At 38.1% G+C, this 42,722-nt stretch carries 40 protein-coding genes, 1 other RNA gene, 1 pseudogene and 2 other annotated features (1 of these 44 only partly in view); of the genes and pseudogenes, 35 read left to right on the forward strand and 7 right to left on the reverse strand.

Going from position 1 to position 42,722, the window contains the following annotated elements; genetic code table 11:
• Positions 1–51, forward strand: a sequence feature (ribosomal protein L21 leader region); it begins 28 nt to the left of the window's first position.
• Between the two features lie 12 nt (positions 52–63).
• From rplU to pheA, 7 genes are all read left to right on the forward strand, one after another.
• Positions 64–372 carry a 50S ribosomal protein L21 gene (gene rplU / locus WQ54_RS09980; protein WP_046515776.1) on the forward strand — a complete coding sequence of 103 codons (309 nt, stop codon included), beginning with the start codon at positions 64–66 and terminating at the stop codon, positions 370–372.
• Positions 373–384: 12 nt separating this feature from the next.
• Positions 385–720, forward strand: coding sequence for a ribosomal-processing cysteine protease Prp (locus WQ54_RS09985; RefSeq protein WP_046515779.1), 336 nt, complete (start codon positions 385–387; stop codon positions 718–720).
• 16 nt (positions 721–736) lie between these two features.
• Entirely contained in the window at positions 737–1,027 is a 291-nt protein-coding gene (gene rpmA / locus WQ54_RS09990) for a 50S ribosomal protein L27 (RefSeq protein WP_046515783.1), read from the forward strand.
• 171 nt (positions 1,028–1,198) lie between these two features.
• The gene (locus WQ54_RS09995; protein WP_046515787.1) at positions 1,199–1,750 is read left to right on the forward strand and encodes a sporulation initiation phosphotransferase B; all 552 of its coding nucleotides are present in this window, start codon (positions 1,199–1,201) and stop codon (positions 1,748–1,750) included.
• A 15-nt stretch (positions 1,751–1,765) separates the two neighbouring features.
• Positions 1,766–3,049: a GTPase ObgE gene (obgE, locus tag WQ54_RS10000; RefSeq protein ID WP_046515790.1), complete on the forward strand. Its 1,284-nt coding sequence runs from the start codon at positions 1,766–1,768 to the stop codon at positions 3,047–3,049.
• 360 nt (positions 3,050–3,409) lie between these two features.
• Entirely contained in the window at positions 3,410–3,853 is a 444-nt protein-coding gene (locus WQ54_RS10005) for an ACT domain-containing protein (protein ID WP_046515793.1), read from the forward strand.
• A 14-nt stretch (positions 3,854–3,867) separates the two neighbouring features.
• Entirely contained in the window at positions 3,868–4,752 is an 885-nt protein-coding gene (gene pheA, locus WQ54_RS10010) for a prephenate dehydratase (protein WP_046515796.1), read from the forward strand.
• A 241-nt stretch (positions 4,753–4,993) separates the two neighbouring features.
• Here the strand turns inward: pheA and WQ54_RS10015 are convergent, their stop codons facing one another.
• Positions 4,994–5,542 (reverse strand): transcription repressor NadR, encoded by a 549-nt coding sequence (locus WQ54_RS10015; RefSeq protein ID WP_046515800.1) that lies wholly within the window; start codon positions 5,540–5,542, stop codon positions 4,994–4,996.
• 72 nt (positions 5,543–5,614) lie between these two features.
• Positions 5,615–6,745: an IscS subfamily cysteine desulfurase gene (locus tag WQ54_RS10020; protein WP_046515884.1), complete on the reverse strand. Its 1,131-nt coding sequence runs from the start codon at positions 6,743–6,745 to the stop codon at positions 5,615–5,617.
• A gap of 207 nt (positions 6,746–6,952) precedes the next feature.
• On the opposite strand from WQ54_RS10020, the gene nadB reads away from it, so the two are divergent.
• The 3 genes from nadB to nadA are packed head-to-tail and all read left to right on the forward strand — an operon-like array spanning position 6,953 to position 10,458.
• A complete protein-coding gene (gene nadB / locus WQ54_RS10025; RefSeq protein WP_046515803.1) occupies positions 6,953–8,503 on the forward strand; it encodes an L-aspartate oxidase in 1,551 nt (516 codons plus the stop codon).
• 3 nt (positions 8,504–8,506) lie between these two features.
• The gene (gene nadC / locus WQ54_RS10030) at positions 8,507–9,337 is read left to right on the forward strand and encodes a carboxylating nicotinate-nucleotide diphosphorylase (RefSeq protein WP_046515806.1); all 831 of its coding nucleotides are present in this window, start codon (positions 8,507–8,509) and stop codon (positions 9,335–9,337) included.
• 11 nt (positions 9,338–9,348) lie between these two features.
• A complete protein-coding gene (nadA, locus tag WQ54_RS10035) occupies positions 9,349–10,458 on the forward strand; it encodes a quinolinate synthase NadA (protein ID WP_046515808.1) in 1,110 nt (369 codons plus the stop codon).
• A 60-nt stretch (positions 10,459–10,518) separates the two neighbouring features.
• On the opposite strand, the gene WQ54_RS10040 is transcribed toward nadA, so the two are convergent.
• The gene (locus WQ54_RS10040; protein ID WP_046515811.1) at positions 10,519–11,274 is read right to left on the reverse strand and encodes a hypothetical protein; all 756 of its coding nucleotides are present in this window, start codon (positions 11,272–11,274) and stop codon (positions 10,519–10,521) included.
• A gap of 333 nt (positions 11,275–11,607) precedes the next feature.
• Between WQ54_RS10040 and safA the strand changes: the two genes are divergently transcribed.
• The 3 genes from safA (at position 11,608) to WQ54_RS10055 (ending at position 14,690) form a co-directional block, all read left to right on the forward strand.
• Complete coding sequence (gene safA, locus WQ54_RS31855; RefSeq protein ID WP_052737739.1) at positions 11,608–13,335, forward strand: SafA/ExsA family spore coat assembly protein; 1,728 nt, start codon at positions 11,608–11,610, stop codon at positions 13,333–13,335.
• A 120-nt stretch (positions 13,336–13,455) separates the two neighbouring features.
• Positions 13,456–14,199, forward strand: coding sequence for a YhcN/YlaJ family sporulation lipoprotein (locus WQ54_RS10050; RefSeq protein WP_197089576.1), 744 nt, complete (start codon positions 13,456–13,458; stop codon positions 14,197–14,199).
• A 302-nt stretch (positions 14,200–14,501) separates the two neighbouring features.
• Positions 14,502–14,690 (forward strand): hypothetical protein, encoded by a 189-nt coding sequence (locus tag WQ54_RS10055; RefSeq protein WP_046515814.1) that lies wholly within the window; start codon positions 14,502–14,504, stop codon positions 14,688–14,690.
• A 195-nt stretch (positions 14,691–14,885) separates the two neighbouring features.
• Here WQ54_RS10055 and WQ54_RS10060 read toward each other — a convergent pair whose 3' ends face one another.
• On the reverse strand, positions 14,886–15,074 hold the full coding sequence (locus tag WQ54_RS10060; RefSeq protein ID WP_046515817.1) for a hypothetical protein: 189 nt from the start codon (positions 15,072–15,074) through the stop codon (positions 14,886–14,888).
• A 167-nt stretch (positions 15,075–15,241) separates the two neighbouring features.
• Between WQ54_RS10060 and WQ54_RS10065 the strand changes: the two genes are divergently transcribed.
• From WQ54_RS10065 to yajC, 7 genes are all read left to right on the forward strand, one after another.
• Entirely contained in the window at positions 15,242–15,865 is a 624-nt protein-coding gene (locus WQ54_RS10065) for an intercompartmental signaling factor BofC (protein ID WP_231597494.1), read from the forward strand.
• 195 nt (positions 15,866–16,060) lie between these two features.
• Positions 16,061–16,669, forward strand: a complete 609-nt coding sequence (ruvA, locus tag WQ54_RS10070; RefSeq protein ID WP_046515897.1) for a Holliday junction branch migration protein RuvA — start codon at positions 16,061–16,063, stop codon at positions 16,667–16,669.
• Between the two features lie 10 nt (positions 16,670–16,679).
• Positions 16,680–17,684 (forward strand): Holliday junction branch migration DNA helicase RuvB, encoded by a 1,005-nt coding sequence (gene ruvB, locus WQ54_RS10075; protein ID WP_046515819.1) that lies wholly within the window; start codon positions 16,680–16,682, stop codon positions 17,682–17,684.
• The gene (locus WQ54_RS10080) at positions 17,677–17,877 is read left to right on the forward strand and encodes a DUF2905 domain-containing protein (protein WP_046515822.1); all 201 of its coding nucleotides are present in this window, start codon (positions 17,677–17,679) and stop codon (positions 17,875–17,877) included. The genes ruvB and WQ54_RS10080 overlap by 8 nt, the downstream gene beginning before the upstream one ends.
• Positions 17,878–17,908: 31 nt before the next feature.
• Positions 17,909–18,937, forward strand: a complete 1,029-nt coding sequence (queA, locus tag WQ54_RS10085; protein ID WP_046515825.1) for a tRNA preQ1(34) S-adenosylmethionine ribosyltransferase-isomerase QueA — start codon at positions 17,909–17,911, stop codon at positions 18,935–18,937.
• A 221-nt stretch (positions 18,938–19,158) separates the two neighbouring features.
• Positions 19,159–20,304: a tRNA guanosine(34) transglycosylase Tgt gene (gene tgt, locus WQ54_RS10090; RefSeq protein WP_197089578.1), complete on the forward strand. Its 1,146-nt coding sequence runs from the start codon at positions 19,159–19,161 to the stop codon at positions 20,302–20,304.
• 25 nt (positions 20,305–20,329) lie between these two features.
• Positions 20,330–20,590 carry a preprotein translocase subunit YajC gene (gene yajC / locus WQ54_RS10095; protein ID WP_046515830.1) on the forward strand — a complete coding sequence of 87 codons (261 nt, stop codon included), beginning with the start codon at positions 20,330–20,332 and terminating at the stop codon, positions 20,588–20,590.
• A gap of 325 nt (positions 20,591–20,915) precedes the next feature.
• Here yajC and WQ54_RS10100 read toward each other — a convergent pair whose 3' ends face one another.
• Positions 20,916–21,305 (reverse strand): TIGR04086 family membrane protein, encoded by a 390-nt coding sequence (locus WQ54_RS10100; RefSeq protein ID WP_046515835.1) that lies wholly within the window; start codon positions 21,303–21,305, stop codon positions 20,916–20,918.
• A gap of 711 nt (positions 21,306–22,016) precedes the next feature.
• On the opposite strand from WQ54_RS10100, the gene WQ54_RS10105 reads away from it, so the two are divergent.
• Positions 22,017–22,670, forward strand: coding sequence for a DUF421 domain-containing protein (locus WQ54_RS10105; RefSeq protein ID WP_046515837.1), 654 nt, complete (start codon positions 22,017–22,019; stop codon positions 22,668–22,670).
• Positions 22,671–22,821: 151 nt separating this feature from the next.
• On the opposite strand, the gene spoVB is transcribed toward WQ54_RS10105, so the two are convergent.
• Entirely contained in the window at positions 22,822–24,393 is a 1,572-nt protein-coding gene (gene spoVB / locus WQ54_RS10110; protein ID WP_046515840.1) for a stage V sporulation protein B, read from the reverse strand.
• A 168-nt stretch (positions 24,394–24,561) separates the two neighbouring features.
• Here spoVB and WQ54_RS10115 point away from each other — a divergent pair, with 168 nt between their 5' ends.
• The 8 genes from WQ54_RS10115 (at position 24,562) to dtd (ending at position 34,621) form a co-directional block, all read left to right on the forward strand.
• The gene (locus WQ54_RS10115) at positions 24,562–24,855 is read left to right on the forward strand and encodes a post-transcriptional regulator (protein ID WP_046515843.1); all 294 of its coding nucleotides are present in this window, start codon (positions 24,562–24,564) and stop codon (positions 24,853–24,855) included.
• Between the two features lie 58 nt (positions 24,856–24,913).
• Entirely contained in the window at positions 24,914–27,157 is a 2,244-nt protein-coding gene (gene secDF / locus WQ54_RS10120) for a protein translocase subunit SecDF (RefSeq protein ID WP_046515846.1), read from the forward strand.
• A gap of 190 nt (positions 27,158–27,347) precedes the next feature.
• On the forward strand, positions 27,348–28,241 hold the full coding sequence (locus tag WQ54_RS10125; RefSeq protein ID WP_046515848.1) for a cation diffusion facilitator family transporter: 894 nt from the start codon (positions 27,348–27,350) through the stop codon (positions 28,239–28,241).
• A gap of 16 nt (positions 28,242–28,257) precedes the next feature.
• A complete protein-coding gene (locus tag WQ54_RS10130; RefSeq protein ID WP_046515851.1) occupies positions 28,258–28,593 on the forward strand; it encodes a lipopolysaccharide assembly LapA domain-containing protein in 336 nt (111 codons plus the stop codon).
• Between the two features lie 98 nt (positions 28,594–28,691).
• Positions 28,692–31,049: a single-stranded-DNA-specific exonuclease RecJ gene (gene recJ / locus WQ54_RS10135; RefSeq protein WP_046515854.1), complete on the forward strand. Its 2,358-nt coding sequence runs from the start codon at positions 28,692–28,694 to the stop codon at positions 31,047–31,049.
• Positions 31,050–31,065: 16 nt separating this feature from the next.
• The gene (locus WQ54_RS10140; protein WP_046515900.1) at positions 31,066–31,578 is read left to right on the forward strand and encodes an adenine phosphoribosyltransferase; all 513 of its coding nucleotides are present in this window, start codon (positions 31,066–31,068) and stop codon (positions 31,576–31,578) included.
• A gap of 378 nt (positions 31,579–31,956) precedes the next feature.
• The gene (locus WQ54_RS10145; RefSeq protein WP_046515857.1) at positions 31,957–34,167 is read left to right on the forward strand and encodes a bifunctional (p)ppGpp synthetase/guanosine-3',5'-bis(diphosphate) 3'-pyrophosphohydrolase; all 2,211 of its coding nucleotides are present in this window, start codon (positions 31,957–31,959) and stop codon (positions 34,165–34,167) included.
• Between the two features lie 13 nt (positions 34,168–34,180).
• Entirely contained in the window at positions 34,181–34,621 is a 441-nt protein-coding gene (gene dtd, locus WQ54_RS10150; RefSeq protein WP_046515860.1) for a D-aminoacyl-tRNA deacylase, read from the forward strand.
• Between the two features lie 245 nt (positions 34,622–34,866).
• Here dtd and WQ54_RS10155 read toward each other — a convergent pair whose 3' ends face one another.
• A complete protein-coding gene (locus tag WQ54_RS10155; RefSeq protein WP_156177855.1) occupies positions 34,867–36,633 on the reverse strand; it encodes an SH3 domain-containing protein in 1,767 nt (588 codons plus the stop codon).
• Positions 36,634–36,773: 140 nt separating this feature from the next.
• Here WQ54_RS10155 and WQ54_RS34245 point away from each other — a divergent pair, with 140 nt between their 5' ends.
• The 6 genes and pseudogenes from WQ54_RS34245 to WQ54_RS32540 all read left to right on the forward strand — a co-directional run.
• Entirely contained in the window at positions 36,774–36,947 is a 174-nt protein-coding gene (locus WQ54_RS34245; protein WP_197089577.1) for a hypothetical protein, read from the forward strand.
• Positions 36,948–37,001: 54 nt separating this feature from the next.
• Positions 37,002–37,233, forward strand: a binding site (T-box leader).
• 263 nt (positions 37,234–37,496) lie between these two features.
• Positions 37,497–38,762: a histidine--tRNA ligase gene (hisS, locus tag WQ54_RS10160; RefSeq protein ID WP_046515863.1), complete on the forward strand. Its 1,266-nt coding sequence runs from the start codon at positions 37,497–37,499 to the stop codon at positions 38,760–38,762.
• A gap of 23 nt (positions 38,763–38,785) precedes the next feature.
• The gene (gene aspS, locus WQ54_RS10165) at positions 38,786–40,552 is read left to right on the forward strand and encodes an aspartate--tRNA ligase (RefSeq protein WP_046515866.1); all 1,767 of its coding nucleotides are present in this window, start codon (positions 38,786–38,788) and stop codon (positions 40,550–40,552) included.
• Between the two features lie 73 nt (positions 40,553–40,625).
• A non-coding RNA gene (ssrS, locus tag WQ54_RS32535) (6S RNA) lies at positions 40,626–40,815 on the forward strand.
• A gap of 206 nt (positions 40,816–41,021) precedes the next feature.
• Positions 41,022–41,792 carry a ThiF family adenylyltransferase gene (locus WQ54_RS10170; protein ID WP_046515867.1) on the forward strand — a complete coding sequence of 257 codons (771 nt, stop codon included), beginning with the start codon at positions 41,022–41,024 and terminating at the stop codon, positions 41,790–41,792.
• Positions 41,793–42,385: 593 nt separating this feature from the next.
• Positions 42,386–42,722: pseudogene (locus WQ54_RS32540) on the forward strand (reverse transcriptase domain-containing protein); the annotation flags it as partial.

Below are 42,722 nucleotides of genomic sequence, written 5' to 3' on the forward strand. Positions count from 1 at the left end.
ATAAGCAATGTTTTTGACATTCACCTGATTTTGGCGAGTCTTAGTTTATAGGAGGTGCAAGGAATGTACGCAATTATTGAAACTGGCGGAAAGCAACTTAAAGTTGAAGAAGGCCAAGTAATCTATGTTGAAAAGCTTGGTACTGAGCAAGGTGAAACTGTTACGTTTGACAAAGTTTTATTCGTAGGTGGAGACAACGTGAAAGTTGGAAGCCCAACTGTTGACGGAGCGACTGTTACAGGTAAAATTGAAAAACACGGTCGTCAAAAGAAAATCACTGTCTTCAAATATAAGGCTAAGAAAAATCAACGTAAAAAGCAAGGTCACCGTCAGCCATACACAAAAGTTGTTATTGAAAAAATCAACGCGTAAGGCTGTTTGAACATGATAAATGCAAAAATTTATCGTTCAAATGAGGGACTTATCACATCGTTCATATTATCTGGACATGCTGACTTTGATGAGCATGGCAAAGATTTAGTTTGCGCTGGGGCTTCAGCTGTTACCTTTGGTGCTGTAAATGCAGTACTGTCATTAACAAATATTGAACCACAAATTGAACAAGGCGAGGATGGCGGATATTTGCAAGTGAAATTACCTGCTGATCTTGACAAATCAACTAGTGATAAAGTTCAACTTTTGTTGGAAGGTATGCTGATCTCACTTCAAACGATTGAAAGAGAGTATGGACAATATATTTCTGTATCGAATATCAACTAAATAGGAGGTGAACTTCATGTTAAGATTAGATCTTCAATTCTTCGCATCTAAGAAAGGGGTAGGTTCGACTAAAAACGGTCGTGACTCTATCGCAAAACGTCTTGGTGCAAAGCGTGCTGATGGGCAATTCGTAACTGGTGGTTCAATTCTTTACCGTCAACGTGGTACAAAAATTTACCCAGGTGAAAATGTTGGCCGCGGCGGCGATGATACGCTTTTTGCAAAAGTTGATGGTGTCGTTAAATTCGAACGTTTCGGACGCGATCGCAAAAAAGTTAGCGTATATCCAGTAGCACAAGAAGCATAAGTTTAGAAATAAAAACTCTAACCTGAAAAATTGGGTTAGGGTTTTTTTATTGTAATAAAAAACTAATGTTACAATTTCCCTTATGTTCCATATCAATGTTTGTTATAATTCATAGTACAGCCTAATCAAGACATGCAAGTTTTCTAATAAGATCTAGGAGAATAAATTAGTATGAAAAATAATTTAAACGAATGGAACATTGTTGATCTTTTAAGTCATTCTCGTCATGATTGGATGAATAAACTACAATTGATTAAAGGTAATCTATCCCTACAAAAATATGATCGCGTCAACGATATAATAGAAGAAGTTATTATAGAATCACAACAAGAATCAAAGCTCTGTAATTTGAAAATGCCCGAATTTGCAAGCTATCTCCTTACTTTTAATTGGAGTAATCATCATTTATTGCTTGAATATGAAATTTTAGGGGACATACGGTCCTTGGAACCATTTGATGAAGCGGTAACCAAATGGAGCCGGAGCTTTTTGGATATACTAGAAAATATCGTCGATAAATGCAGTGAAAATCATGTGAACATTACGATCGATTTGAATACTAGTGAAGCCGGAGTTCGTTTCTTTTTTGATTTTAATGGCATAATAAATGATACAGACCATATCGAAAATTGGTTAAAAGCAATTGATCATTCACAATTGGTTGTGAATGAATATCACGTTGATACATATGAGTTAACTACAGTTATTTCATTTGGGATTTAGAACGGAGGAAGACAAATGTTTGTCGATCAAGTCAAAATATATGTTAAAGGCGGCGATGGCGGGAACGGAATGGTAGCATTCCGTCGTGAAAAATATGTGCCAAAAGGCGGTCCTGCCGGGGGCGATGGAGGAAATGGCGCAGACGTCGTTTTTGAAGTCGATGAGGGATTAAGAACGTTAATGGATTTTCGTTACAAGCGGCATTTTAAAGCTCCTCGAGGTGAGCATGGGATGTCAAAAAACCAGCATGGTAAAAATGCGCAGCCTATGATCGTAAAGGTTCCTCCTGGAACGGTTGTTACGGATGAAGAAACTGGGCAAATTATTGCTGATTTAACCGAGCACGGACAACGTTCAGTTATTGCCAAAGGCGGCCGGGGAGGGCGTGGGAACACTAGATTTGCAACACCTGCAAACCCTGCCCCGGAGCTCTCGGAAAATGGTGAACCAGGTATAGAACGAAATGTTATTTTGGAATTAAAGGTATTAGCGGATGTAGGTTTAGTTGGCTTTCCGAGTGTAGGGAAATCAACATTATTATCAGTCGTTTCTTCTGCAAAACCGAAAATTGCGGATTATCATTTTACAACCCTTGTCCCAAATTTAGGAATGGTTGAAACAGAAGACGGGCGAAGCTTTGTAATGGCAGATCTCCCGGGTTTAATCGAAGGTGCCCACCAAGGTGTGGGATTAGGTCATCAATTCCTTAGACATATCGAAAGAACACGTGTTATCGTACATGTCATCGATATGTCTGGTTTAGAAGGCAGAGATCCATATGACGATTATGTAACCATTAATGCAGAGTTAAAGGAATACAATCTTCGGTTAACTGAGCGTCCGCAAATTATTGTTGCTAATAAAATGGACATGCCAGATTCCGAAGATAATTTAACGGAGTTTAAGAAAAAGCTTGAGGATGATGTGAAAATCTTCCCAATCTCAGCAATTACTAGAGAAGGTGTTCGTGAGCTTTTATTTGAAATTGCTGATACTTTAGAGCGTACCCCTGAATTTCCATTATTTGAAGAGGAACCGGCAGAACATCGAGTGGTATATGAATTTAAGAAAGAGGAGCCGAACTTTGCAATTACTCGTGACAGTGATGGATCATATGTCCTTTCTGGCGAAAAGATCGAGAAGCTATTTAAAATGACAGATTTCTCTCGGGAAGAATCTGTTCGACGTTTTGCAAGACAGCTTCGCGGTTTAGGAGTGGATGAAGCATTACGTGAACGAGGAGCACAAGACGGAGATATTGTAAAGCTGCTGGAATATGAATTTGAGTTCGTTGAATAATGATTTAACACTGTGTAGAGAGCTGATCATTTGGCTCTCTTTTTTTTACGAAAGTGAAGATTTTTGCCCTACAGAACTTCTATTATGGCTTTTAAGCACATTGTTGATTGGTACGATATAACTGACTTTTGCGGGCGGAAAGCGGTGACTTGTACAAGTTAAATGTGAAGGTACCTTGACAGCCTGCTGGAGAGAAGCCACTGCAGCCTGAAATCAACAGGAAAGCATAAGAGTTTTTATTTAAAAGACAACAAACGTTTAAAAAGAGACTTACTTAAAAATTTAATTAAGAAAAAAGAAGAAATTTAGTTAATATTGTGATAAATTATCTACATTAAGAAAAATGTTGGGAGGGAGAAAATGAAGGACGCTACGTTTTTTTTAGTTCGTGAAGATATATTGCCGGAAGCGATGAAAAAAACACTTGAAGTAAAGAAGTTAATAGAAAGAGGAAAAGTAGATTCTGTAGCAGAAGCTGTTCAGCGTGTGGATATGAGCCGCAGTGCTTTTTATAAATATCGTGATGCTGTATTCCCGTTCCATACAATAGTAAAAGAAAAGCTTATCACACTTTTTTTTCATCTTGAGGACCGCAGTGGCACATTATCTCAATTGTTATCGGTTGTAGCAACGGCTGGATGTAATGTGTTAACCATTCACCAAACCATTCCCATTCAAGGACGTGCAAATGTTACACTCTCCCTTAATACGAATGGAATGACAGAAGATATCAATCGCCTAATGGCTAAGCTCAGAAGATTGGAATTTGTCGAGAAGGTAGAAATACTTGGCCAGGGAGCATAAGGAGTTGAAGATAGTTGGCATTAAAAATTGGATTTTTAGGACCAAGAGCAACATTTACCCATTTAGCTGTACAAGCATTTTTCGGAGAAGAGGTTGAGCAGGTAGGGTATACCACGATTCCTCAGTGTATTGATGCTGTAGCAGATGGTGAAATTGATTTTGCAATTGTTCCTACTGAGAATGCGTTAGAAGGCTCTGTTAATTTAACATTTGACTATTTGATACATGAACGACCATTATACATAGTCGGTGAAATTGTCTCACCCATTGAACAGCATTTAATGGTTCATCCTTCAAGAGTAAATGATTGGGAAAGCGTAAGCCGTATTTATTCTCATTCTCATGCGATTGCTCAATGTCATAAGTTTTTGCATAAAACCTTCAAAGGGCTAACCTATGATTATGCTACATCAACAGGAGCGGCAGCCAGTTATGTTAGCCAGCATCCAGAAGAGCCTGTTGCTGCGATAGCAAATAGACTTGCAGCAAAGGAATATGGTTTAGAAATTGTAAAGGCAAATATCCATGATTATCACTACAATCATACAAGATTTGCGATTTTAAATCCTTCAAAAGATACGGAATATTATAGCCCGTATTTAAAGCCTGATAAAGAAAAAACAACTTTGATGGTGACATTGCCTTCAGATCAGCCAGGAGCATTACATCAAGTATTATCAGCTTTTACATGGAGGAAGTTAAATTTATCAAAAATTGAATCAAGACCAATGAAAACAGGGTTAGGCAACTATTTTTTCATTATTGACCTTGATATGCTTGTCGACGAAATTCTTATACCTGGTGCTATTGCTGAGCTTGAAGCATTAGGCTGCAGCGTAAAGCTTCTTGGGTCTTATGAGGGATATACGATTAAACAAAATATCGAAAAAGAGGTTTAATTTTATACAATAAAAAACCAGGTGTGCTGTATCACCTGGTTTTAATTTATAACTTTTTTACCTGGTTTAATGATTAACTTCAAAGCACAGGAGATGCAAGTGCAGTCAGTGCGGCAGAGTGTCAGTTGATAACTGACAGCGCCTAACGACGAGTCTTGCAGTTTCCTACCAATACTAGCAGTAATGAGAATAAGTGCTTTTAGTAAAATTGTCGCTTATCAAGGTGCATGCGCATTTGTTCTTAGTCTTTTACTAAAAATCCCTCTTTATCAAGCTCTTTGCAAGCACGATTTAGTTTTTCTATTGAATCAGCTTGCAAGGTATGCAAATGAAGACCCTGTGTTAATTGTGATAAATAGGCGGCATTGGAGTGGTCTATTTTTTTGATAAATTCATTTACATCATTTCGATTACCGACCATAACTGAAGCTGTTAATTCCCCATATACTTGATGTTCAACAATCACATCCTTTACAAACACTCCATGATCAACAAGAATGGTTAATTCTTCTCTTGTTCGTTCAGGGGCATGTTTACATGCAATAATTCGTTCTACAAGATTGGATTGGTCATTTTGCTTGGATAAAAAAACGTATCCCTGGCTTGTTGCCATAATTGGGTAATTCTTAGCTTTCAAAAGGGAGATATCCTGTACAATAACCTGTCTGCTGACATTTGCTTTTTTGGCTAATTCCCCGCCAGTAATCGCCTTGTCTGCGTTAGATAATAAATCCAATAACAGGGCACGTCGCTCATCTCCTAAAATTTTTTCCGTTTTCAATAAGCTCATCCTTTCACTCAATATGATTTCTATGTTAACAAACGAACGCTCTTTCCCGACTAAAGAAAAGATACAAGCCTTTTAAAATTGTTCGATAATGTTAATAAGGGCTTTTGTAAATGATTCCAGCTCTTTAGCTGTTGTTTGCGCCCCTAATGATATTCTAATATATTGCTTTGCAATTTGCTCGTCAAGTCCTATGGCAAGAAGTGAACGGGGAGGTGCTTGCATACCTACTTGGCAGGCACTTCCGGTCGAAATGGCAAAACCTTTTCGGTTGCATTCAAGCATTATATATTGACCTTCAATACCTTTAATAATAACAGGTAAAATATTTGAAAGGGTATTCTCACTGTTTTCATTTAAAAGGATGAGTCTGTCTCTATAAGGTTCAATTAAGCGTATGAATTGGCTTCTCAGCTCTTGATAATGGTGTAAATATTCATTCATTTTATCTGCGATATCTTTTGCAGCAGCAGCGAATGCGGCAGCTGCGGGAACATCTACAGTCCCGGGACGGAAGCCTGATTCATGGGTTGTTCCGGGAATCACAGGCTGCCAATATGCCGATGAATGAATATAGACTGCACCGATTCCTTTCGGGCCATAAATTTTATGACTTGAAATGGATATGGCATCAACATACCCCTTCTCGATATGAATAGGCATCTTTCCGAAGGTTTGAACACAATCACTATGGAATAAGATCCCATGCTTTTTTAAACATAGACCGATTTCTTCAATCGGCTGAATAACACCAAGCTCAGAATTTCCATGCTGAATGGAAACCAATCCCGTATTATCTTTCAGCTTGCTTATAACGACTTCAACGGAGACTTGTCCTTGGTTATTCGGCTCTATGAAGGTGACTTCAAAGCCATCGGTTTGCAGCCTTTTAAAAAAAGTATAAAGTGATGAGTGTTCGATTTGGGTTGTTATAATATGATTTTTTAATGGATTGACTCCATTTAATAGAGATTGTATGGCCAAAACATTCGCTTCACTCCCGCTTCCAGTAAAGTAAAGACGTTTTTCATTTCCTCCAATCATATCTGTAATAAGCTTTTTTGAAGCCTGTAAAGTCATACCGGCGATATGGCCAATATCATGTAAGCTGCTGCTGTTTCCATAAGCATTTTTTGCTGCTTTCATATAGATGTTTAATGAATTTTCACTCATAGGTGTGGTTGCTGCGTAATCAAGATAGATCAATGGATTCACCTCTGTTTCTCTTAATTTATGAAGCGTTTATTAGAAAAATTTGTTTATTGTCAAGCCCGTATGGCGAAAGGCTTCGTTTTCCCTTACGTTTATCCTTAAGAAATAAATTTTGATTGTGTAAAAAAACTCTTGTCATTATTTTAAATATATGTAAATATAAGTGTCAAGACAGGTGTAAATTTACAGGGGGTGACATGTATGCCTCATTCAGACGTCATCATAATAGGCAGTGGAATCGCGGCCCTTTCTGCTGCATACCACTTAAAACATAAACAAGTAACACTAATTACGAAATCTACTTGGGAAAAGAGCAACTCAATGCTTGCTCAGGGTGGAATAGCCGCTGTGATTCATCAAAATGATTCTTGGAAAAAACATTTTGAAGATACGTTAACGGCAGGGTGTTATCATAATAATCCAATAAATGTTGAGCATCTTGTCCAGAATGGCCCAAAGGAAATCTTGGAATGGTGCCAGCGAGGCATGAGATTTGACTGTGATCAAAATGGACAATTTCTTCTAGGGAAGGAAGGCGCACATAGTCATCACAGAATTATTCATGCCGGTGGAGATGCGACAGGAAGAGCCATTACCCATTTTTTATATCAAGCAACAAAATCCTCAATAAGAATCATAGAAAACGAGATGGCAACAGATTTGATTGTTGATAAAGATGAATGCTACGGTGTCTTTACAAAGAGTAAAGATGGAACGATTAAACAGTATTTGGCAAGCAAAACGATTATAGCGAGCGGTGGATGTGGAGCTGTCTATGGCCATACATCAAACGCTGATGTGATAACAGGTGACGGGATTGCCATGGCTTATCGGGCCGGAGCAGAAATAGCTGATATGGAATTTATCCAATTCCATCCGACGATGCTTCAAATTAATGGACAATGTGTAGGACTCATTTCGGAAGCTGTTCGTGGTGAAGGAGCTGTCTTGATTAATCAGAATGGAGAGGCGTTTATGGAGAGCCTCCATCCACAAGCAGATTTAGCACCTAGAGATATAGTCTCAAGGGCCATATTTTTCGAGATGAAAAAGGGGAATGAAGTATTCCTTGATATATCTATGCTTTCCAATTTTGCATCAAGATTCCCAACAATTTCACGTATGTGTAAACAACATGAGGTTGATTTAAAACATGGAAGAATACCCGTTGCACCAGGTATGCATTTTCTTATGGGGGGAATTCGCACGGATGAGAATGGCGAGACAAATATAAAGAATTTACTTGCAGTAGGTGAAGCTGCTTGTACGGGAGTTCATGGTGCTAATCGTTTAGCGAGCAACTCTTTATTAGAAGGACTTGTTTTCGGAAAAAGAGTGGCAAGCCATTTATTATCATTACCATTAAAGCAGCCATTATTGGCTGTTAAAGATAGCGCAGAAATTGCAAGTATTGATGGATGTGAATTGCCGACTAAGAAACAAATTCAAGGCATCATGACCAGATATGTTGGAATACAACGAACAGAAGCAGAGCTAATATACGCGGTAAATTGGTTTGAGAAATATCAGAAACAATTCTCTTTTTGGGCATTTAATGTGAAAAATTTCACAAATCAGCAAATTGAAATCATCAATATGATAACGGTTGGCTGGCTGATTTCCTCCTCGGCATTAAACAGAACGGAGAGCAGAGGAGGACATTACAGAATAGATTTTCCGGAAATAAATGATAATGATTGGCGAAACAAGCAGCTGATCCGAACAAAAGATGAAATGTACGTAGGGGTGTAGCGGATGAATGTGATTAAATTAAAAAAGAAGCTTGAGGAATTTTTTCTAGAAGACTTAGGGGAATGGGATGTTTCAAGTCAAACAATATTTGGACCAGAGGCAAGAGGGAAGGCTGTCATTATTTCTAAGGAAAAGGGTATTTTAGCTGGAGTTGATGTGATTCATACAGGGTTTTCCTTATTTCAAGAAAAAGTGGAAGTAAACTTAAAAAAACATGATGGTGACAAGCTTAATAATGGTGATATTATCGCGGAAATTGAGGGACCTGTCGCCACAATCCTAAGCGGGGAGCGAGTGATTTTAAATATACTGCAGCGGATGAGCGGGATCTCAACATTAACAAATAAGGCGGTAAATCTCCTCCGATCAGATCATACAAGAATTTGCGATACAAGAAAAACATCTCCTGGTTTGCGAATGTTTGAAAAATATGCTGTCCGTTGCGGCGGTGGCTATAATCATCGCTTCGGTCTTTATGATGGGGTAATGATTAAGGACAATCATATTGCTTTTGCAGGTTCGATTCTAAATGCTGTTAAAAAGGTAAGGGAAAAAACAGGTCATATGGTTAAAATTGAAGTGGAAATTGAAACTGAAAAGCAGCTGCTAGAGGCAATCGAGGCAGGGGCAGATGTTATCATGTTTGACAATCGCTCTCCAGAAGAAGTAGCGAAATTTGTTGAATTAACGCCAAAACATATTGTGACAGAAGCATCTGGGGGAATTGGACTAAACAATTTAGCTGATTTCCGACATACAAATGTTGATTATATATCTTTAGGCATGTTAACACACTCTTATAAATCGCTAGATATAAGCTTAAATGTAAAATAGGAGGTTAGAAAATGGAATTATTAGATATTCTTGAACATGAGAAAAGAGAAATGATGCCAGAATCCTATAAAAACCGAACAATAGAAGAAATGGAACGTCGCGTTTGCGAAATTAAAGAAAAATTCGGCTCAAGGCTTTATATTCCTGGCCATCATTATCAAAAAGATGAGGTTGTGCAGTTTTCAGATGTTACAGGTGACTCTTTGCAGCTAGCACAAGCTGCTGCTGCAAATAAAGAAGCTGAATATATTGTGTTTTGCGGTGTTCATTTTATGGCCGAAACAGCGGACATGCTAACATCTGAGAATCAAAAGGTGCTTTTACCAGATATGAGAGCCGGCTGCTCAATGGCTGATATGGCTGACATTGAACAAACCGATCGGGCATGGGAAGAGCTTCAGCAATTATATGGTGATACGATTCTACCTTTAACATATGTGAACTCTACAGCTGCTATTAAGGCATTCGTAGGAAAAAACGGCGGCGCAACAGTTACCTCCTCAAATGCTAAGAAAATGTTAGAGTGGGCATTTACTAAGAAGGAAAGAATATTATTTTTACCAGATCAACACTTAGGTAGAAACACAGCATATGATTTAGGAATTCCGTTAGAAAAGATGGCGATCTGGAACCCAATTCAAAACAAATTAGAATTTGAAGGTAATATAGAAGATATAGTTGTGATCCTTTGGAAAGGCCATTGCTCAGTTCATGAAAATTTCACCGTGAAGAATATAGAACATATTCGTAAAACAGAACCGGATATGAACATCATTGTCCATCCGGAATGCAATCGGGAGGTCGTTGGTTTATCTGATTATGCTGGCTCAACAAAGTATATCATTGATATGATTGAAGCAGCAGAACCTGGTACAAAATGGGCAATCGGTACAGAAATGAATCTAGTGAACCGTTTAATTCAACTAAATAAGGACAAGAAAATCGTATCCTTAAATCCATTTATGTGTCCTTGTTTGACGATGAACCGGATTGATCTGCCACATCTCCTTTGGACGCTGGAAGGCTTAGAAAGAGGAGAAATCACGAATCAAATCGAAGTGCCTGAGCATATTACAAAGGATGCTGTTTTAGCACTGGACCGTATGCTTGCGAATGTTTAAACCCTGAATTGGGGTCAGCCCTCTATACTGAGGTCTGACCCTTTCACTTTCAAAAGCACTTTATTTTACCTCAACCGGATTTCTAGTCTTTGGGATTACACCTTTTACTAAATGTCGGTCTGCAATAACTTTCCAATTATTATCCATTTTATAAACAACGTATTTTATCATGTTTGCTTGATTGTCTATAGTAACGGAAATGTCAGCAATCACAGCAGTATTTGTTAGCATCGTTAGATGATGAACGTGATAGTCAAGCGACGATATTTTTTCAAGATTCTCTATTTGCTTATGATCTTTACTAAGCTTTATAGCATATTTCCTTAATGCAGCTTCATTACCTGATTTAATGCTGCTAAAATAACCTTTAATCCCGTCAAGAATATCAGTATTTATTCTTTTTTCATCTGCTTGGCTTCTATACAAACCCTTTACAATTCTCCATTTTCCCTCTCTTTTTATAACTGGAATTGTCTGAACAATCGCCTGGTCTTCAAAATCTAATGTTACCGATACTAAAGCCAGGTCACTTGAAACAACAATAAGGTCCGTTACTTCTGCTTTCTGTAAAGGATTTTTCTCACAATCTGTTTGATTAGAGTTATTTCGATTCTCAATATTATGTAATTCAATAGAATACTCTGACATTTCGTCCTTCTTGCATTTTTTTTGTGCACTAAAAAAATGAATGGCTGCATTTAAAGCGTTATTTCTCATTGCAATTGTCACCGATTCCTTTTCAGCTGCTTCTACTTGAACAACATAATTTGGGGCAATCAAACTTAATAAAACAAATATCATGACTATTTTAAGCATCTAACCATTCCTTATGTTAAGTAAGATTTCCTTATGTTTTCTCATTGGTTTCGATTTATGTATAAAACATGAAAGTTTTGCGGTTAATAAAATGCTTAATCAAGCATATGAATGAGAAAAGGGTATAGGTTTATCCAATTTTTAATACGAGTTTAATCATAATTTCAGTTTTTTCTTCATAAATTGTGATGAAGATTAATGACATCATGCTTATCGTTTATAAAGTGGAAAAACATCACGCTTACACGACTGGATCGATGAGGTAAGAAGCCCATCAGTATAGAAAGAAGTTTTCTGATGGTAGATCTATTTTTATGCTTAGGAGGGAAAGCGTTGAAAATTCATATTGTTCAAAAGGGCGATACTCTTTGGAAAATTGCAAAGAAATACGGGGTTGATTTCGAAGAGTTAAAAAGTATGAACACACAATTGAGCAATCCTGATTTAGTAATGCCGGGTATGAAAATTAAAGTACCTTCTGGTAATGTTGCAATAAAAAAAGAAGCGCCTATTAAAAAAGAAATGCCGATAAAAAAAGAAATGCCTAAGGCTGAACATCCTTTTGCTAAAGAAAAACCAAAAGAGGTAGTAGATGTAGAAGATACTGCACCGAAAGATGTCGTAACTGAAAAACCATCAAAACCTTATATACCGCCTGTACCTAATGTTCAGCATCCGGTATATACTGGAGTTGATATGAATAATTATTATACGGTGAATATGGCGATGATGCCGCAAATGCCCAATCCGCAATTGCCGCCAAAACCCGAAAATGTGTTACCAAATATAATGAAGGATGATGAAGACACCTATAAGACACCTGCTAAAGAGCTACCAGCTAAAGAGCTACCAGCTAAAGAAATGCCAGTTAAAGAACTACCAAAAGATTTACCTAAAGAGCAACCTAAGGAGCAGCCATATTACACATCACCATTACAACAAGAGGAGGATTCAAAAGATATGGCAAATATGCCGAATGTACCGAATATGCCAATGCCAATGAATGTTGCACCAGCCATGTATCAGCCGTATTGTCCACCATATATGGTGCCTGTTTCACCTGTATTACCTGGCAGTGGATTATGTCCGCCAGGGCCATATTATCCAATGCCATATGGTTACGGTCCAGCAATGCCGCAACAGCCATACCCAACCGCAGTTAGTCCTGCGGAATTTGATGACGATGATGATGAACTTGGGTCTTATGCACCGAATATGCCATATCCGCAAGCAGTAGCGCCTGCACACTTTGGTCATGGATTTCCAGTAAATCCATTTGCAGGTGTACCAGTGTCTCCAGTATTACCAGGACCGGGATTTCATTATCCTAGCCAAGTTTTAGGGGCATATGAAGATCCGTATGACGACGGTGATTATGAAAATACAGCCATTGCTCCAGCATATGACCAGAAAGATTGCGGATGCGGCGGACCTGCTCCTCAGATGAGTCCATATCAACAAATGCCACAGTATGGCTATCCAATGCAGCAGCCATACGGAGGCTATCCAATGCAACAGCCATACGGAGGCTATCCAATGCAGCAGCCATATGGAGGCTACCCAATGCAGCAACCATTTGGTGGTTATCAAGGACAACAATTCATGGGCCCGCAAGGACAGGAAGTTATGGGCCCGCAAGGACAACAATTCATGGGCCCGCAAGGACAACAATTCATGGGCCCGCAAGGGCAACAATTCATGGGCCCACAAGGGCAACAATTCATGGGCCAGCAAGGACAGGAATTCATGGGTCCACAAGGACAGGAATTCATGGGCCAGCAAGGACAGGAATTCATGGGCCAGCAAGGACAGGAATTCATGGGCCAGCAAGGACAGGAATTCATGGGCCAGCAAGGACAGGAATTCATGGGCCCACAAGGACAACAATTCATGGGCCCACAAGGACAACAATTTATGGGCCCGCAAGGACAACAATTTATGGGTGACCAAGGACAGCAGTTTATGGGTCAACAAGGTTTTTCCCCAGAGCAAATGGCACAAGGCGGCCAAATGTTTGAAATGCCTGATTTTGATAGCAGGGAAGATGATGACGAAGATTAAATCGATTAAATCTGCAGAGGTAAGGGAGATACCTCTGCTTTTTCTTGTCTCCAATATTACCGTTAACTAACAGATTGATTTCTCTGTAAAAGGTACAAGCTAGTTAATGAGCGCGATATCGTGCTCTTTGAAAGTACCTACAGGGGGGTAATCGTATTGATAAACAAGAAAAAAGCTTCAGCCTATACTGCAATCGCACTTCTGACGTCAGGTTTAACAGCCTGTAATAATAATGAGGGTGCATTAGATACAAGATATAATGATAACACTCAACCCATGGGATACTATTCAAATGAAGATACGAATGTAGATAATGAAGGTCCTGTAACGGAAATGATGGATGGTGCGAATAATGAAAACAATTATTTCCGTAGAGTTAATAATCGCAATGCAAATATGGACAATCCTACAGCACCTTTAGGTGACCAAGATGATGGGCTTGTTCGTGATAATCGGTTTAGACGTACTGATACTAATTACCATGGCCATCTAAATCAACAAGGAAATAATGATCGTGATGATAATGAGATCTCACGAAAAGTTAGGGCTTCCGTTGAGAAAATGAACAATATTGATGATGCACGTGTATTGATAACAGAAAATAACATTTTGGTTGCTGTTCAAACAGATACTGCTGCTGATGATAAACTAAAAAATAAAATCAAAAATAATGTTCGAAAAATGGCTGACGGTCGAGATGTTCAGGTTGTAACAGATCAAGGAACCTTTAACCGTGTTCGTAACATAGATAATAATATTCAAAATGGTGTAGACCGCACAAGAATTGATAATGATATTAACAATCTTATGAATGATCTTGGAAATGCGGTACAGCGCCCTTTTAATGGAAATCGTAACGAATAAGCAATGACTCTAGAGGGGTCTGACTTTTTAAAAAACAATATAAAGAACTACCTTTATTTTAGGTTCTTTATATTGTGTATAAGGGTCAGACCCTTTTAAATATGAAATGGAAAGGATATCCGAGGCTTCTGCGGGAGAAAAACCGGCAGAAAAAATCTAAGCTCCCTATGGCAATGAGGCAGCTTCTGAATATAATGGACTTCAACAGGCTAGTTAAACACAGCATTTAATTTAAGTGAGTCCAATCATTAATAGGATATGGTATGATAGATGAGTTGAATTTTAAGTAGCAGGTGATTGGAATGGAAGACAAAGGAATAAAACGAGAAACAAAAGGAATAGATACATCAATTGTTTATGACTTTAAACAATATCCGGACGAGATCAGTGGCCGATGTGATAATTGCGGAAATACTTTATTTAAGAGTTCTGTTAAGGATTTCATTTTTTTAAGGGAATGCAGGGAATGTGGGATGAAAAAAAGCATATAATAGAAATTCGTTTTCAATGAAAGTTTTTTTAAAAGTTTATTTTTTGGACTTAGTCATGGTGTCTTGCTCAAATCTGACCACTAAGAAAGTTTCATAAGTGTTTAAGTTGCTGGTCAAGGTTTTGGCATTTTTCTTATAAAAAGTCACTCAGTAAGAGAACTTCTATACCTGAGTGACTTTATACTTTGTATAAAACTAATTATTTGAAAATAAATATCTAACGCCTTTATAGATAAGAACAACTGAGAAAACCAAAATTGTTAATACACCAACAACTGTAGTAAATGGTGCTAAACTAGCTAAAAATGTTCCAGCTAATGGCACCTCAACTAAAGCAAAACCTGATAAGATTGCTGCTAAATATAAGAAAATCCAACTATTCATTTATAACCCCTCCTTTACTTACAATATATGACCTATAAGAAAGGGAAGTATAATGAAAGAGCCTATGAAAGAAATGATTATTTTACAATGAAGACCTCTATTCTTTCTGTTGTTAATAGCTTATTAATTAAAGTGGAAGGTTTTGGATTTAGAATTAGGATGATAAGTTGGTTAAAACTTCTATTATTGGTCACAATATTATCGAACAGACTTATATCGTTTTACATGAAAGAAGAGCTTTGAAGAAATTAATGATCGAGGTGAGATTGATGAGAACGTTTCATCTAAGTCGCATCCTTACCGTTTGCATGTTAATTATCTTGTTTGGATTGTATTTAAACGGTAACCATGTAAAAGCTTTAGAAAAAATAGTTGATAAGCCGTTAACTGTAAAATTGGTTTTACAGCGTGTTTACCTAGACGGAGAATTAAGTGAAGAAGTTACAAATGAAACCATACTCTCTATGGAAGATTTTTGGGCTGCGTATGATAGCTGGCAGTTAATTGATCAAAGTGAAGAAAAGATTGTTCTTCAACAAAAAATTGACGATATTTCACCATTGTTAAAAACAAATGGTTACTTTGGAATTGATGGAGATGGAGTATTATCATTATTTAATGGAAAGCCTGAAACTCAGGATGTTATTCAATCTTTCTTTCAAATAGATGTTAAAAAGCTCGAAAGCCGCAAGCACGATGAATTAATCCAAGGTATTCGGATTCATTCCAAAGATCAATACTTAGAAGTGTTAAAAACTTATGAAGCTTATTCCAAAACAGAAAAGAAATAATAAAGGCTAACTTGAAGATGATTATCTTTTAAGTTAGCTTTTTTTCAGTTATCTGAAAATTACCATGAAGGGCCTATTAATGGTATGATAGATATAGAACAATTGTACGTAATCTGTTTCATTGTCATCAAAAATTCTTCTGATTAGCAGTTTTTTTTGATACAATGGGGAACAGTCCCGGGAGAGGTGAATATGTTGATTGAATTTATTAAAGGGTATGTTGATCACATAACCCCTGAGTACATTGTGATTGACCATCATGGTTTAGGATATCAAATCCATACTCCAAATCCGTTTAGTTATCGAAAAAGCAGACAAGAGGAAATCATAATATATACATATCAGCATGTACGAGAAGATATTTTAGCTTTATATGGTTTTCAAACAAGAGAAGAAAAAGCTTTGTTTATGAAACTGCTCAATGTAACGGGAATTGGCCCAAAAGGTGCATTGGCAATCCTTGCCTCTGGTAATCCATCACAGGTCATAGAAGCAATAGAAAATGAAAATGATACATTTTTAGTAAAGTTCCCTGGTGTAGGGAAGAAAACCGCACGGCAAATTATATTGGATTTAAAGGGAAAGCTTGGAGATGTTGCAGTCCTATATGCACCAGATTTATTTACTCATCAAGTAATGGAAGAGAAACATGCAGCAAACTATGCATTAAATGAAGCGATTGAGGCATTAAAAGTATTGGGCTATGCTGAACGTGAAATTAAAAAAGTTGTTCCGTCCTTACAGGAAGAGAGTTTGACAACAGATCAATATGTAAAAAAAGCATTGCAAAAGCTATTGAAGTAAGGTGATAAACATGGAAGAACGCCTAGTATCCAGTGAAGCAGATTCTGGAGAATCTTTTATTGAACAAAGCTTAAGGCCGCAGAATTTAGCGCAATACATTGGGCAAAACAAGGTAAAAGAAAACTTAAAGGTGTTTATCGAAGCAGCTAAAATGCGCGGTGAAACATTGGACCATGTCCTTTTATATGGTCCTCCTGGATTGGGAAAAACCACATTAGCAACAATAATTGCCAATGAAATGGGAGTTAATATTCGAACAACATCAGGACCAGCGATTGAAAGACCGGGTGATTTAGCCGCGGTTCTAACTGCACTTGAGCCAGGAGATGTATTGTTTATTGATGAAATTCATCGTTTGCATCGTTCGATAGAGGAAGTGTTGTATCCGGCAATGGAAGATTTTTGCCTTGATATTGTTATTGGTAAAGGCTCAACAGCAAGGTCTGTTCGCTTAGATCTTCCACCTTTTACTCTTATCGGTGCTACAACAAGGGTTGGTTTATTAACCGCTCCACTTAGAGACCGCTTTGGTGTATTAAGCAGATTGGAATACTATAATGAAAAACAGCTTGCTCATATTGTTGAACGGACAGCAGATATATTAGGAATTGGCATCGAAAAGGATGGCGCCATTGAAATGGCAAGGCGATCTCGGGGCACACCGCGAATCGCAAATCGCTTGTTAAGGCGAGTAAGGGATTTTGCTCAAGTAATTGGTAAAGAGACGATCACAAATGAATTAGCAGTAGATGCTTTGGAAAAGCTTCAAGTAGATAAATTAGGATTGGACCATATCGATCATAAGCTGTTATTAGGTATTATTGAAAAATTCCGCGGGGGTCCGGTTGGAATTGATACAATTTCGGCAACAATAGGAGAAGAGTCACACACAATAGAGGATGTTTATGAGCCATATTTGCTGCAAATTGGATTTCTCCAACGTACCCCGCGAGGGAGAATAGTAACAGATCTGGTCTACCGTCATTTTCAAATGGAGGTTCCGCAAAATGACTGATTTTCCTAAATTAATGATGATAATTGGTGGTATCTTATTAGTTGTTGGGTTTTTTATGCAATTTATAGGTAAGCTGCCTGGAGACATCGTGTTTAAGAAGGGGAATACAACTGTCTTTTTCCCGATTGTCACATGTATTGTCATCAGTATAGTCTTATCTTTGGTATTTTCCTTTTTAGGCCGATTTAAGTAATGTAAGTGATTATAGAAAATAGGTGAGTGTTTTGAAAGTAGAATTATTTGATTTTTACCTTCCCGAAGAGCTGATTGCACAAGTTCCTTTAAAGGAAAGAGATGCTTCAAGATTAATGGTTCTTCATAAGGAAACCGGTGAAATGGAGCATCAAACGTTTAAGTCTATCATTGATTATTTTCATCCTGGTGATTGCTTAGTATTGAATAATACAAGAGTCATGCCGGCAAGACTCTTTGGTGTCAAAGAGGATACTGGTGCAAGCATTGAAATCTTATTGTTAAAGCAGCAAGAAAACGATGTTTGGGAAACATTAGTTAAGCCGGCGAAACGGGTAAAGGAAGGCACAGTGATTACATTTGGCTCTGGTATCCTAAAAGCTACCTGTATAGGAACAAGTGATCATGGCGGACGCTTATTACAATTCGAGTATGAAGGAATCTTTTATGAGGTTCTTGATTCTTTAGGTGAAATGCCGCTGCCTCCATACATAAAAGAACAATTAGATGATCGTGAAAGATACCAAACAGTGTTTTCCCGTGAAATTGGATCTGCTGCAGCCCCAACTGCCGGACTGCATTTTACGGAAGAAATTCTTGAACAGCTTAAGGAAAAGGGTGTTCATATCGCCTTTATTACACTTCATGTCGGTTTAGGTACGTTCCGTCCAGTGAGTGCAGAAACTGTTGAAGAGCATGAAATGCACGCCGAGTTCTATCAAGTAACAGACGGCACTGCATCTCTTTTAAATGAGGTTCGATCTAATGGCGGCAGAATCATTTCCGTTGGGACAACTTCGACAAGAACACTTGAGACAATCGCGTCCAAACATGATGGCAAGTTTGCCCCGGAAAGCGGCTGGACAAATATTTTTATATATCCTGGCTATGAATTTAAAGGAATTGATGGAATGATTACAAACTTCCACCTTCCTAAATCTTCTTTAATCATGCTTGTCAGTGCTTTAGCATCAAGAGAATTTGTTATGAATGCTTATGAAACAGCTGTAAAAGAAAAATATCGATTTTTTAGCTTTGGTGATGCTATGCTTATTATTTAATATATATGTTTTTGATATTGTTTCATCTTCGTTTCAATGAAGAGGAAAAGAGTGTATTGCCTGATTGTACTTAGTATTAGTATCTAGCTCCTGCTCCTACCGTTTAAAAAGTACAAGCAATTAAGAATGGAAGACAACGAACGTCTGCTATTCTTGATCGTCTTTTGCTTTTTTAGGGCTGATCAAGGCGCTTGCACTCTTTTGAATAAGGAGGAAATATGGTGTCAACTTCACCGATTCGTTATGAATTAATTAAAACTTGTAAACAGACTGGGGCAAGGCTGGGAATGGTGCATACCCCACATGGAAGCTTTGAAACACCTGTGTTTATGCCAGTCGGTACACTGGCAACTGTTAAAACAATGTCTCCCGAGGAGTTAAAGCAAATGGGGGCTGGAATTATCTTAAGCAACACCTACCATTTATGGCTGCGTCCCGGCAATGAGATTGTAAAAGAAGCCGGGGGTCTGCATAAATTTATGAACTGGGATCGTGCCATTTTAACTGACTCAGGCGGATTTCAGGTTTTTAGCTTAAGTGATTTTCGCAGAATAGAAGAAGAGGGGGTTCATTTCCGTAATCATCTAAATGGAGACAAATTGTTCCTTTCTCCAGAAAAAGCCATGCAGATTCAAAATGATTTAGGCTCTGATATTATGATGGCTTTTGATGAATGTCCTCCATACCCTGCTGAATATGACTATATGAAAAAGTCTGTGGAACGAACAAGCCGATGGGCTGAACGTTGTTTAAAAGCTCACAGTAGACCAGAAGATCAAGGATTATTTGGCATTATTCAAGGCGGAGAATATGAGGAATTACGGAAGCAAAGTGCTAAAGACTTAGTATCCTTGGATTTCCCAGGTTATGCTGTTGGCGGTTTATCTGTCGGAGAACCGAAGGATGTCATGAACCGTGTGCTTGAGTTTACCACACCTCTTATGCCGGCAAATAAGCCGCGTTATTTAATGGGAGTAGGTTCACCAGACTCGCTCATTGATGGAGCAATTCGAGGCATTGATATGTTTGACTGTGTGCTGCCTACTCGAATTGCTCGAAATGGAACGTTAATGACAAGTGAAGGGCGATTGGTAGTGAAAAATGCTAAATTTGCAAGGGATTTCAGACCGCTTGATGAACATTGTGATTGTTACACTTGTCAAAATTATTCGCGCGCCTATATACGTCATTTGATCAAGAGTGAAGAAACACTCGGATTAAGATTAACATCTTATCATAATCTGTATTTTCTGGTAAACTTAATGGAGAAAGTAAGGCAAGCAATCCGCGAAGATCGTTTAGGTGACTTCCGCGATGAATTTTTTGAACAATACGGCTTTAATAAACCAAATGCGAAGAACTTCTAAGCTCACTAGAAAGGGGTGATATATAATGGAAATGCTAGGAACGATTTTACCATTGGTTCTAATGTTTGCGATTTTTTACTTCTTGTTGATCCGTCCGCAGCAAAAACAGCAAAAAGCGGTACGTGAAATGCAAAACAATCTGCAAAAAGGTGATAAAATCATTACAATTGGCGGACTTCACGGGATTTTAGATTCAATCGACGAAGATAAGATTGTTTTAAAAGTTGGTGATGGGACGCGTATGACGTTCGATCGTCGCTCAATACGTGAAGTTGTAAAGGGTTAATTGGTACATAGACAAAAGCGCTAGGGATCAGCCTCGAGCAAATATGACGCTCATGAATAGAATGGGGTACTTTATTTTCAATTCATGAGTGGATAAACCCTATAGTGTTAAGGCGCTGGCAGTCAAAATGCGCGAATCGCACTAGCTGCACTTGCACGTCCTGCCTCGGAGCTGGATATCGTGCGCATATCCTAAGTTTTAGTCATTTATCATTTCCTAAAAATCAAAAGGCTGTCTCAAATACGGTATATGACCCGTTTTGAGGCAGCCTTTTCTCACCTATTACGATGAAAAAAGGATGTTCAAATAAGAAACACCCGCCATATTAATTCGCTCTAGAGGAGGATATATTAACGCCAAACACACCGCCAAGCATTGCAGTCAGTAAGAAGGCGCCATGATACATCATTTCTTCCATTGTAAAGATTTGTCCGTAGCCCAAAAATTTAAAAAGAAAAATAATAAGGGAGTATAAGAGGGCAGTTACGCCACCAACCAACCAGCCTTTTTCCCTTCCATTTCCCCCAGCTACAAAGCCGCCAATAAACAATGCTAAAGCGGAAAGACCTACTAGCAACCAAGTGATAGAAGACTCTTTAAGGCTTGTAAATTTTAATAGCAAAGAAAAGACTAAGCTTGTTGCTAATGCCATGATAAAAATGGTGACAAGGCCATAAAGGACTGCTTTTCCCCATTTTTTTGTTTCCACTTTCATTTCCCCCTTTCCAACTATAAAGTGAGTCTTTCATCAGTAGGGTTTTTTCAAACCCTTGCCGATGATGGTGCTTTAGACATATTGCGCTTTAATGCCACGGCATTTTGTCTCGCTTGACTTGGAGATCCTGCCCATTGTCGGTTCTTTAAGGGCGTTCCACTACTTTGCTTTTCTGTGGAATCTCAAGTAGAGCTTTACTGCCCGTTAAGATGGGGATAAACAAGTTCAAGCTTGTTTCTGCTCGTCTATTACAGAATATTCATGGAAGAAAAAAATAGAATATAAATATTTTTTTGACAAGCATTAAATGATGGTGAGGGATTGTGACTTATCACTTAATCAGGAAGGAATGAGTTTAAACTTTTTAGGGGAGATGTGGAAAACCCCATTTTACTAGTAGGTGTTTATATTATGATGAGAAAAAAAATGGAGGTCAATCGTGGCAGTAATTAGCGGGCATGAAAAGTATATAGGGTCAAGTTCAAACTTTTTGGTTACGGATTAGCTGCAAAGGAAGAGGGGAATTTTCACTTTTATTGAGTCCCTGAAGGCATGCTTGCTATTTGTCATTATCTCATTGGCCATCTCGTTCATTTATGAATAACATTGCTATTAGCTTATTTTATCTATATAACAGTTTTTTTCTTACATAAATCTGTTGTTGATGTCTAAACTAGTATAAAGCAATGCAGGTAAAAAGGAGGCCATCAAATGGAAGTCTATGTAACCATTGTGGCACGAACGATTTTTCTTTATTTTTTGATGGTGTTCATTTTTCGGGTAATGGGAAAGCGAGAAATTGGTGAATTAAGCATATTTGACTTAGTTGTCTTCCTTATGATAGCGGAAATGGCAGTGGCAGCGATCGAAAATCATCAAGATTCATTAATACATACAATTATTCCTATGATTCTTTTAATGATTATTCAAATTTCCTTGGCCTTTTTTTCATTAAAAAGCAGGAAACTTCGCCATCTTCTTGATGGGAAACCGACCATCATAATTGACCGAGGAAAAATTGATGAAGAAGCAATGAGATCTCAACGGTATAACTTTGATGATTTAATGACACATCTTCGTCAGAAAGATATCAATAGCGTAGCAGACGTGGAATTTGCCATCTTAGAATCCTCCGGGAAACTGTCAGTAATTGAAAAAGAAAGGTTCCAGAAAGTGCAACCAGAGCTGCAAGTTCCCCTTATAATTGATGGCCAAATTCAAGAAGAGAATTTAGCAGTCATTAAGAAAAATAATTTATGGCTTAGACAGCAGCTTCGTACATTAGGATATGATGAGATTAAGAAAATTTCTTTTTGCTCTTTTGGAAAAGGAATCTTTTTTATTGATTTGAAGGATGAATACTGATAAGCATGTTAGAAGAAAGAGGTGAGGAGCTAATCATTGCTCTCATCTTTTTATTTTCATTAAAAAAGGACTGTTCCGCTTTCTTTTGATACAGTCCTTTTCACTGATTTTATTCCATTCAACGATAAGTAAAACTAAACTTATAGAAGTCTCACTTTATTGGAATTAAGTTTGATAAGTACCCTCCGATATAAGGGATTCGTTTTAGTTCATCTTTTTTTACAAGATTAAACAGCAAAAGTAAGAAACTGTAAATAATGCTGGTGACACCAATTGAGGTAATTAATCGAATAACCATTCCGCTATCATCAACAATGTTTTCAAAAAAGAAATAACCGGCAATTCCCGAAATGACCATCGTTAATCCACTTTTTATATAATCTCTAATATGAATTGTAAAGGGGATGACCTTTATAACGGTGGCAAAATGCAATAAAGTGACTAGCACCATACCAATTACAATGGCCAAAGCAACTCCCATGATGCCAAGTGACGGTCTTGTAGCCAATAAAAAAATCAGAGCAGTTTTAATAGCTGCACCTATCAAACTATTTATCATGGCAGCCTTAGCCAAATCCAATGCTTGCAACACGGCCTGCAGAGGACCTTGAAAATATTGGAAAATAAAAAACGGTGCCATCACTTGTACAAAGATGGCCGATTGACTGCTGCCATACATTGCAACCATTAACGGCTCAGCAAAAACATATAAAATGACACAGGCTAATCCGCCACTCACTATCGATAACCGAATTGCCTGCTGAAGACGGTGTTCAACAAGCTTGAGTTTATTTTGTGCCATTGCTTCGCTTATAGCAGGAACTAAAGATGTGGATAGAGAATATGTGATAAAAGAAGGCAGTGTTAGCAGAGGGAGAGCATACCCTGTCAGACCGCCATATTGTTTCGTTGCGACAACTGTAGCGACTCCAGCAATGGCTAAGCTATTTGCAACAACAATTGGTTCAAAAAACCATGAAACGTTACCAATAATTCTGCTTCCTGTAGTTGGTAAAGCAATCCCCATTAATTGTTGAAAGGTTTCCCTCCCATTTTGGACAGATTTGAAAAATTTCCGGCGTATTTTTATTTTCTTTTTCACCTTGAACATTGTTGCTAAATAAATGAGGGAAACAAGCTCTCCAATTACAGCTGAGACCATTGCGCCTGCTGCAGCATATTCAATCCCATATGGTAAAAATGCACTTGTGAACAAAGCCACTAAGGAGATTCTTACAACCTGCTCTAATACTTGAGAGGCTGCAGCAGGGCGCATGTTTTGTTTTCCTTGAAAGTAACCGCGTATTACTGATGAAATTGCTACAATTGGTACAACAGGAGCGATGGCGAAAAGCGGCAATTTTGTGCGATCATCTGTTAATAATTCTTCGGCTAAAAAGGGAGCCAGGAAAATCATCGCCGGGGTAAAGAGAAGACTTAGCGTCCCTGTTATTGCCAAGGAAACAACGAGAATTTTCTTTATTCTCCTTTGATCCCCTTGGGCCTCAGCTTCAGCAACAAGCTTTGAAATGGCAACAGGTAAGCCCAGCTGTGTTATCGTAATGACTAATACAAGTGTCGGTAAAGCCATCATATACAAGCCGACTCCTTCTTCACCAATAAAACGGGCTACGACAATTCGATTAATAAACCCTAAAACTCGTGTTATGAACCCTGCTAAAATTAAAATAAGCGTCCCTCGAAGAAACGTTTGCTTTGACATTTCTCTCCCTGCCTTCTCAAATAACGTGTTATCATTTACAATTACTATATGCATACCATTAGGCCAGGCATGACAAGTTCTGGTTAGATTGTGCCTATTCATGATGATTTGGAAGCTTTTCAAATAAATATATATATGGAACCTTTAAAAGTTAAAGGAGAGGATTATATGGACAAGCAGCCTATAGATCAATTAAGAGATCACGTAAAACCTGCGATTGTAAGCAAGCTCGAAGAATTTGTTTTACTAGGCTATGAAGATGTTTCTGAAGAAAAGCTGTGGGCATTCTTAAAAAATAAGAAATGGAAAAAATCACCTGAGCTTTCAGTGCATGAGATTGTTAGAGATGTATTAGCACTTAAAATTGGGGATTTCATGAATTATGCAACAATAGAATCGTATAAATCAGCAAACTGGTTCGAAAGTGAAGAAGGCAAAGATCTATTAAAAAATCTTATTTAGCAGATATATTCCCATACATAATTAATTTGTTTTTTTAAGTTCGTAAGGAGGAAACATTATGGTCAGGCGCGGGCGCTTAATAGCGTTGTTTCTACTTGTACTTGTAGTGGGAAGTTTAATAGGCCTGAATACGAACAGGGTAAGCAACAGCATGATTTTAGGCTTGGATTTACAAGGAGGCTTCGAAATACTATATGAAGTCGATCCGGCAAAAGGGGATAAAATCACAAAAGATGTTCTTGCCGGCACTGTGAAGGCACTTCAAAAACGTGCGAATGTTTTGGGAGTAATAAGTGAGCCTACTATTCAAATCGAAGGCAATGATCGGATACGAGTGCAGTTGGCTGGTATAAATGACCAGGATAAAGCAAGAGAAATTCTCTCTTCTCAAGCGGAATTAACCTTCCGTGATTATCAAGACAAAGAGATGTTAAATGGGTCTGATCTAGTAGAGGGAGGGGCAAGCCAGTCCTTTGATGAAAATGGCAAGCCGAACGTTTCGATTAAACTGAAGGACGCCTCAAAATATAAAAAGGCAACAGAAGAGATTGTTCAAAATAAACCATCCAATCAATTAGTCATCTGGCTTGATTTTGAAAAAGGAGATTCTTTTCAGAATGAAGTTACAAAGGCGGAGCCTAAATTTATTTCCTCTACGAATGTCGAAAAAGAATTTAATCAAACAGATGTAACGATTACTGGTGACTTCACGATACAAGAAGCGAAAGATCTTGCAAATTTATTAAATGCTGGGTCAATTCCGGTTAAATTAGATGAGCTTTATTCAACTACTGTTGGTGCCCAATTTGGTGATCAAGCTTTAGATCAAACAGTGCTTGCAGGGATTGTTGGAATATCTGTTATATTCGTATTTTTGCTGGTTTTTTATCGCCTGCCCGGACTTATTGCCGTCTTCACCTTGGCAGCCTATATTTATCTCATTCTTCAGGTGTTTGACTGGATGAATGGTGTGTTAACCTTGCCTGGAATTGCTGCCCTTATTTTAGGAGTTGGTATGGCTGTAGATGCCAACATTATTACCTATGAACGCATTAAAGAAGAGCTGAAGCTTGGTCGAACAGTTCGCTCAGCATTTAAAGCAGGGTCAAGTCGTTCCTTTGCAACCATTTTTGATGCGAATATCACATCCCTTCTTGCAGCGGGAGTTCTCTTTTTCTTTGGGACCAGTTCTGTAAAAGGATTTGCTGCAATGTTGATCCTTAGTATAGGAGTAAGCTTTATTACAGCTGTTTTCTTTTTAAGAATCTTGCTCGGACTCCTAGTGGAAAGCCAATGGCTGGAAAATAAAAAAAGCTATTTTGGCATTAAGAAAGACGAAATTATTCGAATCGAGGAAACTGATAATGCTACGAATGCTCCAACAATATTCGATCATGTTGATTTTTTAAAACACCGTAAACTTTTTTTTATGTTTTCAATTCTTGCAGTAATAGCGGGAATCATTAGTCTACTACTATTTAAACTAAATCTTGGGATTGATTTTGCGAGCGGAACACGGATTGAAGTACTTGCTGGCAAAACCTTAACAGCAGAAGAAATAACAAATGAACTGGAAAAGCTGGATCTTGAAGTTAATGATGTTGTTTTATCAGGTGTTGAAAACGAGATTGGTGTTGCCCGATTAATTGGATCTTTAGATGCAGAAAAAATCACTGAGGTAAAAGGTCACTTTAAAGAAAAGTACGGCTCAGAACCTAATGTGAGTTCTGTCTCTCCGACGGTTGGGAAAGAGCTTGCACAAAATACATTGATAAGTGTTCTTATTGCTTCAATAGGGATCGTCATTTATGTGGCCTTCCGGTATGAGGTATATATGGGCCTTGCTTCGATTGTTGCCTTGCTGTATGATGCATTCTTTATCATTGCATTCTTTAGCATTACTCGTTTAGAAGTTGATATCACATTTATTGCCGCGGTTTTAACAATCATCGGCTATTCAATAAACGATACAATAGTAACGTTTGACCGAGTACGAGAACTACAGAAAAAAATGGAGGTAAAAACGATCAAGGACTTAGAGTTAATTGTTAATCGAAGTCTGCAACAAACCTTTACCCGTTCGATTAATACAGTACTCACCGTTATGATTGCCGTAGTAGCCCTGTTGATTTATGGAAGCCCATCAATTACAAACTTCTCAATTGCACTTTTAGTTGGACTCCTTTGTGGAACCTATTCATCCCTGTTTATTGCCGCACAGCTGTGGTTGATTTGGAAAGGCAAGCAGCTTAATAAGAAAAAAGAAGTTGCGGCAAATATAAGTGACCAACCAATTGTATAAGATAGCGAGACTTCCATCTTAGGGGGATTATTGCCCGTTAAGGTTGGGATAAAATAGAAGACTAAAAAGGGTCAGCCCCTCTTTGTAACAGCTAGAAACGTGTTTAGTTTCGTTACAGAGAGATGGGGCTGGCCCTTATTTATTGCAAATAGTTGGATAAACTATGGGTAACTAAAAACGAGGTGAAAACATGACAGAGAAAGATCGCTTTAAGCAGGCAGAATTTGCTGCTATGGTAGGGGTAGCTGGAAATATTATATTGGCAATCATTAATGGAGTGATTGGTGTCCTATCGGATAGCCGTGCTTTAATTGCAGAAGCTGTTCACTCGGCTTCAGATGTTGCAGGGTCTTTAGCTGTGTTTGTCGGTGTCCGGGCAGCTAAACAGCCTCCTGATGAAGACCATCCATATGGGCATGGGAAAGCAGAATCAATTGCGGCTATCATTGTCGCTGTTCTGTTATTTTTAGTTGGATTTGAAATTGGGAAAGCCTCATTTGAAGCATTATTTAATAAGATTGAACCACCTAAGCTTCTTGCGATTTATGCTGTGTTATTATCAATCATTGTAAAAGAGTGGATGTTTCGCTATACCTTCAAGTTGGGTAAAAGAATAAAAAGTGATGCAATAATTGTAAATGCCCATGACCACCGATCAGATGTTTATTCCTCTTTAGCTACATTGGCAGGTATCGGTGCTGCGATTTTCGGACCCAGATTCGGGCTCGATTGGCTGGTTTATGCAGATCCTGTTGCGGGGTTATTTGTCTCCATCCTTGTCATAAAACTGGCTTGGAAGCTCGGTGCAGAGTCAATTCATTCAACACTTGATCATGTATTGCATGAAGAGGATGTAGTAGGGTTAAAGGAAACAGTCAAGAACATTACACAAATTAAAAAAATCGATGAACTTTATGCGAGAGAACATGGTCATTATGTCATTGTTGATATAAAAATTTCAGTAGATCCACATATTACGGTTGAAGAAGGACATAAGATCGGTAAACAAGTGAAACAAAAATTAATGCGTGAGCATGAGAATGTACAAAATGTGTTCGTTCATGTAAACCCATATTCCCCATAAGTGAAGAGGTGAGGAGATGAAGCGCCAATGGAGCATCTTATTGGCTATTCTATTTGCGTTAATCGTTGCGTTATTTGCCGTCATAAACGTTGATCCTGTTAAGGTAGATTATTTGTTTGGAACGGCTGAATGGCCACTTGTTCTGATCATTCTCGGTTCTGTATTAATGGGAGGGTTTATCATTGCATCTGCCGGAATCATTCGTGTCTTAGCCCTTCAGCGAAAAGTAAAGCTAGCTGAAAAGGAAAAGAACGACTTAATGAATGAACTGAAGGTTTTGAAAGAAAAGGTGCAAGATACACCTATTGAAGTCGAGGATGAGAACCTTGAAAAAGGACTGGTACAGCAATAATAGAGTGTTTATTTAAAAACAAACATAATTCTGGGATTATCCACAAATTGAAACCCCTTGACCACTCTAGTATAATAGGATGGTTGAGGGGTGAAACTATGTTAAAGGCAAAAACGAGATGGGTTGTACAGCCATCTGATGAAACATTGTTCCAATCATTAGAAGAGAGCTTATCTATTACACCGCTTGTTGCATCATTACTTGTCAATCGCGGGTTCACTTCAATTGAACAAGCACGAGAATTTCTGCAAACAGAGCAACAGGCCTTCCACGATCCTTTTTTATTAAAAGATATGGATAAAGCTGTTATACGAATCAAGACAGCAATCGAAAATAATGAACATATATTAATTTATGGTGATTATGATGCGGATGGCGTTAGCAGCACGACTGTCTTATTAAGCACGTTAAGAAAGTTAGGCGCACAAGCCGAATTCTATATTCCTAACCGTTTTACTGAAGGCTATGGTCCAAATGAAGCCGCATTTAGACAAGCTCATAACAATGGCTTTTCGCTGATTATTACCGTTGATACTGGGATTGCTGCCGTTCACGAAGCAGACGTTGCCAAAGAGCTTGGTTTGGACCTGATTATTACAGATCATCATGAACCAGGTCCTGTTTTGCCGGATGCGCTGGCTATTATCCACCCAAAACAGCCTGAGTGTCCTTATCCGTTTAAGGAGTTGGCCGGTGTTGGTGTAGCATTTAAGCTAAGTCATGCCCTCCTTGGTGAAGTCCCTTCTGATTTATTAGAAATTGCAGCAATTGGTACGATTGCCGACTTAGTTACCCTTCATGGCGAAAATCGCCTGATAGCCAAAAAAGGTATTAAGCAATTAAATACAACGAGTCGTACCGGTTTAAAAGCTCTTTTAAAAGTTGCTAATGTGAAAAGCACTGACATTAATGAAGAGACAATAGGTTTCGCATTAGCTCCTAGAATTAATGCAGTTGGCCGTTTACAGGACGCTGATCCAGCGGTTCATTTATTAATGACAGAAGATGCTGAAGAAGCATTTGAGATTGCTAAAGAAATTGACCTCTTAAATAAAGAACGGCAAAAGCTTGTAAGTTCAATGACTGAAGAGGCAATTGAGGAAGTTGAAACAAGATTCCCAATTGCAGAAAACCCTGTTCTTGTCATTGCGAAGGAAGGCTGGAATCCAGGTGTTGTAGGAATTGTAGCATCAAGGCTAGTTGAGCACTATTACCGTCCGACAATTGTACTAAGCATCGACAAAGAAAAAGGAATTGCAAAAGGCTCGGCAAGAAGTATTGTTGGATTTGATTTATTTGAAAGTCTCTCAACATGCCGTGATATTTTGCCTCATTTCGGAGGGCATCCGATGGCAGCAGGAATGACACTTGAGCTCCAAAATGTCGATGTATTAAGAACAAGACTTGTAAAAATTGCCGGAAATTTATTAACTGAAGAGGATTTTACACCGATTACAAAAGTTGATGTGTGTTGTAAATTAGAGGATATTTCCGTTAAGTCTATTGAAGAAATGCAGCTTCTTGCCCCATTTGGTATGCACAACCCAAAACCTGTTATTAAAATAGAAAATGTCATCTTAGCAAATAGTCGAAAGATCGGGGCAGAGCAAAACCATTTAAAGCTTGTTTTTGAGCAAGAGGAACATCAACTTGATAGTGTTGGCTTTGGACTCGGACATTTTTATGATGAACTATCACCAACTGTAACATTATCAGCAATTGGAGAGCTTTCGATAAATGAGTGGAACAATATGAGAAAGCCTCAATTAATGCTCCACGATGTCAAAGTAAATTGCTGGCAGCTATTTGATTTTCGAGGTACACGTAATATTGATAAACTATTAAAGATAGTATGTACAGCCGAAAACAGCATAATTATAACCTATCAAGCATCACAATTTGAGAATTTAAAGCAAAAAGGTTATGGAAAATATATAACCTATGTAGAATCGACAGCACATGCACAGGAACTAAATGTAAAAAATAAGCATCTTGTAATATTGGATATACCGTCGTCATTAGAACATCTTGATTTCCTCTTTACTCAAGGAAAACCAGATCGTATCTACACTGTATTCCAACAGGAAGTTGACCACTTTTTTGCCACCATTCCAACTAGAGAGCACTTTAAATGGTACTATGCATTTTTAATGAAAAGAGGTACATTTAATGTAAAAGAACTTGGCGAGAAGCTTGCTCAGCATAAAGGCTGGTCAAAAGAAACAATAGAGTTTATGTCACAGGTGTTTTTTGAGCTAGAATTTGTTACAATAGAGAATGGTGTTATTTCGACAAATTCCACATTACAAAAAAGAGATTTAGCTGAGTCAGCAACATATGCTAAAAAGCAAAGTCAAATTGAATTAGAAAAAACGTTATTATATACATCTTACAGTCAACTGAAACAATGGTTTGAAGAACGATTTCAAACATCAGAAGGACTTGTAAATGTATAAGGAGGACAAAGGAAAAATGGATTTAAAGCAATTCGTAACAGTCGTACCTGATTATCCAAAACCAGGTATCCAATTTAAGGATATTACTACACTAATGGATAACGGTGAGGCTTATAAATATGCGACAGACCAAATCGTTCAATATGCTCGTGAAAAACAAATAGATATTGTAGTTGGCCCTGAAGCACGCGGTTTTATTATTGGATGTCCTGTTGCCTATTCATTAGGCTGTGGGTTTGCTCCGGTCCGTAAGGAAGGGAAATTACCACGTGAGGTGGTGCGCGTTGAATACGGACTTGAATATGGAAAAGACGTATTAACGATCCATAAGGATGCAATTAAACCAGGCCAGCGTGTACTTATTACAGATGATTTACTAGCAACTGGCGGCACAATCGAAGCAACAATCAAGCTTGTTGAAGAACTAGGCGGTATTGTCGCAGGGATTGCTTTCTTAATTGAATTATCATACTTAGATGGTCGTAAATTGCTTGATGGATACGATGTGTTAACATTAATGCAATTTTAAAAAAAGAAGCACTCTATTGGGTGCTTTTTTTACAAATTTTTTTATAGGTACAATGAATTTATTTATACCTCTTGTTAAATCACGGTAAACCAATCATACGATACTCAACATGATTCTTTCGCTTCTAGAATTTCCAAACACAGGATATGATAATCTTAAATATAAATGAAACCAGTAATTTACAGCTTAAAAAGAGTGAATCTTCTTTACATCTTTTCGTTTTTTATTGATAATAGTTACAATATAGTAAAACTTCTAATGATGGAAAGAATGATTAATTATATAGATTGCACTATTTTTTGATCCATTGAAAAAATGATCAGCAATTCGTTTTTTCCTGGATTCTTATCAAAGTTTTCATTATAAAAAGGTGATTCCATGGCAAATGAACAAGTACTATCTTCAGAGCAAGTAATTGAAAAGGCACGGCGATATTTGTCAGAAGACGATACCGCTTTTGTTCAGCGTGCCTATGACTTTGCGGAAGAAGCCCACAGAGAACAATTTAGAAAATCAGGTGAACCCTATATTATCCACCCAATCCAAGTGGCGGGCATATTGGTAGATTTGGAGATGGACCCATCTACCATTGCGGGTGGCTTCTTACATGATGTTGTGGAAGATACCGATGTTACTCTTGATGACCTACGTGAAATATTTAATGATGAAGTAGCCATGCTTGTTGATGGCGTAACAAAGCTCGGAAAAATCAAATATAAATCCAAGGAAGAGCAGCAGGCTGAAAACCATCGAAAAATGTTTGTGGCAATGGCTCAAGATATCCGCGTTATTTTAATTAAGCTTGCAGACCGTCTTCATAATATGAGAACCTTGAAGCATTTACCACAAGAAAAGCAAAGACGTATTTCAAATGAAACATTAGAAATTTTCGCCCCCCTTGCACATCGATTGGGGATCTCTAAAATCAAATGGGAGTTAGAGGATACGTCGCTGCGCTATTTAAATCCGCAACAATATTATCGAATTGTAAATTTGATGAAAAAGAAGCGTCAGGAACGTCTTGAATATTTAGATCAAGTCATTGATGAGGTTCGACATCGTGTTGATGAGGTCAATATTGAGGCTGAATTTTCTGGCAGACCGAAACACATTTATAGCATTTACCGTAAAATGGTTCTGCAAAATAAACAGTTTAATGAAATTTACGACCTGTTAGCGGTTCGGATCGTCGTTAATAGTATTAAAGATTGCTATGCTGTTTTAGGGATCATCCATACATGCTGGAAACCGATGCCGGGCCGTTTTAAAGATTATATTGCAATGCCTAAGCCGAATATGTATCAATCACTCCATACTACGGTTATTGGTCCAAAAGGTGATCCGTTAGAGGTGCAAATTCGTACATTTGAAATGCATCAAATTGCTGAATATGGGATTGCTGCGCACTGGGCATATAAGGAAGGCAAAGAGGTTGATGAAAATACAACATTAGATAAAAAGCTTTCCTGGTTTAGAGAGATTTTAGAATTCCAAAATGAAGTAACAAATGCCGAGGAGTTTATGGAATCTCTAAAAATCGATCTCTTTTCAGATATGGTTTTTGTTTTTACACCAAAAGGCGATGTAATTGAATTACCTTCTGGTTCTGTTCCAATTGACTTTGCCTATCGTATCCATTCCGAAATAGGAAATAAAACGATAGGTGCAAAGATTAACGGGAAAATGGTGACATTGGATTATAAGCTTAAAACCGGAGACATTATTGAGATTTTAACCTCAAAGCATTCATATGGTCCAAGTCAGGATTGGTTAAAGCTTGCCCAAACTTCTCAAGCGAAAAATAAAATCCGCCAATTTTTCAAAAAGCAGCGGCGTGAAGAAAATGTTGAAAAAGGCCGTGAAATGGTTGAGAGGGAAATTAAAAACCTTGATTTCGATATAAAAGAAGTCATGACTGATGATAATTTGCAAAGAGTAGCTGAAAAGTTTAATTTTGCAAATGAAGAGGATATGTATGCCGCTGTTGGGTACAATGGAGTTACGGCTTTACAGGTCGCAAATCGTTTAACAGAAAAATGGCGGAAAAAACGTGACCAGGAAGAACAGGAAAAAAATATTCAAGAAGTTATAAATGAAGCAAAACAAGTAAGATCATCATCCTCAAGGAAAAAGCGTGATGCGGGTGTGCAAGTTAAAGGAATTGATAATTTGCTCATCAGGTTATCAAAATGCTGTAATCCAGTACCGGGTGATGACATTGTCGGCTTTATTACAAAGGGCAGAGGAGTCTCTGTTCACCGTGCGGATTGTACAAATGTTCATACTGAGGATGCTAAAGAGCGCCTCATTGATGTGGAATGGGAAAACCAACCATCCTCAAGCCGAAAAGAATATAATGTTGAAATTGAAATACTAGGCTATGATCGTCGAGGTCTTTTAAATGAAGTACTTCAGGCAGTGAATGAGACGAAAACAGATATCTCATCAGTGTCTGGAAAATCTGATCGTAACAAGGTTGCAACAATTAATATGGCAATTTCGATATCGAATATTAATCATTTGCAAAAAGTGGTTGAACGTATTAAGCAAATTTCGGATATTTATTCAGTAAGAAGAATGATGAATTAAGGCAGGTTTAATTGTGAAAGTAGTTATTCAACGAGCAAAAGAAGCAAAAGTAACGGTGGAAGGTAACATAGTTGGACAAATTGATGAAGGCGTAATGGTGTTAGTGGGTATTACACATGATGATACCGAGAAAGATGCTGAATACCTTGCAGAGAAAGTCGCGAATTTAAGAATTTTTGAAGATGCAGATGGGAAAATGAATCATTCTTTGTTAGATCGAAATGGACAGGTCTTATCTGTATCTCAATTTACCTTATATGGTGATTGCCGAAAGGGAAGACGTCCAAATTATATGAATGCGGCAAAACCCGACTATGCAATTAATATGTATGAAATGTTCAATTCTAAATTAAGAGAAAAAGGACTGCAAGTGGAAACGGGGACATTCGGTGCCATGATGGATGTTCAATTTACCAATGCTGGACCTGTGACTTTGATATTGGAGAGTAAATAAAAAAGGGCCGTCTTAAAGGGACTGCCCCTCTAACAAACATTACGGAACTTTCTTGTTTTTAAGTTCCGGTATAAGTGTTTGAGGAGGGATGATCCTTTAGTTTAAGACAAGCCCTTTTATTTTTAATGATTTTATATTTAATTTATCCAGATCTTAAAACCTTCAGTAAAAACGATTCATGAATCAAAAGAAAGCCAAGAAGATTTGTGGGGGGCAAGATATACCCACTTAAAAGTAGTCTTGCTTTATTTAAAATACAAGGCGAGACCATTAAAGATCCCCTGTGATATTCGTTCCTGGTAACTTGATGTATTAATTGTTAGTTCCTCTGTACGGTTACTTAAGAAGCCAAGCTCTAATAATGCTGCAGGGGCTTTATTTTCTCGTAGGACATGGAAGTTTCCGAACTTAAGTCCACGATCTTTTAAATTTGATTGTTGTGCGATACCTGAGTTCAAACTAGATGCGAGTGGTGCATCTTTTAGTGAATTGTAATAATAGATTGTCGTTCCACTTGCACTTCTGTCAGAGGTGCTATCATAATGAATACTTATAAATGCTTCAGCATTCCGATAATGTGATGTGCTGACTCGTGAATTTAAACTAATATATGTATCATTTGAACGAGTAAGAATTACATTTGCACCGGCAGATTTTAGCTTGTTATAAACTAATTTAGCGGTTACGAATGTAATATTTTTTTCCAAAGTGCCTCTTATTCCAACTGCTCCGCTGTCTTGCCCGCCATGTCCAGGGTCAATGACAATTGTTTTATTTTTTACATATTGTCTAGAGCCGGGTTTTGTAACAGGGGAGTTAACTCCGTTTGTTTCAACAACCCAACCTGCAATATAGCCAACTTTATTGTTTCCAAGATTGATTTTATACCAATTGCCAACAGTATCCAAAATGGCATAAGTCTCCCCAACATTTGCTCTCTTTACAATGGAATGACTAGTGGATGTACCGGAACGTATATTAGTACCGTTATAGATAATTTTTACTTGCTTATTATTAGGAGATGGATTAGCTGCTGTACCCGATGTATTTGATGTTTTTGAGATATACCAGCCAGCAACCCAGCCTGTTTGATTTGAATCAAATTTGATTTGATACCAATCATTCTCTTCTTTAATTATGGAAACCTTCATTCCTTTTGAAACAGTTCCAATAATCTTACCGCTAAGCGAGTTGATATTTCGGGCGTATAAGGTTGTGGCAGTGACAGTTCCGCTGACAGAAGACCCTGATTTAGTTATTGAAGACGCATCTTTTGATGAAGATGGTGAACTGTTTGATGATAAATAATTACTATGTACCCAGCCCTTTACACCATCTATTTGAATTTGCGTCCAGTTGCCATGCTCTGTAACGATTGTAACAATGTCACTCTGTTTTATACTTCCGATGAGTGTGCCAGTTGTCGATGGTTTACTCCTGATATTAAGCGAAGATGCTGTGACAGTCGCTGTCTTTTTGCTTGATGATGATAGATTCTTATTTACAGCGGTTTTTGTTATGTTTCCAAAGCTGGAAGCTACCCATCCCAACTTACCAGAGTAAGAAATTTTTATCCATTCACCGCTTTTTTCAACGTATTGAGCAGTTTTTCCCTTTTCAAATACTCCAATAACATTAAATGAAGTACCTGGACCAGATCGGATTCTTAAGCTTGTTGCATTTGATACAACATTTCCATTTTCGTTTGAAACAGATGGGCTTGTAGTCATGCTGCTTTTCTCCTTTACCAGCCATGAAGCAACCCAGCCTGTTACATTTCTTGATACTTTGATTTTTATCCAATCTTTCTTTTTTTCCACTACATCGAATGTTTGTCCTTTTTTTACCTTTGCAATAATGGAAGATGTAAGCCCCGCTCCGCTCCGAACATTTACGAGATCGACATTTATGGTGACTTGTTCATTGGCAGCAGTTAATGTTACGGTACTTGCAAATGAGGAAATAAAAAGGAGTGTAAAACATATGTACATGGTGCAGTATTTGTGTAACAAAAATGAAACCTCCTTTTTCTAGCTGCTATTAATCACTTCTCTACTAAAATCGGCAATCCTTTTAAAAGTTGAAATAAAATCTGAAAATAGGGAAAAGATAATAATAAGTTTTGGAGATTTTTTTGAAAGGAAGCGGAAGGATGAGAAATAGTGAAAAAGGAAATGTAACCCATGCACAGCATGATGTTTTTGGTGTTGACTTTCAAGGTTTGATGGTAAACGAACAAAACGATTCCTTAGTCGAGGCAGCAACAGAATTTGGAATTCCTCTACAGAATGTTAGAAATCTGAAAAAACATCTAAATCGTTCTTGACATTGTGTATTAAACATACGTAGAATAAGATATAATTTGAAATCATACATAGTCCTTGAACCATTGAGGGAGAACAGTAAATAAGAATACACATGAAAAGAGAGGAAATGCCTTAGGCTGAAAGCATTTCTGCATGATGACTTATTGAAAAACACTCCTTAGGTTTCTCTCTGAAAAACAGCTTGTTTAGTAGGAGCAGAACGTTGCAGGCGTTAACTGATTGAGTGGGAATAGCTTTGGCTATTTCAACTAGGGTGGAACCACGGGTATAACTCTCGTCCCTACATTTAGTAGGGATGGGAGTTTTTTGTTTTGGTTTAAGAACGATGTAAGCTGGTGCGTCTTAATTGTTCGAGGCAGATTAAGACGCTTATGTTTTGTTGCTTAAGTAGTTGGGATTAGTTTTTTTTAGTTTTGTGTCTAGCTGCAGCGCCTAGCTCCTCGAGCCATAGCCACTTAGGAATTGGAGGTAAAGAACTTCTATTCCTAAGCGTCTTATTTGCCCGAAGCTGCCCGAGGCGCTTCCGCTTTTAGATTGGAGGAGAACAAATGTCATTTCAGATACCTAGAGGTACTCAGGATATTTTACCTGGAGAAGTAGAAAAGTGGCAGTTTATTGAAACTACTGCGCGTGAACTATGTGGCAGATATCAGTATAAGGAGATCCGCACACCAATTTTTGAACATACAGAATTATTTGCGCGCGGTGTTGGTGAGAGTACTGATATTGTTCAAAAGGAAATGTATACCTTTGAAGATCGGAAGGGGAGAAGCATAACCTTAAGACCTGAAGGCACAGCCTCGACCGTACGTGCTTTCGTGGAAAAAAAGCTTTATGCTAACCCGTCTCAACCAACAAAGCTATATTATATTGGGCCGATGTTCCGATATGAGCGTCCGCAAACTGGCCGCTTTCGTCAATTTGTCCAATTTGGTATAGAAGCATTAGGCAGCCATGATCCAGCCATTGATGCTGAAGTGATCTCGCTTGCCATGTCATTATATCAATCACTTGGTTTAAAAAGCATAAAGCTTGTCATTAATAGCTTAGGTGATGGTGAGAGCCGCAAAGCTCATCGCGAAGCATTAATTGCACATTTTCAGCCAAGAATCGGGGAATTTTGCTCGGATTGTCAAAAGCGTTTAGAACAAAATCCGTTACGGATTTTAGATTGCAAGAAGGATCGGAACCATGAATTAATGAAAACTGCTCCTTCCATACTTGAGTTTTTAAACGACGACTCTAAGCAATATTTTCAAAAGGTGCAGCAATATTTGACTTCAAATGGAATTGCTTTTGAAGTAGACCCGCGTCTTGTTAGAGGATTAGACTATTATAACCATACTGCTTTTGAAATTATGAGCAATGCGGAAGGCTTTGGAGCAATAACAACCCTTTGTGGGGGAGGACGCTATAATGGCCTGGCTCAGGAGATTGGCGGACCTGAAACACCAGGAATCGGGTTTGCTCTTAGTATTGAGCGTCTATTAGCTGCGCTTGATGCAGAAGGTGTTGCATTGCCAATTTCAAGTGACATTGATTGTTACATGGTAACGATGGGGGAACAAGCTAAGGACCGTGCTGTTTCATTGCTTTTTGAAATGAGAAAAGCCGGTTTAAAAGCTGAAAAAGACTATGAAGATAAAAAAATGAAAGCTCAATTAAAGGCTGCAGATCGTCATCAAGCTAAATTTGTTGCAATTTTAGGTGATGATGAGCTTGAGCGAAATGTTGTAGCTGTTAAGAATATGGAAACAGGTGCACAGGAAGAGATTGCAATTGATCAGCTAATTTCTTATTTAAAACAATCTTGATAGAAATGAAAGGAGAGGATTCCATGTTTGGCCGTACGTATTATTGTGGTGAAGTACCGGAGTCAGCTATTGGAGAAAAAGTTGTATTAAAGGGTTGGGTTGCAAAAAGACGTGATCTAGGAGGCGTTATCTTTATCGATTTGCGCGACCGCACAGGTGTTGTTCAGGTTGTATTTAATCCTGAAAAATCTTCTGAAGCATTAGAAATTGCTGAGAGAGTACGAAGTGAATATGTGCTGGATATTACTGGAACAATTGTTGAACGTGATGAAGAGACAATCAATCCGAATATTCCTACAGGAAAAATTGAAGTGATTGTTGACAAGGTCACAATTTTAAATAAAGCAAAAAATCCTCCATTTTTAATTGATGATAAATCAGATGAGGTTTCAGAGGATGTTCGTTTAAAGTATCGTTATTTGGATTTGAGAAGACCTGCATTATTAAACACGATTCAGCTACGTCATAATGTTACCAAATCAATGCGTAATTTCTTAGATGAAAATGGCTTCTTGGACATTGAAACACCAATTTTAACAAAAAGTACACCAGAAGGAGCACGTGATTATTTAGTTCCGAGCCGTGTTCACCAAGGTGAATTTTATGCATTGCCGCAATCACCGCAAATCTTTAAACAGTTATTGATGGTGTCCGGCTTTGATAAATACTACCAAATTGCACGTTGCTTCCGTGACGAAGATTTACGTGCTGATCGCCAGCCTGAATTTACTCAAATTGATATTGAAGCTTCATTTATGAGTCAAGATGATATAATGTCAATGACTGAGCAAATGCTTGCTAAAATTATGAAGGAAACAAAAGGCATAGATATTGAACTGCCAATTAAACGAATGACATATGATGAAGCTATGAGCCGCTTTGGATCTGATAAGCCGGATACGCGCTTTGGCTTAGAGCTAGTTGATGTAGGTGAAATTGTAAAAGACTGCGGCTTAAAAGTATTTAGCAGTGTAATCGCAAATGGCGGACAAGTTAAATCAATTAATATTAAAGGTGCTGCTGATAAATACTCGAGAAAAGATATGGATGCTTTAGCAGAATTCGTTGCACCATATGGAGCAAAAGGCTTAGCTTGGCTGAAAATTGAGGATGATGGCCTAAAAGGACCGATTATCAAATTTTTTACAGAGGAAGAACAAAAAGCGTTAGTAGCAACTATGGAAGCCTCTGTCGGCGATATTCTTGTATTTGTAGCTGATAAAAAATCAGTTGTAGCAGATTCTTTAGGTGCCTTACGTCTGAAACTCGGTAAGGATTTGCAATTAATTGATGAGAGCAAATTCAATTTCTTATGGGTTGTTGATTGGCCGCTGCTTGAATATGATGAGGCAACAAAACGTTATTATGCAGCACACCATCCATTTACAATGCCGGCTAGGGAAGACCTTCATTTATTTGAAACAGACCCAGGCAGTATGAAAGCACAGGCATATGACATTGTTCTTAATGGTTATGAACTTGGCGGAGGATCAATTCGTATCTTTGAAAAAGACACCCAGGAAAAAATGTTTAAGCTTTTAGGCTTCTCAGAAGAAGAGGCAAAAGAGCAGTTTGGATTCTTATTAGACGCGTTCGAATACGGTACGCCACCACATGGCGGTATTGCACTTGGACTTGACCGACTTGTGATGCTATTAGCAGGCCGTTCAAATCTTAGGGATACTATTGCATTCCCTAAAACAGCAAGTGCCAGTGATTTATTAACAAATGCACCTAGTGCTGTCAGTGAAGCGCAATTGGAAGAATTAAACCTGGAAATTCTTGACTAATAACATAAGAAATGCCTTTGTCAAGCTCTTGAAAAGGCATTCTTAATATGATATTATTTTTAAAAATAACAGTTAAGTCCTGATGTGTACGTTGTACACCTAGTTTTGACCTAACATTTTTTCTACGGGAGCTTGTGTTTCTAGACAGAGTAAACGCCTCTAACTCGGATACTTGAGGACTTACAAACCTCTGGAATAAAGCACCCACCTGCTTAGGGCGGGCTCAAAACAAGGGAAATGGCGACGGCACAATTGGGACTGCTACATAAAAAACGTAAGGGTCTGACCCCTCTGTGGAAAACTAATAAATAGTACGTATTGTACTAGCTATTATGTCTTAAGGGGTCCGGCCCTTTTTATTTGATACCATACTCTTGCATTTCCCTCAATGTATGGTATATTCGTTTTCAGGTAAAAATACTGTCATTATGATGGTCAAGATAATTGGAATGTAAATGGAGTGAGTTAGTTGCTACATCAATTTTCACGTAATGAATTAGCAATAGGAAAAGAAGGACTTGATATATTAAAAAATAGTACGGTTGCCGTTTTAGGAATTGGCGGAGTTGGGTCATTTTCAGCAGAAGCTCTTGCAAGATCAGGCGTTGGAAAATTAATTCTTGTGGATAAAGATGACGTTGATATAACAAATGTAAATAGACAAATTCATGCGCTTCTTTCGACGGTCGGTCAGCCGAAGGTCGATTTAATGGAGGCTAGAATAAATGAAATAAATCCTGATTGTGAAGTAATATCTCTTAAAATGTTTTATACAGAAGAAACGTACGAGCAGTTTTTTGAATATAAGATTGATTATGTAATTGATGCTTCAGATACGATTTCATATAAAATTCATTTAATGAAGGAATGTTTAAAACGTAATATTCCAATAATTTCAAGTATGGGTGCCGCAAACAAAATGGATCCAACAAGATTTCAAGTTTCAGACATTTCAAAAACTCATACGGATCCAATTGCAAAGGTAATCCGGACACGGTTACGTAAGGAAGGAATCAAAAAGGGGATTAAAGTTGTATTCTCTGACGAAAGTCCAATCGTTATTCGGGAAGAAGTGCGCAAAGAGGTAGGGAATGATGCTGCACAAATCCGCAAGGCTAAAATGCCTCCGTCATCAAATGCTTTTGTTCCGTCTGTTGCCGGTTTAATTATGGGTGGACACGTGGTAACTGAACTTCTAAAAGATATAAAGATCGTTCGGGTAAAAGACGAAAATAAATGAGTTACGAAAAAAGAGGCAACATAGCCTCTTTTTTTCTTTAAGTGCGCCCAGCATGGGTGTAATCTATAGGGTGAAAGTCCCGAACTGTGAAGACAGAAGTAACAGTTAGCCTAACACAAGGGTGTCTATGGTGACATGGAATCTGAAGGAAGTGAGCGGCAAACCTCCGGTCTGAGGAACACGAACTTCATATAAGGCTAGGTATCATTGGATGAGTTTGCTTAACAGAACAAAGTCCTTTCTGTCGAAGGTGATACAGAGTAAATGAAGCAGATAGGTGGAGGGAAAGATTGCACTCTTACCTGGGGAGGTCTGATTGGAACGCCAAGTACATTTGGTAACCTATCTAGAGATAGATAGCTGAACAATCAGAAGTCAGCAGAAGTCATAGTACCCTAATTTCTCGAGAATTAGGGGAAGGGCTGAACAATTAGGAAGAACTAAGAACTAGGCGTAAACTTCTTATGTTGAAACAGATAATCTGAAAAGAGCTACCTAAAGGAGGATATGGTGAATTCCATGGGGGACTTTGGGAGTGTGGAGTAAGAATAACACAATTAGATTTCTACGTTCACGTCGAAAGGAAATATCAAATGTTGATAGATATGATTTTGTCACGGGAAAACTTAATTGAAGCACTTAAGCGTGTGGAAAGGAACAAAGGAAGTCATGGCATAGATGGAATGTCCGTAAAATCCCTACGAAGACACCTCTATGAAAACTGGGATTCCCTTTGTCACTCTTTGAGAACTGGTACCTATGAACCGAACCCAGTACGTCGAATCGAAATCCCGAAACCGAACGGTGGAGTAAGATTACTAGGAATACCTACTGTGACAGATCGTTTCATCCAACAGGCCATAGCCCAAGTGCTAACCCCACTTTTCGACCCAACATTTTCAGAACATAGTTATGGTTTCCGTCCCAAAA

The sequence above is a fragment of the Bacillus sp. SA1-12 genome (genome assembly GCF_000981385.1).
Lineage (GTDB): Bacteria > Bacillota > Bacilli > Bacillales > Bacillaceae > Metabacillus.

Excerpts from the sequence above, each read along its gene's own strand:
- rplU (WP_046515776.1), top strand. The coding sequence starts at position 64 with ATGTACGCAATTATTGAAACTGGCGGAAAGCAACTTAAAGTTGAAGAA.
- WQ54_RS09985 (WP_046515779.1), top strand. The coding sequence starts at position 385 with ATGATAAATGCAAAAATTTATCGTTCAAATGAGGGACTTATCACATCG.
- rpmA (WP_046515783.1), top strand. The coding sequence starts at position 737 with ATGTTAAGATTAGATCTTCAATTCTTCGCATCTAAGAAAGGGGTAGGT.
- WQ54_RS09995 (WP_046515787.1), top strand. The coding sequence starts at position 1,199 with ATGAAAAATAATTTAAACGAATGGAACATTGTTGATCTTTTAAGTCAT.
- obgE (WP_046515790.1), top strand. The coding sequence starts at position 1,766 with ATGTTTGTCGATCAAGTCAAAATATATGTTAAAGGCGGCGATGGCGGG.
- WQ54_RS10005 (WP_046515793.1), top strand. The coding sequence starts at position 3,410 with ATGAAGGACGCTACGTTTTTTTTAGTTCGTGAAGATATATTGCCGGAA.
- WQ54_RS10015 (WP_046515800.1), bottom strand. The coding sequence starts at position 5,542 with ATGAGCTTATTGAAAACGGAAAAAATTTTAGGAGATGAGCGACGTGCC.
- nadB (WP_046515803.1), top strand. The coding sequence starts at position 6,953 with ATGCCTCATTCAGACGTCATCATAATAGGCAGTGGAATCGCGGCCCTT.
- nadC (WP_046515806.1), top strand. The coding sequence starts at position 8,507 with ATGAATGTGATTAAATTAAAAAAGAAGCTTGAGGAATTTTTTCTAGAA.
- nadA (WP_046515808.1), top strand. The coding sequence starts at position 9,349 with ATGGAATTATTAGATATTCTTGAACATGAGAAAAGAGAAATGATGCCA.
- WQ54_RS10040 (WP_046515811.1), bottom strand. The coding sequence starts at position 11,274 with ATGCTTAAAATAGTCATGATATTTGTTTTATTAAGTTTGATTGCCCCA.
- WQ54_RS10055 (WP_046515814.1), top strand. The coding sequence starts at position 14,502 with ATGGAAGACAAAGGAATAAAACGAGAAACAAAAGGAATAGATACATCA.
- WQ54_RS10060 (WP_046515817.1), bottom strand. The coding sequence starts at position 15,074 with ATGAATAGTTGGATTTTCTTATATTTAGCAGCAATCTTATCAGGTTTT.
- ruvB (WP_046515819.1), top strand. The coding sequence starts at position 16,680 with ATGGAAGAACGCCTAGTATCCAGTGAAGCAGATTCTGGAGAATCTTTT.
- WQ54_RS10080 (WP_046515822.1), top strand. The coding sequence starts at position 17,677 with ATGACTGATTTTCCTAAATTAATGATGATAATTGGTGGTATCTTATTA.
- yajC (WP_046515830.1), top strand. The coding sequence starts at position 20,330 with ATGGAAATGCTAGGAACGATTTTACCATTGGTTCTAATGTTTGCGATT.
- WQ54_RS10100 (WP_046515835.1), bottom strand. The coding sequence starts at position 21,305 with ATGAAAGTGGAAACAAAAAAATGGGGAAAAGCAGTCCTTTATGGCCTT.
- WQ54_RS10105 (WP_046515837.1), top strand. The coding sequence starts at position 22,017 with ATGGAAGTCTATGTAACCATTGTGGCACGAACGATTTTTCTTTATTTT.
- spoVB (WP_046515840.1), bottom strand. The coding sequence starts at position 24,393 with ATGTCAAAGCAAACGTTTCTTCGAGGGACGCTTATTTTAATTTTAGCA.
- WQ54_RS10115 (WP_046515843.1), top strand. The coding sequence starts at position 24,562 with ATGGACAAGCAGCCTATAGATCAATTAAGAGATCACGTAAAACCTGCG.
- secDF (WP_046515846.1), top strand. The coding sequence starts at position 24,914 with ATGGTCAGGCGCGGGCGCTTAATAGCGTTGTTTCTACTTGTACTTGTA.
- WQ54_RS10125 (WP_046515848.1), top strand. The coding sequence starts at position 27,348 with ATGACAGAGAAAGATCGCTTTAAGCAGGCAGAATTTGCTGCTATGGTA.
- WQ54_RS10130 (WP_046515851.1), top strand. The coding sequence starts at position 28,258 with ATGAAGCGCCAATGGAGCATCTTATTGGCTATTCTATTTGCGTTAATC.
- recJ (WP_046515854.1), top strand. The coding sequence starts at position 28,692 with ATGTTAAAGGCAAAAACGAGATGGGTTGTACAGCCATCTGATGAAACA.
- WQ54_RS10140 (WP_046515900.1), top strand. The coding sequence starts at position 31,066 with ATGGATTTAAAGCAATTCGTAACAGTCGTACCTGATTATCCAAAACCA.
- WQ54_RS10145 (WP_046515857.1), top strand. The coding sequence starts at position 31,957 with ATGGCAAATGAACAAGTACTATCTTCAGAGCAAGTAATTGAAAAGGCA.
- WQ54_RS34245 (WP_197089577.1), top strand. The coding sequence starts at position 36,774 with ATGAGAAATAGTGAAAAAGGAAATGTAACCCATGCACAGCATGATGTT.
- hisS (WP_046515863.1), top strand. The coding sequence starts at position 37,497 with ATGTCATTTCAGATACCTAGAGGTACTCAGGATATTTTACCTGGAGAA.
- aspS (WP_046515866.1), top strand. The coding sequence starts at position 38,786 with ATGTTTGGCCGTACGTATTATTGTGGTGAAGTACCGGAGTCAGCTATT.